Source organism: Ignavibacteriota bacterium (genome assembly GCA_016707525.1).
Lineage (GTDB): Bacteria > Bacteroidota > Ignavibacteria > UBA10030 > UBA6906 > JAGDMK01.
In genome coordinates, this window is the sequence record JADJHP010000011.1 from 1 (window position 1) to 57,671 (window position 57,671).

The following is a 57,671-nucleotide window of genomic DNA, read 5'->3' on the forward strand; positions in this document are numbered from 1 at the left end:
GACATTCTCGTCAATGACAATGCCATCTACGTAGGAACCAACACCGGGTTATACAAGAAAGCGATGAGTACGACCGGGGCACTGAGCATCACACTCTACAAGGAGTTCCTCGGCTGGCTGACCGGACCGACCGCGAAGGTCAAACTCTACAATGACTCATGGGCGCTCGTGGCAGAGAAGTACGCCGACGAGTACTCCGTGGCTCTCTTCCCCAGCCTGCCCACCGGCATGTATGCCTTTGAGGTACGGAACACTCCTGCCACGGCATGGGGAGAACAATACTGGGGATGGCGAGACCACATTGTGGTCTCCCCCGACGCCACGAAATTCGTGTCGCATACCCACAACACACCACTCCTCTCCGCGGTGCGCTTGTATGTCAATGCCACGAACGAACTCCTGCCGCTTGATCCTCCTGTTCCGAAGGACCTCCCTGTTGGCACCGTGCTCCGCATCGAACTGGATGTCACCAATCCCGACGTCACCGATGCCGAGGCCGCGGAGGCCTTTGCCATGGTCTATCTTGACCGGGACCGGACCGCACCATACGACGTGAAGCTCACGAGCACCGCGGAGAACTACATCGTCGGACAGTCGCGCACGATCTCCATGCTCACCACCACGGCACTGGCCGGCAGCTATTCTCTGAGTGGAGGCGCAGGAGCGGTGTACTCCGAAGGACCGCTGATCACCGATGGAAACGGCTGGTCCGGCCCCATGTACACGGTGAGCACAACACCGCCAACCCTGCTCGCACCTTCCAACGGTACAACGGAGATGCCGGTCCAGGCGGAGCTACGCTGGACGCGTCCTGCCGGCGTGACATCGTTCCACATCCAGGTCGCGACGGACACAGCCTTTACATCCGGGCTGGTGCTCAACGACACCACCGGCACCGACACCGTGAAGACGGCAGCCGGGTTGTCGTACGCGCGGACCTACTACTGGCATGTACGGAGCAAGGCCTCCGGTGTGTACGGATCATGGTCCCCGCGCTGGTTGTTCCGGACGAAGGAAACCGACCCTGCCGTCCCGCTCCTCATCGCACCACCACACATGACCACAGCCTTGGACACCCCGGTCACGCTGCGGTGGAACAGGCCAAGCGGTGCTTCATCATTCCACCTCCAGCTCGGGACCGATTCCACGTTCGCAACAGGGTTGCTTCTCAGCGATCTTCCGACGACAGATACGTTCAACGTCGTGCACACGCTCTCGCATCTCACCTCCTACTGGTGGCGTGTGAACGCCTATAACGCCGCAACGGGGATCAGCGCCAATTCCGCCGCATGGAAGTTCTCCACCGGCATGCCCCTCCCCGGCATGGTGACACTTCTGCTCCCCGCGCAGAATGCCGTGGTCAACGCTGATACCCTCCGGTTACGGTGGCGATCCGCTGCGCCGCTCGTCGACCGTTACTGGCTTGAGTACAGCATCGACTCGACATTCACGCTCACGGCCATCGATTCGATGATCACCGACGACCACCGTGCTGCGCACCATGACGAAGAACACGGGCTACTACTGGCGCGTCCGCGCGCACAACCCCGTGGGATGGGGCCCATACAGCATCAAGGCGCACTTCATGCGATCGACCACCGGCGTCTCTCTTCTCACGCAGGGGGTGCCCGGGTCATGGATCCTCGCACAGAACTATCCGAACCCGTTCAACCCATCCACGACAATCACCTTCGGACTCCCGGAACGCTCGCGGGTGCGGCTATCGGTATACAACACACTCGGAGAAATGGTGTCAGCGCTGACGGATGCGGAATGGGATCCAGGGTACCATAGCGTCGCGTTCAACGCTACGGGCCTGCCCAGCGGGGTCTACTTCTACAAAGTGGATGCGGGTCCGTTCGTAATGACACGGAGGCTTATGCTGCTGCGCTAGCGGGTTACACCATCGCATATCCGGAAACGTAGAAGCACCGATCCCGGTAGCCCATGGAAGGCAGTTGCCGGGATCGGTGTTTACTGTAGACGGAGGTCACATCGTGAACACGACACCGCCGGACTCATCGACCCGCAGACTCGGTGGAACATGGGTACAGAACTTTCTCATCGGTGTTCGGTTCGCGAACGCTATGCCAACGATAATGATCGGTCTATCGCACCAATGCAACCCTAAGTACCGCGGCTTTCCCATCTTCCGTACGTACCCTCACCATGTATATCCCTGAGCTGACGGGCTTTCCATCGCTGTTCAGTCCATCCCATTCCAACCAATGGCGGCCTGGCTCGATGGAGCCGCGATGGAGCGTGGCAACGTGTTCTCCCAGAATGGAGAACACCTCCACCTGAGCCTGGGTCATTGTGGGGATCACAAGCGGTATTGTAGTGCGCGGATTGAACGGATTCGGGAAATTCGGACCCAGAGAGAATATTTGCGGTGCCAGAAGATCAAGAAGCTTCTGAGTAGCTTCCTGCTCTCCGGCAAGCACCCGGTATCCTGACTCCGGGAGATGGAGTGTGATTGCGTACACACTGTCGTCGCGAAGATCTCTGTGCGTCTCAGCTTGCTCATCATAGAGCACCACGCGTACATTCGGTGGAACCGCGGCTAGTCCGCGGAACGTGAGCGAGCTCGCAATTCCCTGTACCCCTGTCACACGGAACTCCCAAGCCTCAACCTCCGAGGAAGGAGATCGGAAATCCGTCGCAAAGTCGGGATACGCCGGATCAATGTCTGTCCGCCGGAAGAATGTCTCTGGGATCCCTGCAAGACCGCGGGGCTTATGAAGCGGCGCTGGCCTTTGAGCCGTATCACGAAAAACCCCAAACGACAGGTCGGAATCAACGATGTCTGCCTGTTTGAGGGCAACGTCCACTTTCCAGGCAAATACGGAGTGGTCAGTATTCACCGCGGCTTTGGGAAGAGCACCGGGCCGCGGGATCCGCAAGGCTCCCAATGCCTGCCCATTGTGGAAATAGTATCCCATGTAGGGGATCATTTGGGTGCCCGTACTCCACGCTCCCGAAAATGACCATAGCGCATTTTCAATTCCGGCGTTTGCTGCCACCACCGTCGACCATTGGACGTTGCCGGAGAACGGATTCGTGATCATGTTCCAGCCAGGGTGCAACGGGATCTCAGCCTGGTTGCGGTTATTCACCGTGACCGCCGGCAGGTTAAGATCGAGGGTAACGTTGGCTTTGGAAAGGATCCAATAACTCTTGCCCAACCCAAATGACAGCGGAGCTGTGCTCGAATGCCGAACAAGATAGTTGGTGGAAGTGCCATTGTCCCAGGCCACCCGCCAATCGGTTTCCGGCGTGCCGCGAAGGATCGCAGTCACGGGTATCGTACTGTCTCCCGGCAGACCAACGAGTCGATAATCGGCCTGTGCAAAAGCATCAGCGCGGGTGCGCGAAGGAAAACTCCACGTTGATTGCACCGTGATCCTCGGAGGAGTAACCGGAAGCGCAATGGTGAGGACGGCCGGAGGAGTGGAAGTCCCTCCACCAGGAGCGGGTGTGGAAACCGTGATTGCCTGTACTCCCGTTACAGCGACGTCGTCAGCGCTGATCGATGCCATCACCTGGGTGGCACTGACATACGATGTTGTTCGGACTCCGCCGCTGTACCGCACTTGTGAAGTTGGAACAAACCCGGAACCGTTAACCGTAAGAGAGAAGGCGGGCTCACCCACGACCTTCTCCGAGGGCACGATGCTGGTAATGACCGGGAAGGGATTCAAGACCGATATCGAAAAATCCTTCTCAGCGTACGACCCCGCATAGTCGGTCACACGAACCCGGAACGATGCCGGTGCTGCAGCCGTGGCCGGGATACCACTGATCGCGCCGGAGCCTGAGAGGGTTAGCCCCTGAGGGAGGTCTCCTGAGCTCAGTGACCAGTCGTACGGCGGCGTCCCTCCAGTTGCAGCCAGTATCGTAGAATATGCGATCCCTGTCTCACCCCCCGGGAGCGCTGTGGCAGTAGTGATCGACACTGGGACCGAATTCACCGTAAGCGTTGCCGGGGAATCGGAGGATCCTCCGCCAGGAAGACCGGTGAAGACCGTGACCGATAGATTCCCCGCCGATGCGATATCCCCCGTGAGTATCGTGGCCGTCAACTGTGTGCTGCTCTCGAACTTCGTCGTGCGGTCAGATGCATTGACGCGAACGATACTGCCGGTGATGAATCCCGTCCCGTACACCGTCAGGGGGAATCCTGCTTCACCCGCTGTCTTCGATGATGGCGATAGGCTGGTGATGACGGGTCTGGGATTGCCGATCGTTATCGTGAAATCCTTCGATGTCGATCGCGACGCATTGTCCGTCACCGTGATGGTAAGTAACCTCCCATCGACCGCGGCCGTGGGGTACCAGTCACTCGCCCACTGGAGTTCATCGTCAGACCTGAAGGCCATGTCCCTGACGCGAGCGACCAGCTATAGGGAGGTGTGCCTCCACTTGCACCCAGGGTCGTCGAATAGACGGTCCCTACGACTCCTCCGGGGAGTGGCGTGGAGGTCGTGATCGCCAGTCCGACTGGATTCACCGTAAGCGTTGCCGGGGGATCGGACGATCCTCCGCCAGGAATACCGGTGAAGACCGTGACCGATAGATTCCCCGCCGATGCGATATCCCCCGTGAGTATCGTGGCCGTCAACTGTGTGCTGCTCACGAACTCCGTCGTGCGGTCAGATGCATTGACGCGAACGATGCTGCCGTTGATGAATCCCGTCCCGTACACCGTCAGGGGGAATCCTGCTTCACCTGCTGTCTTTGACGAAGGCGAGAGACTTGAGATAATAGGTGCCGGATTGTAGATCGATAGTGAGAGGTCTTTCTCTGTATGCGCGCCGGCATTGTCAGTCACGCGGATCTGGAATGACGCCGGTGCAATACCCGCTATCGGGATGCCGCTTATCACTCCTGTTGCAGGAGTAAGAGACAGGCCCGTAGGGAGAGCACCAGACGACAGAGACCAGGAGTACGGCAGGGTACCACCGCTCGCAGCAACGGTCGTAGTATAGGTCACCCCGGTTGTCCCCGCTGGTAACGGTGAAGCCGTACTGATCGCAAGCGAAGCCGGATCCACTCTGAAGGTCAGTTTCCCGGAGGGACCCGCAACCGGCACGGGATTGGTGACTGTGACGTCGTAGTCCCCGGGGGAAGCGATATCTGTTGAAGAGATTGTTGCGTCAAGCCTTCCCCCGCTCACATCCAGTGCGAGAATTTTTGTCACCGGAGAACCTGCTTTCGTCCAGGTTACTCCGAAATTGGTTGATACATACACACCGGCATCAGTTCCGGCATATAACCTTCCACCGTAAGCGGCCAGCGATTGGATCCAGTTGCCCACTGACGTGCTGGTTGCAACCCAGGATGTACCGCCGTTCGTTGACCGATAGACGCCGCCGGCAACACCATACGATCCAGCGAAAAGGTAGTCGCCCACCGCGGTAAGCGCAATGGCACTCGCATTGATGCCAGCCGCATATGACCAGGTCCAAGTCGCCCCACTGTTCGTTGACCGGTACACCCCACCACCGTCAGTCCCTGCAAAGACGGTCCCTCCGATGACCGTGAATGCCCTGACATCGGTGTTCAGAAGTCCCGAGCTCTTTTGGGTCCAATTCACGCCATTGTTTGTCGAGACATACACGCCGTTCTTCGTGCCGGCGAAAACGAGATTTCCCACAGCCATGAGCGCACGGACGGCTTCTGAGGCGAGATCTGATTGGAACCAGGTCGATCCTGCATTTGTGGAGTAACGGACACCACTGGTGTATGTCCCGGCCAAAAGATACACCCCGCTCACCGCAAGAGCCTCCACATCCATGCTTGCCAGGCCAGCAGAGCTCCAGTTCGTGCCTTCGTCTGTGGTGACGAACACGCCCGAATACGTGGCGGCAAAGACTCTGGAGTTCGTCCGGGCAAATGCGTACACCCATGTGCTGGGCAATCCATTGGAAATGGAGGTCCAGGTTGCTCCATGGTCAGTTGAACGGGAGGTCGGTCCATCTCCACCGGCAAAGAACCGGGTGCCGCTCGTGTATGAGGTCGACTTGGACCCGCCATTCCAATTGACCACAGAAGTTGAAAAGAACCCGGTCCCGTCTACGCTCAGCGTAAAACCGGTGCTTCCAGCGACCCTGCTTGGCGGCGACAATTGGTTGAGCTGCGGAGCGGGATATTGCACCCGAAAGGGTTGGGCATATGATGTTCCTCCGCCGGCAGCCGGATTGTTCACTGTGATCGTATAGTCTGAAACCGCTGCCAGATCCGCGCTGGTAAGCGCGGCTTCGAGTTGCGTGCTACTCACATAACGGGTGATACGGTCACTGCTGTTGAATCGGACCACGGACCCGGGGACAAAGCCAGACCCATAAGCGGTCAATGAGATCGCCGGGCCACCGGCATCGACGACGGTAGGAGAGATTGAAGTCAAGACAGGAGGGGCCTGGATGATGAAAACCGAATCGTGCCAGTTCGATCCATCGGTAAGCCTGTCGCTGTAGCCGGGTCCGGTGGCAAACGCACCGAATGCAAACGCATATATACCCGGGTCGGACGGGGTGGTTCGGGTGAAATACCATATGGTTCTGGATCCCACACTCAGCGAGTACACCGACGATTGGGCGGTATCATCAATCGCCCTCGACCAATTCCGGTCGATATACGTCTTCGCGTAGACATTGACGACCGTCGCTCCGGCATTCGCCGGGTTCTCCAGAGTAAGTTCAAATCGAATTGGCACTCCCGGTTGGAGTACCCGGTTACTCATCGCTTTGAGCTCAACATCATTGTTATCATACACCGCCAACCCCGGCATGATCGGTGTGTTGTGCCGGAATGTGTCCACCACTGTTACACCGTTCATTATGGTGATGCCGGTCTTGCGGCCCCAATAGGCCTCCCCCCATATGTTCGGGTATTTGGTCTGGGTGACATAGACCCAGTACTGATATCCGGAAGTAGCGGGCACACGCAGGAATGTAACTTCTGATGCCTCGGTGGTGGTTGTCGCCTCCCCGATGAGGCTCCCACCGCTAGTGAACAACACGACCCGAGCACCGACGCCAGGGGAACCCCAATCGGGGATTGCGTCACGAACAAGGACACGGAGGCTGCCAGTCTGTGCATGGACGGCAGGCACCGCCAGAAGGAGCAGTGCCCAAAGGGAACAGCGTGCCAAGTAGCCCATGTGCATCCTCATGAGAGTTGATCCGTCATTCCGGAGGGAAGAATCATCATCGGAACTTAGTAGCCCGTCACCGATGGCCGTTGCGGCTCCGCGGGGAAGCCCCTGTCCGGATTCTCGATAATCACAGGTCCTTTTTTTCCCAGAAGGAGATAAAGCACTACCCCCGCTCCGATCGCGCCTGCGCCTCCTGCGTACCACCAGAAATTCGAGCCGCCGGAGCGGGCGGGCAGATCCTCTGCTCGTATGACAAAGTATAACTGGCCATCCGGCAGACCATCGGGAAACTCCTGCTGGAAGTCCCAGGTGATTTTTTTGTCAATGCCTGGGATCTGGCCCGGTCCAACGGCTCCCAGAACTCCGTGCGTGGGCACATATTGGAATCCCAGGTCCTCGGCATTCATCATCACCAGGGCGACGTTGCATGTGTCCGACGGTCCGCCGATCAGATCATACGTCACGACAGCCACCCCATCCCGCAGATCAGCGTTTACATTCATGACCTTTACACCACCCATGGTTGCGGCAGTGCCCACTGAAGGCAACTCCAGGACGAAGAGGGCGATCAAGATCCAGGAAACGATCCTAAGCACGTGCGTATTCGTCATATTCTTCCTCCCATGATCGATCGGTCAGACTTGATGCAGCCTTGCCGGGCACACCCTGCAAGAACGGTGGCCAGGAGCCAGGAAATGAAACCTCTGTCATTCTTCGATGCTGAAATGTTGCTTTGACCAATCGGATTACCTTTGTGCGGGAGACACCTTGTCAGCGCTCCAATCCTCAATGTTCAGGATGACCACGTCCCCGGAACGAGGCAGGCGTGTGCTATAAACCTTGAGAATCTCAACCGTACATTCATTGGCCTTCACATTGATGACATGCCCGACCGCATGAACTCCCGCCGTATCCGCACCGGCACCGGTTATCTGGCAGCGAACCCCCGGCCTGTTCCCGCGAAGCGTTCCGGCAGGTGCGCGTACATACCGGCCGAAGACTTCGCTGATGACAGCGGCATTGACAGGAACGTCATCGCTGATGAGGATCGATTTCGTTAACACCCGTTCATACGTGAGGCCGCGGGCGTCATTCCCGCGAAGAGCAATGTCCACCCGATAGCTCCCCTTTCCATCTGAAGGAATGAACACGATCTCCTGTTCTTGAATTGTGGAGAGATGTCCGTAACAATACTTCGCGGAGTGGTGAGCGTTACCTTTGGAGGCGCTGGTTGCGCGATGCCAGGCCAGCTACCGAAGTCAATAGTGAACGTGGGAACCCCGCGCTCTGCTGTCAGGTCTCTGAGCCTGACGGCGTGTGGAGAATCTCCGTTCACTTCGAAGCTGAATGGTTCACCGCCCAGTGAGACCTGAACCCCCTCCAGGGTCGCACGCCACTTTCCGGCCGCCGGTTTATCGAGCCTCACCATGACATAGCGATCTCCAGTGATCCATTCTCCCGCTCCGTTTCCATTCGATAGTATTCTTCCGTCGGGAGACTGCAGCGTCAGGCCGATCGTACTGCCGGGCCATGACAACAGCATGGCACTCGAAGTCCCCGGCTCGATCCAGAGATCTCTCTGGAGCCGCTGCCCCTGCTTGATTGATCCTTCATACCGGCAGAACAGATTCTGCCCGGTGAGACGGGTGAAGAAGATGGTGAACGCCTGCACGATATCCATCGCAGAATTCGCCTTCATGTACTCGCCCCCGGTCAGGTTGGCGATGTCCTGAAGAAGGCGGGCATTGTCTTCTCCGACAAAACTGATGGTGTGAATAGGGATGTGGCGGTCCGCAAACCATTGTGCCTGCCCTGCATAGTCCCCGAGACCGTCAGAGAGAAGCAGGATCCCTGTCCGGTCGCCTTCGGCAATGATGCCCTCCATTGCCGTTCGCATCTCCTGGAGCCCGCCTCCGACATTGGTCCCACCATCCGAATTGATCGAGGCAACGGCATTCTTTAACGATGCGCGATCCCAGTTTTCCCAATTGCCGCTGTTCAACCATCGTGACCGGTCGTCGAAATCCACCACAAAGACCCCTTCATTCCCAGCCGTCTTTCGATGATCGTGGAAGCGGCCACTTGCGGCTGTCTCCGGGATCATTGATTTGCATGCTGCCGGAGGAATCGAGAATGAGCCCCAGTGTTATGGATCTGTTTGAGGATTGGCGTCCGAACTACCGGAACCCGGAGGTGTGCACGCCAGCAGGGCGTCGCGGGTCAGACCACGCAGCCTCGTGAATTCATCGCGTGCTTCGGCATATGGGCCCCGGGAGAATCCGCTGGTGACAAGATCATACCATAATTGTGCAATCCCGCTGCACGCATCGACCATTTGATCATAGTAGGAATACTCCAGCTGGCGCTGCAAGCCGCAGACGGTCTCATCTTCAGCGAGCCGGCCTTTCGTGATCTCCTCCTCAAGGAGGAGCGCCAGGCTCGTTGAGGTGACGGCGATCTGAGCTTGCTGGTGTTGTTCCAGGATCGTCGCTATCGTCTCATACGTGAGCATGAGCGACCATGTCCAGAGGCCTGCAACCGTTGCGGCTTTTGTTGCCGCGGCCTTCACGGCATGATGCACATAGTATTTGGTGAGCAACCGGACTGCATCTGCCTTCGTTACTTCCAGGATCGCACTGATGCCGATCTTCGTAACGTCGCCCTTGCGATCGTTCAGCTCGGTGATAAGGGCTCCGAAATAGTCCTTAGAACGGTCCAGGTTCTCCCTCACGCGTGCGAGCGCGGGACGGATCGCCGGATCCACCTCGGCACCAGCCCGCCGCCGTCGATCTATGATCTGTTCTATCAGATCAAGCCGTGCCAGCGCAAGGTCACCAGCCAGCGCCTCCTGGATCGCTGCTCCAAGCGCGAAATCCGCGGCCATGGCGACACCTTCCACGGTGGCAAGAGCTTCGCTTATGTGGACGAGATTGCGTGGTGTGATCTTCAATCCGCGGACGGTTCTCGGATTGATCTTCCTCATCCATGTGCTGATTTCGTTGCTCGCACGTCCCGCCCACGTCGACGACGACACATAGTTGTACTTCAGGGCATCCAGCGCCCCGGCGACAGCCGACCCCTCTCCTGCGATGAATCCCATCTCCTGTAGGATCTCCTGCGCATCCACGTCTGTCATGACCCCGGTGAGGAGGGGCATTTGACACGCTATCCGCAGACTGAACTCATAGCATTCCGTTCTGCGCTTGTCGCTCCAGAGTGTGGTCGGCCGATTGCGGCCAAATAACTTCGTCTCGTTCGCCCCATCCAGGAATCCGGCATTCACCCCGAGCATTCTCGTTCCATTCTCGGTGGCAATGGCTGTCGTCACGATGTTCCCATCACGCCGGAGGTCGGGGTGGTCTCCGGCAGGGACTGCGCCACGTGCAGTGCACGTCACGAAGATCGCGACGAATGCAACGATGGCTGCGGTTCTCATAGGACCTCCTGCTCTGGAAGGCATTCGTACCCGGCGGGTGCCGGGGCACCAACCGGGATACGGCGACTGATTCAGGAATTCATGACGTCGATTCGTCTGTCGTTGACGATGCGTAGCGACGAGGAGTAGAGAGCCCGTGAATAGGGATGCGACAGTGCTCCCCGGGCAAGTGCTGCCGCAGAACACTCTTCGACAATGCTGCCCTTGTGCATGATCGCCGCGCGGTCACAGATCTGCTCCACAACGGCGAGATCATGCGAGATGACCACCAACGTGGTATGGAGTTCGCGCCGGATACGGTCGAGCATCATCAGGATCCTTCCCCGGATCGAGACATCCAGAGAAGACACAGGTTCATCCGCAATGAGTAATTGCGGAGGTAAAGAGAGGATACGGGCAATGGAGATGCGCCGCTTCTCGCCGCCGCTTAGAGCGTATGGGTATTCATCCAGGATGGCCGCGGGGAGGTGCACTTCCTCGAGAACACGGTGAACGATCGCAGATCGATCCCGTTTGGATTGACTTGTGTGGACCCTGAGCGGTTCCTCGACGATCTGACGCACGGTCATTCCCGGGTTCAACGCAGCATCGAGACCTGAAATATCATCCGGCAATTGCGACGCATCCACTGTGCCTGCTGGCGCGGATCATTTTGGCCGCTTTCGATCTGGATCAGGCCAGAGGTCGGCAGCACGAGACCCAACAGCATCCGGGCCAACGTGGTCTTGCCGCTTCCACTCTCCCCGATGATCCCGAGGGAGCCGCCCTTCTCCAACATCATCGAGATCCCGTTAACGGCAATGACCGGACGTACGGATGCGGCTCCCGGGAACCACCCGCGGTGCTTGAAAACCTTTACGACGTTTTGCGCTTGCAGGAACATCCCTTGGACCTCATGCCTGTGGAGGGACCGACGGATCATTTCCGGGAATGTCCCAGCAACGAACAACGTAGGCCGTCTCCTATCGTCGCCTTTGGCGGAGGCTGGCTTTCACAGTGTGCGCCACCGTCAGGCAGAGCCGACTTGCGTGAACACCGTTGGGCGAACCTGCACCCGGCATGGACTGCGGAAGAATCGGGTGGAGAACCCCCGATGAACGAGAACTTCTTTATGCCGTTCCGGCCGGCCTGTCCCGCTTCAAACAACCCCCGTGTGTAGGGATGCGCTCCCTGTGATCGAAGGAATGATCCCGCCGGGCCATGCTCGACGACGTGGCCGGCATACATGACGGCAATGGTATCTGCCATGGTCGCGGCAAGGGCGAGGTCATGCGTAATAAGCAGGAGTGAGATCCCCTTCTCGCGGCGCAATTCCTTCAATAGTTGGAGTATCTCCAGCTGCGTCGTGACGTCCAGTGCCGTTGTCGGTTCATCCGCGATGAGCAGCAGAGGATCGGAAGCCAGGGCAATCGCCAGCATTGCTCTTTGACACATCCCGCCACTGAGTTCGAACGCGTATGCATCGAGTACGCGTTCAGGATCCTGGATCCGGACCTGCTCCAGCAACTGTACAGCACGGTGCCGGCATTCGGCATGCGGTGGAGCAGGGTCCCGCATGCGCAGAGATTCTGCGAGATGATGGCCGATCGTCATGTAGGGACTGAGTGATGCCACCGGGTCCTGAAAGACCATGCCGATCTTCTTCCCGCGGACCCCGCGCAGGTTCGTAGTTGCGATGCGGTCCCACTTCCGGACGTCTTTGTTTATGGTCAACCAACCGTCCGTTCTTGCCGATGAACAACAATCGCTCAATCCCGCCAGCAGTTCCCGTCGATCGAATCGGATACTACCGTCCACGATTCCCGGGTGGCCTGAGGAGAGGCCGAGGATTGAGAGTGCCGTTGCTGTCTTTCCCGATCCGGATTCTCCCACGAGGCAAACGGTCTCGCCATGGGCTACGTCGAGATCAACCCCGTCAACCGCGCGTACCAGCCGGCCATCAACCGCGAACATCGCCCGCAGGTCCCGGATGCGGAGCAGCGAACCGTTTGGAGGAGCTGTCGCCATCATCGCGACCCCGGGTTTTTTGCATGAAGCCTGCGCTCGAGACCATCCGCAAGGAGATAGAAACCAAGGAGTGTCCAAACAATGGCGAAGGATGGTGGGGCTGCTTGCCAGTAGATCCCCGCGTCGATCTTGTGATTGAACCCTCCCCCCCCCATGCCTTCGAGGATCATGCGTCCCCAGCTCGTCTGCCCGACCTCCGTCCCGACATTGAGATAGGTGAACGTCGCTTCTACCAGGATGAGACTCGCCATTCCGTAGATCATCTGTATCGCGAGGGCATGCCGACAATTGAGCCAGATCAAACGATGTGCAATGATACGGAACCTGCTCACCCCGAGTTCCTCCGCGGCCTCGACAAAGCGGGTGTTCACCAGTCCCGCCACGCGCGCCCTCACGATGCTCGCAACGCGAGAGGCGTTGAAGACGGAGAGCCCGAGTACGAGCGCTGGAAGGTCGAAGTCAAAAAGGATGAAGACGGCCATCAATGCAATGAGGCGCGGGAAGGAATCCATGAGGGCGATAAGGAATGAAGCGGTCGAGCCGGCCACGGACGATGGCGCATACCCCGACGCTGCTCCGAGCGGGATCCCGATCGCAAGCATGAGGACTGCAACCGCGATGCCAGGCAGCAAATACGTCCATGCACCATGCAGGACCTGAATGAACACATCCCTCCCGGCCTGGTCCGTCCCGAGCAGGTGGAATTCTTCAGGTATCGGATCGATGGAATCCTCCTGATGATCAAGTAACCACCGCACGACACCGGATGATGGTGGTGCTTCCGCGTAGTCGTCATTCGCGATACCAAACGCCGGCGAGTACGGATAGAGGCCCAGATCGTAGCCATAGTTGCCGAACAATGCGCCCGTCATGAAGAACAGAACCATCACGCCTCCAACAAGCGTCGACCAACGACCGGGCAGCGATGCGGCAGCTCCAGCGTTTCCGGAGGAGCCCTTCAGCGAGTACTTCCAGCGGCTCATGCCGGACTCTTCCCTCCCCCTGACCGCGCGCGGGGATCCGCAATGAACAGAACGATCCGATGGAGGAGCTCCGAGCCAATACCGAGAACACTAAAGATCACCCCCACGGCAAGGATCACCGTTCTGTCGCGATAGAGTAGCGCGTCCAGCGCGATGAGGCTCACGCCGTCTCTCAGGAAGACATATTCGACGATTAATGCGCCCCCCAGCGCAAAGGTAAACCGGGAGGAGAAGATCGCCAGGACGGACACGGCGGATGCGCGAAACACGTGCCGGCGCACGCTGGCACCCCTGGCCCGGGCCGCCACAATGAAAGGCTCGCGAAGAATCAGGATGAACGTTTCCCGGATCTGCTTGACCTGGTCACCAAGCGTCCCATCGAAGACCCCGAGGATCACGACCGGGATGCCATAGTATCCGAAACATGCAAGGAGACCGGTTCCAAACGTGGGGATATCGCAGTATCTGATCCAGGGAGTCCGCATGATGGCGGCAACAAAGAAGACGGGAAGAACGGAGACTGAGATGAGTGTGTGGGACGCAAGTCTGATACCACGGCTTTCAGGGTAGAGCGCACCACGCCAGGCGAGCGGTATCGCAATGCCTGCGCCGACAAGCATGGCCCCAAGACTCACGCCCAGGGTGAGCGGAAGCCCTGCAAGGATGATCTCGCGTACCGTTCGGTTCTGCCGGTCTGAGTGTCCCAGGTCCAGCGATGTCACAACCCCCAGCAGCCATCGTCCATAGTTTGCAGCTACGCCACCGACGGATACTTTTTCACGGACCTGTTGCATTTCCCCGAACAGGCCGTGTTCTTCCGATGGTGCTGTTCGTCCGCCTCCAAACAACAGGAAGAGGAGGAATGTTGCAAGGGCAAACTGGAGAAACGCACGAATAATAAGTCCGGCGATCCCCCCAGCGAGATCTGACGCCTTTTTCAGTCTGCCAGATACCATCTGTTCGCATAGTCGAAGAATGAGTACGGTGTCACCGTGGTAATGAAATTGTGCACGCGCGGCCGGGCCGCTGCCGTCTTTTGCAGCGACCAGAGGAACAGATACGGACAATCGTCGCGGAGGATGAGGGCGAGCCGTTTATTGATGTTATCCAGAACCTCGGCGCGGCCATCGTTCCGCTCATATTCATCCAGAAGGGCATCAACATCCTTGTTCTTGTATGAAATGAAGTTGAGTTGGCCGGGCTCGGTATTGGTGGACTTGAACATCGGTTCCACCACTCCTACTTCATTGTAGACGAATGTCGCAAACGCCAGATCGAAGTCCCGTTTGTAGAGGACAACATCACGGTAGCTATCATCTCCCAGTTCCCGGGGAGTGATCTCAATGCCGATTTTCCTCATGTCCGAAATGAATTGGTTCAGCACCTGTATGTTCATATTTGCGGTGCCTACCGGCTTGGGCCAGACAATGATGAATTCGAGACGCCGGCCAGCCGCGTCCTGTCGGATTCCTCCGTTTCCAATCGTGGTAAACCGGCCCCGGTCAGAAGTCCGATGGCCTTTTCCGGATTATACTCAAAGGGAGGGACATCCAACGAGTACGATTTCAGGTACGGAGGAAAGGGTCCCGCAACAAGAGTTCCCTTCCGCTGATACACTCTCGTCAGAATGTTGTCGCGGTCGAACCCGTATTCCATGGCCTGACGCACCTCCCGAATGGCAAGGAGTGGATTCGTATGGTTGATCGCAAGGAACTCAAAAGAAAGACTTTCATAGTCCGGGAGGCTCATACCCTCGGCGTTCAGGATCGCGATCTGTGATGGCGGCACCTCCACAAGGATATCGACCTTGCCAAGGCGAATGTGATCGACCTGCGATGCAGCGTCCGGGATATGGAGAATACTGATCTTGTCGATGTACGGTCCTTCGACATTGCCACCCCGCTTTCGGTATTGTTCATTGGCTTCAAGGTGGATCGTCTTTGCATCCCGGCCAACAAACTTGTAGAACCCCGACCCGACCGGTTGGACAGCGATGTCACTTCGTACGGTCAGGGGGAGTTCCTGGAGTTTGTGACGGGGGAGAATGGGAAACGCAAGTAATTTTGGCATGTTTCGCCGGTCGATGATGCTGCGAAACGTAATGAGCAGGTCATAGGTTCCGGTGGGCTGAACGGACACGATATCGGCAACCCTCGTCTGCAGATTCCGGTTGGTCGCACGCCTCATCGCCTCGAAGGTTGACGTGACATCCTGCGCCGTGATCTCCCCACCATCAGACCACTTCAGGCCGGACCGCAGGGCAATGCTCATGCGTCTTCCGTCGGGGAGGAAGCGCGTCGGTTGTGCAATACCCGGTCGGACCGCCTTGCTGATGTCCACCTGGAACAGGCCCTCATACAACAGCCGCGACAGCCGGACACTCTCCATGTCCTCCGATGCCGTGATCGGATCGAACGTGCGAGGCAATCTCCCCTCGCAGTATGTCAGGGTACCACCACGCGGATAAGCGGATTGGCCCCAGGCACTGCCTGCAACCATGAGCATGAGAAGCGAAAGAGTGCAAGACAGCCGCATGACCGCGATCCTCCAGATTCAATGAACCTTCAATTTCACTTCGTTGTCGATAGTCGCATTGGTAAGGGTGTTCAGTGAATTCATTGGTTCCGCTATCGCCTTGGATTCCGGGTACACATCCCGCATATGTGACATCAATCCGATGGCCGTGGACAACTGGCGTAGATGCAATGCCGTCACGTAACATGTCGCATGCCGTACCAGGAAAACGGGATCATTGGCTACCAGATCAGATGCCTTTGCGGCGTTCCATCCACGGTGATAGGCGACCAGCGCATCTTCCATGAGGCCGACAGTCTCGCACGCCAGCCCGAGATTCGAGAAGAACTGCTGGGGCACACGATGATCTTTCTTCTTCGCTTCCAGGACTGCATCGACGGCATTCTGTGCTGCTGCGAGCGCATGACGATGGTACTCCTGGACATCGGCCCGCACAAGCAGTGCGCTCAGCGTCGACCAGGCCTCTGGTCCCGATGAGCCGAGGCACAACTGTATCTCCCTCTCTGCTTCTGCACGGTTACCGGCATGGACCAGTGCTGCAGCGAGATACGCACGGGCGTTGGCATCCGATGACGCACGGAGCTGGAAGATCGATCGCTGCCAATCTCCCCGCTCGTAGCTGACCATACCCATGTAGAGTAACGATGCCGCTTTCTGCTCAGAACTTGCACCCGGCAGGGTGTTCAGCTCCTCCGCATACGATCCACAAAGTTCGATCGCCACTCTGTGCATCACTGCCAGCATCGCCGGATCGTACAACGAGCGCTCTTCGAGCGTTCCCTTCTTTTCCACATAGAGTGGGAGCGCTGGATCAAGTGTCGACGAGAGCTTCCTTGCAGTGGTCAGGTCGCCGGCAACGCAGGCGATGTACGCGAGGCTCCGCTGCACACGCCGCGATTGGTTGCCGGACGCGACAGCCCGTCCCGCCCTCTTATACCATTCCGGATCGAAGCGGGCAGCAAGAAAGCGGGCTTCAAACCTCACATCGGGGGAGGCCTTGCCGCACTCATCCCATGCCGCCCGCCCTTTTTCCTTTGAACCTTCAAGCACATGTGCCGCCCCAAGCCACGCCTTTGCGACGGCAGCGTTTGCCGGCGATACCCCCCTCATCTGGATCGCTTTCTGGAGGGCTTTCACGGCTTTTTGACCGTCCCCCCCCTCGACATATATCATTCCCAGATGCATCGTGTACACGGGGTCGAGCGTATTGATCGAATCGCTGAACTCGAGATACGTCCGCAGAACGATCGTTGAAGCCCGCCACATCTCCCCATATAGTTCGGCCTGGAGCCAGTACAGCCGGCACAGCGAATCAAGAAGTGATGCCCGTTGTGCCCCGGCTACGGATGGCAGCCGTGACTCAGCTTGCGCGATCCTTGTCGCGTACGGCAGGTACCGCTTTTCTTGTTGACGCGGATTCTGTCCGTACAGGCTCCCGGCCCAGGTCAACACGACGAGTATCCAACAGAAGACGCGCCTTGCGTTCATCATTCGGAGAGACCCTGATTGGAAGCAGATGGCAGTCGAAACGCCAACGATATTCTGAAGTCCAGGAAATTGTGCTTGGGATTTGTCGAACTTCTGTCTGTGAATATCTCCGGATTCATTGCCGTGTGGCACGCTGTAACATCCAGACTCATTTTTTCGGACAGTTCAAGTTGCATTCCAGCAGCGAGAGGCCAGCCAAATGGAATATTGGCAGCTGTTCTACCGCCATCATAGTTGAACAAGATCGTCAAACCTGTTCCCAGATATGGATACACCGCAAGATCCCAGACGCGGAATCGCCAACTGATCGATGCAAGGAACTCATTGGCCCCCGCGAAAGCAGAGTTCCCACCACCCTTCGCAAGATCGACCTGTGCGAGCGTCCAGCGGATCGAAAAAAAGGTCGGCACAGAGCCGGTACAAAACAGATACCCTCGAGATGCCTCCATGAAGAGACCAAAGCCGGGGAGGATTTCATCAGGCCAAAGCCAGGGGGCCGGTGTCGATAAGATCCCTGTAAGTCCAAAGACAAAACCCGGAGAAACACGAGGCAAAGGATCTGAAACGGATGTCGATTTTGCCATAGCCACGGGAGTGTCGAACCGGCTTCTGTAAATGACATAGTCCCGCTCGGCATAGCTCGTCACCACCAATGATGTGGCCCGCTCGTCAGATGCGACATCAAGATATCGGTGCTGAATCGGGCTCGGAAGACCGGCGACCTGTATATCCTTGACTGTAACAGCACCCTTCGCATGGATCTCTGCCACTTCCATTGTGGTCTCGCGTCCCCGCTGCCGAAGATATGGAATGACCTGTCGCCCTGCCAGCCAGACCGGGGAACATGAAGTCACATTCTTCACAACGCTCTCATCGATCACCGTAGCCTCGTGGCTTTGAGGTAACGGTATCGCACAGCCGGAAAGCGAATCGAAACGTTGGTAGATAAGGGCAACTGTCGAAGCGGGATCACGCTCTGAACCCGTCCGGGAACGATAGAAGGCAAGTCCGGTACCCGACGGTGCCCAACTGGGCAGCATCTCGTCCTGATCCGGCGTGCTGGTCATCCGCACCGGTGAGCGCTTGGGATCACGAGGATCCAGAATGAGAATGTCGGTGCTGCGCCCGCCGGCTTCATTGACATGGGCCTGATACGCGATCCATCTACCGGCCGGTGACCACTCAGGAGATGTATCGACGTCGGGATTCGACGTGAGTCTGATCAGGGCACCTTCGGCGTCACTGTCGACGACCTTCGACCGTGCTCCAGTACTAGCCTCTACCCGTCCGCCTGCCCGGTTCTCCCTGAGCAGGCCAAAGTACCGAGATGCGTTCGGGAGAACGTAGAGATCGCCGTTGCCTGACCTGCCCGACACAAACACCAGATCCCGCCCGTCCGGAGACCACCGGGGATGCTGTTCAGAAGCGCCGTCACGTGTCAACCGCACGAAGACGGAATCCCCGGTGTTGCCAAGATAGATATCGCTGTTCCCGTCCATCCCGGTGCTGACGAAGACGAACCCATGCCCATCTGCACCGCGCGTGGGACACCAGGAAATCTCGCCGTCCGCTTCAGCCTGGTATTCATCGCTCGAGTCGCGCGGAGAGATTTGACGTGGAGGATTGCCGGGACCACTCACGTACCAGAGGTGCTGCCACTGTGCTCCCTCGATCGATTCGAATGTGAATGCTCCGGACTCACCGGGAGCGGGATGGGTGTTGGCCAATTCGCCACGGATTCCGTACTCGCGTGTCGAGCCGATGACTTCGGCCTTCGAAGGACTGGTCTGGGCCGGACATGCGGATGACAGCGGTCCGGCGGAAAGACCCCAGACGCCGGCAAACATGGTGACGATGACCAGAGGAGCGGCTTTCACTTGAAGTCCTCCATCATTTTGATGTGATACTGTGCATTCTGTTTGCGATCCATATTGGGGGTGCACTCATCGGCCATGCCAAGATAGTCCATCCACAGGTTCCTGATCTGCACTGCGCGGGCCGGGGTCTGCTCCTGCTCTGAACGGCTGAACTGGTTCGTCGCCGAAAGGGCCAGGAAATATTGCGCATCACACGTGAACTGGGCGCGGTCGACGGCGGTTGCAACCTGGCCGCGGTTCTTGATCGCCTGCTTGAGATCGAATTCGGCACCCGGGAGTTCCTGCAGGTTGAAGCGTGCGATCCCGCGCATGAAGAAGGCACGCCCATCAAGCGGCCGCACCCTGAGGATAGCCGAACACCGTGCCTCCACATCCGCATATTTCCTCTGTTCCAGCAGATCTCGGGCCTCCTGCAAAGCCGACACGTGATCGAATCCCTTGTTGGTCCACCCCTCACCCTTCAGGGCGATCTTCTTCGGACCCTTCTTCTTTGTGGACGGATCGCTGCTGGCGATCTCCAACGTTGTGCTCCGTATCCCGCTTTCAAGCGGTTTGAATGTCAGGTGGACAATCGCCTCTCCGCCCGCAGGGATCGTGAATGCGGCGTCACTCTGGATGGCGAACTCTCTGGTATCGTCACCGGTGATTCGTACAGAGTGGATCTTCAGGTCGGCCTCACCCGAGTTCCGGAGGGTCAACTCTTCTGAAGCATCTTCCGAGGTCTCTGTCTTCTCGAATACCACTTCCTCGGACACTTCGAGGCGGCCAAGTTGCAGTGGTGGTGGTTTCACTATTATTGAATCCGCATCGGTGGAATCGTCATCATCACCTGTGGCGGTTGAATCACGCGGGTCGCCGTCTCCTCCTCCCGTAGAGCCATTGAAACTGAAGACCACCGGGAGGAACTCCTCCACATCACCCGCAACGACGGTCCGATAGAATCGTTGGGTTCCCACGGTCAGGTCCAGTGTCACCGCCTCGCCACTTCGAGCTTCAACCTCGATGACCGACCTGCCTTCGGTGAGTGTTCCATCATACTGCTTGCCGTTGATCAGAAGAACCGTCTGCGCATGACCAACGCCATGGAGTTCCACGGGTATCCGTGACCGCGTAGGGGATTTGCAACCGGTCACGCTCAACAGACAAATGGCAGCGACACAGGTGACCGCGATCGCATGATCTCTGGTGCCCAAGAATCGGAAGAATGGTGTTCGATCGGTTATCATTTTCACTTCGTTGGAATTGTCATCTTGGGGTCAACGTAGCGTATTGGTGGAGGCACCACGGTTGTCGTATCCGTGATGGGCGGCTTCACGACTGTCGAATCCCAGCGTGGAATAATGATGGTGTGGCTCTTTGACGTAGAGTCAACACGGAGTGGCCAGCCGAAACGCCTACCATCCTCCGTGTACGTTGTCATAATGTGTCGCCCTGTTCTGACGCCCAAGACCTGCAGCGAAGGCTCTTTCAATTCAACGATATCGGCGCTATCCAGCCGTACCCGCAGGAGCTGGTCGTAGACGATCGTGGAGTCCGGGTACTTCCACTGGAGCCAGAGATCGACCAACTTCTCCGGCCTCCGGAGAATCGGGCTGGAATCAATGCCCACGCCCGACCCGCTTCCGCACCCCGACACCAGAACGAGTGCACAGACGCACAACCACGGAGATAGTCGCATGGAATACTCCCGCTAGTGGTACATGACAGGGAAGATTTTGCTCGTATAAGGGATCTGACATGCTGTGGAGGCACAGATGCCAATGTGCTTCCCCCCGCCATAACGTGATACCTGTTCCACGGTGAACTCACTCTTTCCATCGACTGTCACGTAGAGATACCCGTTGATCCAATGGACCATGATGTCATGCCGGGTGTCGGCCGCACCGCGTTCGCCGATCCCTTGAGAGAGTATCGACGAACGACGTCCAGCCATGCGTTCATAGGTCCACTGACCTGTGTTCAGGATGAGTCGGTGATACTTTTCAGATCCGAGTTCACCTATTGCGACCCCCACGCTATCGCCACACATCGTGGCGTCGATCGTGATCGCCGCGAAGAAGTCGCCGTCTACTGTGTCCACCCATGCAAATGGACCCTGTTCAGGGTCGTACACAAGTGTTGCCGCATGGTCCGACGAGAACTCATCGCCGGACCGTTGCAGCGCGACGATCGCACTCGTCACCAATGTCAACACGAGGACCGACGCCACCGTGATAATCCTCCATTTCGGTTGACGTCCGACCCACGCAGCCAAACGCTCTGACAAGGAAGGGGACCATTCTTCGCCCTTCGAATCATCCGCACCCTCATCCTTCCGGTGGAAAAACTCACGCAGGGATACCACGAAGCGAGGGATCCCGGTCCTGACCCAGGTCGGGGCAGTCCATGCGAAGGCTTCAGGGCCTTCGCTTTCCCCCCCGGTAATCAGCGGGGATACACCCCGTTCTTCAAGCATGACGGTCAGGCGGTCAAGTATTTCCGTCATGGTCTGAATGCGGTCTTCCCTCGATTTTTCGAGCATGTCGGCCATGAGGTCTCCCAGATCGGAAGGGACACCCGCAGGTAAGGGAGGCAGCGGCATCTGTTCATGCATGCGCATGATCTCGAGCGGGTTGCGACTCATGAACGGCGGCTGCCCGGCGAGCAATGTGAAGGCCAGGATGCCGAGAGAATAGATGTCACTCCGGCCGTCGATCTCTTCGCTCCGGCATTGTTCGGGCGACATGAAGGGCGGGGCACCGTGGATGGAACCATCGGGTGTCTTTGAGCTCAGGTATTCATGCTTGGCTACACCGAAGTCGATGAGTGTCACCCCGGAGATCTGACCGCCTCGCGTACTCACGATCACGTTGCCGGGTGAAATGTCCCGATGCCATGTGCATTCGGCATGGGCGGCAACGAGTCCGGCAGCCGCTGCATGAATGATCTGCAGCGTCTCCGCAGCCGTGAAGCGCTTGCCCTCGCGGATGTAGTCATCGAGATCCTTCCCGGTGATCAACTCCAGAGCGATGAACGGGCGGCCGTCCAATTCCCCGTCGCCATATCCATGATTAAGCACTTTCACCACCGGGGCATCAGGATGGCGTTGATTGATCAGCGCCAGAAGCTCTCCTTCGTTTAGGAACTTATCCACAAGATCCCGGTCATCCATCAACGTCGTGTGCATGACCTTCAAGGCCACCGGAGCACCGGTGGTGGCATCCGCTGCACGATAGATGGTCGCCATACCTCCGCGTTTGAGGAATCCCTGGAGGACATACCCTTTGCACATGGTACCTGATGTAAAAACATCACTCGAGGTCGTTGTCCGTGGGGAACGCAGGACCATGTAGATCAAGCCTGCGACCAGAAAAATGGCGCCGGCAAAAATGGAGATCACAACGGGAAAGGACATGGGCACACTCTATCGGGTCCTGAATCGAGTCTGGAAAGTCTGAATCAACACGAGGTCTTTGTTTTCACAGCATGGCCGAACTGCTTTGCTTGCTTCTCGTAATCCTCCCAGTAGTTGTCCACTTCGGACTGATTGACCGGTGGGGCGTCCGACTCTGCTTCCAATGCTTTCGCCCCGGCGCACCAGAGTCTGTACATCGCTTCGAGAAGGACTTGTTGAGATTCACGTGACTCAGGTAGAGGCTTTTTGCCACTCCGCACAGCCCTTTTGAATTCATCGATCGCCAGTGCGATCTTCCCATCCTTCAGGTATCCGTCGCCGAGACGGCAATGCTCTCTGATGCTCTCCGATGCATCAACTCCGGATGCAGTGGAGACCGTCGGCTTTGCCGTGGAATCGGTATTGGGACGGCCGGGCGTTGAATCCGGCTGAATCAAATCTGCTGGAGCAAATCCCGAACCCATGGGAGCTTCCGTTCGCGGCGGAGCCATGCGGGACTGATCCTGGTCCGATGCTGACGTCTGAGCATGCGACGAGGCAGGTTTCACCACGGCTGCATCACGAGAACCATGTATGTGTGCATCAGGCGTGGACCCGGATTGAACTCCACGAGGATTGGCATTGGGCGGCCGCACATCTGGTGTGCCTTTGACATCCGCTGCCCCATCTGTTCTCCTCCTTGCTGAGGAGTCGGCATCGATCGACTTTTCCAATAGCGTATCGATCGGCTCGAGATACAGAACGGAGTGTTCCGGAGCTCTGGTCGCGTCAGCGGAATCCTCAGCATGGATTCCACCGCCGGGACCGGTGCCTTCATCGGACGCTGAGACTTCATCCCTGTTGATGAGCCAGGAGAGCCCTGCTAGCGCGATCACAAAAGCGACGAACAGACCAAGTGCGGTCCACTCGAGCACACCGAAGTGGTACCACCGCCGCTCCAATTCGTACACGAGGCCTGAACGCTTTCCGGAATGGGAGGGCCGGTCGACGTCACCGTATTGGAGGGCAATGACCGTAACATTGTCATCACTACCATTGGCGAGCGCACGTTCGGTCGCTTCGTGCGTCGCCTGCTTCAGCGAATGGGCATCGTACATCAGCGACTGGAGATCCGCGGGTTCGACGGCCTTATGAACGCCATCCGTGCACAGCAGGAGTATATCTCCATCGTGGAGGTGGCCCTCGACGATGTCCACGGCGGGCACAGTCGCTTCCCCGATCGAGCGGGTGAGCGCATTGGCGAATGGATGAGTCCGGGCGGCCTCCGGACTCAGCATCCCCGACGCAACGGCTTCCGCGGCAGCATTGTGATCGACGGTCAGCTGTTCAGGGTCGCAGAATGGTGACAGATGATACGCCCGGCTGTCACCGACATGCGCAATGATATAGTCGCCATCATCGAAGACGACACCGACCGTGAGGGTGGTGCCCATGCCGTTCAGGACCGGGTTCTCTTCCGTTTCAGCATACACACGTGCGTTCACCGCACGAACGATGTCGCGGAGGATCCCAGCCCAGGGCATTCTGTCGGGACCGGTGGCACGGTGGACTTCGTCCTCCAGCAGGCGTTGCACCTCCCGGATCGCGAGCGAACTGGCCACGTCACCCGCCGCCATTCCACCCATCCCGTCTGCCACGGCAAGGAACGCCCGGATGATCTGGGCGTTCCTGCCAAGGCTCCCACCAGCGACGCTATCCTCGTTCCCGTGCCGTAACCCGGCGAGCGAGGATTCCGCTACCCCGATCGGGATCATTTGCCGTTCGCTCTGTAGACAAGCGAAACTGCGCCCATTGTGATCTTGTCGCCGTCGGCAAGCTTCGCGGTCTCGTTCAGACCCAGCACGGCGCCATTGATCTCCGTCGCATTGCTCTTTGCCGGATCAGCGCGGTTGATCACGGTGTATGCGCCGTTCGAGAACAACAGCTTCATCTGATCGCGTGAAACGGTTGGATGCTCCAGTTGGATGTGCTTGAACTGGGGACCAGTCTCACGTCCAAACGTGAACTCCAGGTCTGCATTCTCGCGTGTCCTGAACAGACGGATCTCCTGCACTTTGGTGTCGCCGCTCACCTGGAAGGTACCCGGAAGAACTTTCAGCGTGCCCGGAGGAGGAACATGAATGATGACGACATCACCCTTCACTTTGGTTGCTTCAACTTTGTTCTGGCCACCACTCACACCGCCGCGACGGAGCAATGCCACGATGAGGACGATCACGAGTGCCGCGAGAAATACACCGGCAACGATGGCAACGTAGAATGCGGCGCTGTATGACGCTTTGTCGCATGCAGCAAGAGTCTCGTCAGCAAGCATCTTGGCATCGTCCAACCTGTTGTCCGCGAAAGCACTCTCGGCATCCCTGAGCAAACGGGCGGGCCGGGATCCATCCAACCACCACTTGGATGCAAGATCGGCCACTTCATTCCGTGCCTGCCGGATGCGCATCTCGACAAACTTTGCCTTGTCGGCACTGCCCGTGCTGCCGATTTCCTGGCGCTCATGCTCATCGATGAAGCGCTGATTCGTCCCAGTATATGTGTTGACGGTGCCTTTCACGACGAATCGCCCCTTGACGATGGGATGGCTTGAAGGACTCATGACGGGTATCATGTTGGCCCAGTCATCACGCAACTGATACTTGATCATCGTCTTGTTGTTCACTTCTTCCCAAAAATCCACAAAGCCTTCAACTTGAACCAATTCGCCATCCAACCGGCCATCACGGATATCCGGGATAATGGGCTCGTTAGGGGGTGGGGCGATAGGCGTCTGAGCAAGCAGATTGCCAAAACCAAACCAGATGCCCACGAGCATGAGGGCACCTGCGACACATGCACGGCGTTTCATAGAGAACCTCCGAGAGATTGTGACAAGGCACAGCTATTGTGAGCAACAGCGAAATTCATCGTGAAGACCTGAGGTAGAGGAGATGGCACACGTAGCAGAAACGGAGGACGCACAACACGTCTCCGGCGCCAGACTCATCGCTTGTCATCTCCTACAGCGGAGAGGGTCAATTCGATTGCGAAAGATCGGGTGACGAGTAAGAACAGCCGAGAGGAAAGAGATTCGAAAGGTCCCTGCAGAATGCTCAGCTCCAACCAACCATGGCGATCACCTAACGCATACCCACTCATCCGGTGCAGACACTTCCAACGAACTCACTTACCGCGAATTGTGTCACCTCCCCATGAGCTATTCATCCCATGCCTCTGCACACTGATAATCAACTATCGCTGCAAGGGCACAGCCTTGCCGAAAAAAATGTATCATTTCAAAAAAAAAGAAAAAGGATGCCTCCGCCAGAAGAATGCTACTGCGAGAACACTCTGGCGACATATCGAAACAAAAGTTCACTACGATCCCGCCGAATAACAACTCTCGGATCGTTGCTGGGTTGTCTACCATCCCGAAAGGCGGAGCTTAACGCATCAAACACCTCTTACGAACTTGAACAAAGCGACCGGCGTGCATTCTGCAGAAGTAGACCCCACTGGACAATCCGGCCTTATTGAACCGCGTCAAGTAATGTCCCGGCTGTTTGACTTCTCCCACAAGATCGGCCACCATGCGTCCAAGTACGTCATAGACCGCGATATCAACTCTAGTTTCACTGGCCACATCGAATTCAATCGTGGTTTCGGGATTGAAGGGATTAGGATAGTTTTGTGCCAGCGAGAAGGTCAAGGGCCTTTCGCCTCCCTGCCCGATTATTCCGGTCATCGTACTGGTGAATAGCCATGCACCACCAATCGAGTCATCGCCGGGTCCTCCAACGATAACGGTCGATCCGTCGCCCGAGAGTGCGATCGCAGCACCCTGCCCTGGTCGTGCCGAACCGCTCGTCCCAACAAGTTTTCCACCCACTTGTGACCACCCGTCCTGCGTCCGGGAAAAGACCCATGACGATCCGCGTCCGGCCTCGTCCGAAACCCCACCGAATGCGGCCGTCTTGCCGTCGAGTGACAGGGCAACGGAATACCCGTAGCCGGGAGCATTTGTGGCACCCAATCCCGACATGTGACCACCGCCATCAGATTGCCATATTCCATTTTCCCGATGGAATACCCAGGCTCCTCCAGCCCCACGGGCGTGATAGGGTCCTCCCAGGATCGCGGTGTTACCATCCGCGGAAAGCGCAACAGCATATCCTTGCCCGGCCTCATAGCCATCCGGCCAGAGATGAAGGATCGCTTCCTGTTGCCAGCCAAGGCTTGTCCGTTGCCACGCACTGCCGCCATCCACCGAACGGAACAGGCCGCTATCGCTTCCCGCAAAAAGACCTGCTGCGGTCGCGGCAAGACAACGGACAACACGATTCGCGATACCGGCGTTGGCAGGCTCCCAGAGGTCGCCACCATTTGTGGAACGGAACACTCCGCTGCCGTAGGTCCCGGCAAACAACACTGACCCCACCACGGCGAAGCTCTCCACATCCTGGTTGCCGGAAAGCCCGATATTGATCTGTGTCCATTGGTTTCCCCCATTGACCGATCGATAAACCCCAACCGGCGTACCAACGTACAGACTCTCACCCATCGTGGCAAGGGCGAGAACCGATGCCCCAGGAAGGCCCGAATTCGCAGGGTCCCACCCCCCCCAGATCCGTTGATCGATAGACCTCTCCATTCTCCGTCCCGGCGAAGAGTCCGCCTGATGATCGCAACAGGCTTCGGACGACCTTCCCCGCGATCGCGCCACCGGTCGGGGTCCAGTTCTGCCCAGCGTACGATGACCGAAACACACCGTCATCAGTACCTGCGAGGAGGAGCGTATCGTAGGCGAGAAGTGCCTGCACACTCTTGTTGGCAAGTCCGGTGTTCATGGGTGTCCATGTTGCACCTGCATCCGATGACATATACACGCCTTTGCCGTAGGTCCCCACAAACGCAACCGGGCCGATGGCCGCCATGGAAATGATCGCCGAGTCCAACCACATCTGACTGATTCGCGTCCAGTGCACGCCGGCGTTGCCGGAATAGAAGAGCATCCCACCTTCCCCTCCTGCGAACAGATGGGTGTCTCCCGCCGTAATGGCGCGAATGTACCGTGAATCGACTTTCTCCCCTCCCGCCGTGAAAACCCACGCGGACCCAAATTTCATGAAATCCAGCGGCCCTCCCGAGAGAATCGTGTGTCCATCCGCAGAGAGACTGACGGCAAATCCCTGGCGCGCCTTTCCAAGGTTGCCACTTGTTCCGTGGATCTTCTCCCATTCCTGTTTCCACACGCCATTACTCCGCGAGAAGAGCCACACGGCTCCTTCGAGACCGTCATCGAATGGTCCACCAACGGCAACGAGATCCCCATCGGCTGATATGGCAACGGACTGCCCTTGCGCCGACACACCCACGGCACCACTGCCGACAAGCTTGGGACCCTGTTGGATCCAACCGGTCCCGGAGCGAACAAAGATCCATGCTGCGCCAGAACCCGCGGAATCGGCCGGCCCCCCGACAACGATCGTCTTCCCATCCGCTGCGATCGCAACGGATGACCCTTGATGCGGGTTGCCCGAAGCGCCGGAGCCTGTGAGCTTGCCACCGACCTGCTTCCACGCCCCCCCTCAAGAGCAAAGATCCAGACCGCTCCATATCCAGAAGAGTCTGATGCCCCCCCGATAGCGGCAATTGAACCGTCTGCGGAGATTGCAACAGCAATTCCCTGTGCGGCCCCACCTCTGGCTCCGGAGCCTACGAGCTTCCCGCCGTACTGCTGAAACTGCGCGTTCATGGTCGATGCGCAAAGCGCCACGGTCAGAAACACGAGCGACCTTGTTGTCATGTCGTATGTTCCCCCACCTTTCTTCGTAAATGATCGATGTGCTTTCTCATGCGGTACCTATCAATCGGCAATGCGCCGACGGGTAAACCTGTTGGGATCTTCCAAACCACTGTATTTCTATATTTGTTACAGTTGACTGTGCTCACCGAAAACCCGGATCTTGTTTGCATCGATTTCCGCTCTTGACGTATCTTTCGCTCGACCACCATGGCCTGGGACGCATCAACGCTTGCTGGTTTCTCTGATGTACCGGTTGGCTGCCGTCAAAGCGCCGACCCACAGCTTCCACCAAACGCTCGTTGACATTTGTTGTGCTGTTCTTTACTTTTGGTTGTTGATACGCATCTCGGTGGGGAAAGAGCGGGGGAGCACTTGTGAACGAGAACCTCTTCGTCGATTTGGATGGGGAGGTTTTGTCGTTCGTCCGGGTTCTTTCGCCCCGGATTCAAGTGTTCGGTCAAGACCGGATATGTACGTTGGGGATATGTTGTGCTGCAACTTCGGGACCCTTCCCGCATAGGGTCCATCAAGATCCCATCACCTTGCTTCGGACAACACAATATTTAGCGAAGCGCTTCTTCTGACGGCATTCGGACACAGAATACCGTCAGAAATTGCCTGTGCGGGGAGTGGAATCTCCCTCGAGGTATCCGCTTTCGATGCATCCCTGCAGCGGATACAATCCCCGTTGGAGACCGTAACCAGCTCTCTTCGAATACTCACACATGTGGGTGGGGTGCAATACTGCTTCACAAGGAGAAATCCGATGAAACCATCATTGATTGCTTTGATATTCCTTACTCTGTTCCTGCAATGTGCTGGTATTGGTCAGACCGCGCAGGTTGCCCCGGAATCACACTCCATCGTTGCACCCGATCAGACCGAAAAGGTGCTTGGCGGACCGAATCTGACGTTCTACAAGCCCGTGGGCTGGTCGGATGTCATTGTGGTCTCCAATGTCTACGGCACATCGTCAGACGCCTATTCCATTTCGACGGATCAGCCGGTGTATGTCGATTTCGCATACTTGAACAATGGAACATCCTCAGCCTATTCGTTCTACGTCCGGCTGTTTGTCGACGGCGTTCAACGATATCAAGCATACACCTCATTAAGCGCGGGGTATTACAGTCCGTACACTGATATCAGCATTGGTTCCCTCGGACCGGGGGTGCACGTGTTCACGCTGATGGTCGATGCCACGAACAGCGTCGGAGAACTCAATGAGAACGACAACTCCTACACCCGCACCTTTACGATCACGGCTGGCAGGGGATTCATTACAACGCAGGTCCTCTATCATGGCAGTTCGATCTACTCGGGTGCGGCCGTTCAGATTTACGATGAAAGCGGATACTATGTGAGCACGATGTCCTTCCAGGGATCCGGAGATCCCTATCCGGGTTACTGGAGAGGCATTGTTCCCGACATCAGCAAAAACTATGTCGTGATGTGCCTTCTTAACAATGACTCTATGTACAGCAGGACACAGTGGAACCTGGGAGATCCCGAGCCAACATATATCCGGGGAAACACATATAAGGTGTACAGCAGTGATTTCCGCCCCAGTTGGACATATAGCGGGGTCTCACAAGAGGCTTATCCCAGGCAGTTTTGTTGGGGAAAGCTTCCCGGACCTCCCATGGGTTCATTGAATATCACGCTCTTCCAGGAGCTCGATTGGGGACTCACCGGACCATCCGGGCGTATCGAATTGTACAATTCGTCCGGATACTTTGTTGGCCAGAAACGGGCGAACACAAGTTCGGTCGCTCAATTCGACAGCCTCCCTGCGGGGACCTACAATTACAAGGTGTACAACAGCCGCAATACCCTATGGGGTGAGCAGTACTGGGGACGCAAGTCCATCTATGTCGCCGGTAGCGGAATAACCTACGACACCCATAGACACAACACGCCGTTCATGCCAAGCATGAGAGTGTACAATAACTCAACTGGTCAGCTGTTGCCCAATGGATCAAGGACATCAATTCCGGCCGACACATTTGCGTGTGGAGATCGATGTTACCAATCCAACATACACAGGCGCCGAAGACAATACTGTCGTTGTCACCGAGATCAGACTCGATCGGGACACTCAAACGCCCTATGACAGAGCGTACAGCTGCACTCCCTACACGTTGAACCGGGGACAATCGATCACGACGTTGACATACCTGCTCGGCTCTTCGCTAATCACCGAGAATGGGGCCTATTCCATCTCGTGTGGTTGCTATGTGACCGGTGGGCCTTATGGCTCTAACACCCTTCTCACCGATGCGGGTGATTGGATCAGTCCTGCGTTCAACATTATCCTCGGGACCGCTAGTCTGCCTGATACCACGAAGCTTGTCACCCCTGCCAACGGCGAGACGGTACCACAACCGGTGAAGTTCGCTTGGAGAAAGGTCGAGGGTGCCACAAAGTACTGGCTCAATTACTCCACGGACAATTGGCTCTCGGGGATGTCTGATTCTACGGTGGTCGACACCTTCAAGGTTGTGTCGGGATTGCCGGGGGGGGCTATCGTGAAGTGGAGTGTGGCCACAGGCAACTCCGCCGGATGGAACACGGGGAACTGGAAGAACTACAGATGGTTTGCGACTCCCCTGTCGGCACCTCAGTTGAAATCACCCGTCGACGGAGCGTTGAATATCCCGTTGTCCGCACTCCTGCAATGGCGTGCAGTTCCGGGCGCGGCCTTCTACCGGTTCCAAGTAGCTGCAGATTCGACGTTCACGGGCACGATCTATGAGGACACTACCGGGACAGACACATCGGCCATCGTCCCTTCGCTCAACGAGAATGTGACCTACTACTGGAGGGTCCGAACAGAGACAGCTTCACTGCAAACCACGTATTCCCCGATCTGGCACTTCCATACCGTGCTGGGGGCTCCGTCACTGGAGCGTCCTGCTGATCAAGCCACCGAACAGGCACTACCGGTTAGGTTGGCATGGAGGCCGCTTGCAGGAAGCGCCTTGTATCAGCTACAGATCAGCGCCTCAAGTGGGGTTGATACAAGCATCGTTCTGAATGACTCGACACTGATCGACACCTCCCGAACGGTTTCTGCCCTCAAGTACAACACACAGTACTTCTGGCGAGTGCGCGGCAGAAACGGTGGCTCACTGAGTCCCTGGTCACAGATGTGGCGTTTCCGAACGCTCGATTCAGACCCCGCAGTACCCAAGCTCATCGCTCCGGCTCTCATGGCAGCTGGCCTTGACACGCCAATCACGGTACGGTGGACACGGCCGGTAGGTGCGACATCGTTCCATCTCCAGGTTGCCGGAGACTCTTCATTCACGACAGGACTCATTTACTCGGATTTCCCGACCGGCGATACCGTTATCGTATTGCGTTCCTTATCCTTCCTTACTACGTACTGGTGGCGGGTCAATGCATACAATCCTGTCACAGGGGTAAGCGCGTATTCAACAGCATGGAAGTTCTCCCACAGGGATGTCCCTCCCTTCTGCCGTGACGCTGATAGAACCGGCCCAGAATACTGTGGTGAATGCCGATACTCTTCGTTTGCGGTGGAGAACAAGTGGTCCTGCGGTCGACCGCTACTGGGCGGAATACAGTATCGACTCAGCATTCATCATCAAAGCTACGGATTCTCTGCTGACCGATACAACCGCGGTGCTTCGCAACATGGCAAAGAACATGGGATACTACTGGCGGGTGCGGGCGCATAATCTTGCCGGGTGGGGCTCGTATAGCGTCACAGCACATTTCATACGCTCCACTACGGGAATAGTTGATCGCTATCAGGGAGTGCCTGGTGAATGGGTCCTGGCGCAGAACTATCCGAATCCGTTCAATCCCACGACCAACATCACATTCGGACTGCCGACACAGAGCCGGGTTCGACTGATGGTGTACAATACACTCGGCGAAGAGATCGCAGAGCTTGCCAATGGAGAATTTGACGCAGGGTATCACATGGTGACCTTCAACGCAACGGGTCTTCCTAGTGGGATCTATTTCTACCGAATGGAGGTAGGGACGCTCGTCTTAACGAAACCACTCATGCTACTGCGGTAGGCCTGGTTCTCGATGTAGTGCTGGAAAGTGATGCAACGATCCGGATCCCGGTGGCCCACCGAAACTGGCCATCGGGGTTTTTTGTTTTGTAACACCCCTTTCTTCTCATGAACCTGCATAAGTCAAGATCTCACGCCGCACACAGGATTGGATTTGTCTCATTTCATGATCCTTCCCCGTCGGAATTCCCCCGTATCTTGACGTATTCAATCTAACGGAGGAATCATCCATGTTCCCACAACTCTTCGAAACCACCCGGGACCTGGCCCCTCAGATCTACTTCGGGGGCGAGGAGGTCCCACCCTACTGCCATCTCCGTGTGCCCACCTCTGTGCCGCTCGCGGAGCTCGTCGCGTCCATCCGCTCCGTCGGTGCCGCATCGAACTGCTCGGGCTACATCGACGGCGAAGGGGTGCACTTCCATCTTCAGAAGACGACAACGTGCGGGTCGACCTCTCCCGTGAGTACGTGTTCGTGTCGCAGCCCGGCGATACCGAGAGCGCCATGCCATCGGCGTGGCAGGTGCTCTTCTTCCCGATGGAACCCGTCCGGAAGGTGCTGTTCATCGGCGCTAACGACGCGCTGATGCTGGAGAAGTCGCGCTCCACGTTGCAGCTCTGCCTGGCGCTGGATCAGCTCTGGGCGCAGGAGGTGTTCCTCGAGACCAGACAGGCGATGGTGGAGTCGGACGATGCGCGGGAGCGGGGGCTGGCGCATCTCATGAAGATGCATGAGGAGGAGACAGGCGGAACGCCGACAGAGATGTGGGAATTCTGGGACGTGTTCGGACATCTCATGGCGGAGCGGCTGGGGCTGCGGGTGGAGACTCTCGCGGATCCGACGACGGAATAGGCACGCGATGGGCACGCGACAGGCATCCGACAGGAACGCACCGGGGGGAAGCGGTACCTGAACGGTCCACTTCCCCCCGTGTGCATTTCACACATGCATCAGAGCTGTTCGAGGATCCTCCCTGTCCTGCACGGAGCGGCGTCCAGCAGACACCGCCACCGGTACGAGGGGCGGTCCCCGGTGAACTTCATATCGTGAACGGCTTCTGCGCATAGAATGCCGTATCCACCGCGCCAGTCTTGTAGAGGTTCGGCGACTGATCGGGCGGCATGCGCCGCAGGATGTCGCGGTGGAAGCGCGTGTAGTCCCCCTTGAACCGACCATTGTTCCACACCCGCAGAAGATTCGCCGTAAAGAGCCCGTTGTACGTACCGTCCGCGGAGGTCTGGTTGTCCTAACAGCCTGAGAACAGAAGGATAGAGGCCTTCGGGTGCGGCGGTGCTTTCTTGTCCGCGAACGGGCGCGCGATCTGCGTGTAGAACTTCCTGTTCTCGCGGTACGTGCGGAGGGCGACCTCTGGAGGCATGAACCGGTATTTCATCGGAGCTCCGGTGGCATCGCGCGGGAATTCGAACGGCGTGCCACGGAGGAATGCTTCGCGCGTCACGGTGCCGCTGTGACAGCTGTCCGAGAACACCAGGATGCGCACCCCGGCGGCGAACTTCGCGAAGAGTGCGTCGAGTTCATCGTCGATCATCTCACCATCGAACAGGCACCACGTCTCATCCTGTCCATCCGATTCCTCCCCGTTCGTGTCGGGCACCTGACCACCGTGCCCCGAGTATGTGAGAAGGAAGATATCGCCCTTCTTCAGCTTGCCCGCCGCCGTCGTGATACCCGCGATCACGTTCTTGCGCGTGGCCGCAAGCGTGAGAAGCATCGTCCCCTTGAATTTCTGGCTGTCGGCGATCGCCATCATGTCGCGGGCATCCGCCTCACAGGCAATGAGGTTGCCGGACCAGCCGGCGTAGTGATCAGGATCCACCGCGTTGAGACCGATCGACAGCGCATATCCGCTAGCCATGATGTTCCTCCCTTGAGTGATCGATGTATCTGCTGACTCCGTAACGTGTGGTGGCGGCGGGGAGTTCCTGCCTTCTTCACGGATGCTCCTGAGAGCCGTTCGGTTGGCGGGCTTCTCGCCGTTTACTCAATGCATTGAGTAAAATTACTCAAGACGTTGAGTAAAGCCAGACTCTCAACAGTGCATGAAACTCTTACTTCCGCATCTTAACGCCGAACGTCCTGTATATCCGGTCAGGCAGTCGGCGTCGCATTCGGGATGATGATGCCTACGATGAATGTGAACAACGGGAGCAGCACCGCGCCGTACACCGCCTGGTACCAGGGCGTGAACGCGAACGGCCCGCCGAGAGCGAAGACCCACACCGCGAAGGCGACCGTGGCAATGACGAGCTGCAGGGCCTTCGTCACGTGCGTGATGCGCCAGAGATAGACCGGCGTGAGCGCCAGGAGAATGCCGAAGGCGATCCAGAGGATCGTGGCGTTCGGGCCGGCGGGATCGGCCGCGATGATGACGCCCTGCACGGCGATATAGACCGTGACGACCTCAGCGGGGATGTACTTCAGGATGCGGGAGCCGTAGCCATCAGGAGAAGGGGCGGCTGTAGATCCGCGTGCACCGGCGCGCATCGATGTCGCGTTTCGTGAGGATGGTTCGTGGCATGCTGAACTCCGATTCATGTGAGATCAGTACACATCTTCAACCGCAGTCGTACCAGGCGCTTCCATGCACGGCCAGGCCCGTGAGCCCGGATGCGATCCACGCGGGACCGTGGAGTTGCTACTGATACGTCGATGGGCCGGTCCCTGTTGCGGTGGGGGCTCCGGCGGTTCGGTGTGGGCGATCGGCAGGCCGAACTCAACTCCGGATGCACTCCCTGATGCATGGTGGCCAATTTCCGGACCTAACATGCACGAATTGTTGTTTTGCTCACCATCTTCTAGAAGAATGGACATTGGACCCAAGCAGCCCACCATCTCCAACATCATCTGAGAACGATCATCTTCATCGTCTGATCGAACTTTCCGCCACGATCCGACTGCTCGACCGTGCACCGGTAGAAGTACACGCCGCTCGCAACACTGCCGCCCGCGTCGGTGTCCGCATGCCACAACACAGCGTGCGATCCGGCGGGCTGCACCCCGCGTACCAGATGCCGCACCGCACGTCCGAGCACATCATACACCGTGATCGTCACTTCGCTCTGCGCCGGAAGCTCATGCCGTATCGTCGTCACAGGATTGAACGGGTTCGGATAGTTCTGCAGCAACGCAAACCGCGAAGGTTGTTCCGCCTGCTGCACACCCACCACGACCGACGGATTGAACACCCAGGCGTCCTCTGACGATGGGAAATGATGCGCGATGATCATGAACTGGTCCGTCCCCGGCCACACATCCCCTGCACTGCGGGCACAGGTCATCACCCACATGAGTGGCGTGGTGGCATTGTTGGACAGGTTCACGGCGAGCGCGGGATCCGGCGTGTCCGTGTATGGCGACCTGAAAATGAACGCCAGTTCACGTGCCCCACTGTTGTCGGTCGTGGGAGGACCGGGCCAGTACCGACCGTCGAGACGCCCGATGTTCAGATTGTTCTCCAGGTGCCCGACGGCAAGCCGCGTCGGGGGATCCGTCTCCATGTCCCATGCCGAGAACGGAACGCTGAAATTGTAGTCCTGATACGGATAGCCGCTTGCCCAGTTGATGATCCACGGCGCGAATTCCGGCTTCGCGGGGGAGCTCGTTGGGCTAACGTCGCGCAGAAAGCGGTAGCCGCGCGACATGTTCGTGTCTGCAGGAACGGCCCGGGGATCCCACAAAGCATTGTTGTCCACCGCGGCGAGTTTGAGCAGCACGGTGTGGCAGTCCGCCACCGTGAGCATCGTCCCGATCCCCCCGAGGGTGACGTGCATCGCAGCTCCGATCGTGCCACGCTGCGGATCATGGGCATCAGGGAACAGAGCATTGCTGAATCCCTCCAACCCGATCCCCCGGAACCCACCCACCGGAGAGAATCTGAGTGTCCCCTGCGGCACCGCCCACGATCTCATGCCGGGGCTCGTACCGATCGTTCCCCGGAGCACCTTGAAGCCATCCACCACCGGACTCTCATGCCCGAGCGCGTCAGGCGGAGCATGGGCATCAACGAGCACCACTCCGGTCGTTGAGTCCTTCAGCGAGTAACTGCCGATCACATCGGCGCTGTCAACGGCACGGAGGACATAGAGATGATCCTTCACGAGCGACGGGTCGGCGATCCGGATGACGAACGATCCTGATGCCTTCCCGCTGATCTGCCGGAGCGGTGAGGTGGACACCGGACCCGGCAACGGCCGCACGGGAAAGACGAGCGTATCCCGCCAGACGTTCGCACTGTCGTCCGTTACCACCACCGCCATGCGCATCGTCGAATCCTGATAACCGCTGGGTACATCGAACACGAAGTAGCTTCCCGGAACAGTGGCGTCGTACTGCGGCTCGAATCGTCCATGGGCGGGAAGCGCCGGAATGGTGTACTTCCCGCTCCCCGTGAACGGAGCCGATGTGGCAACCAGGTTCGGCATTGCCAGCGGTGCATCGTTCCTCAGCGAAAAGATGTAGCGCACGTTCTCGCCGGGGTTCGCGATGCCGTCGCTGTTGATATTGTCGGAGGCGACGCCGAAGGAAAGGACCGAGATCGGCACGGTGGTGATATGGTCGAGGACGTTGCCCAGGGCGATGGTTTCACCACCGCGATACGTGAGCAGCGCCCCGGCCTTCATGCCTGTGTGCTGAACGGGCACCTGCGCCGTCCCCGCCCAGATGCCATCACCCGCGGTGCCGTCATCGTGCAACCCATCATCCGCGAGGGCGACCGTAGCAACAGTCCAACCCGCAGCGGTCGTGAGTTCGATGGCTGCGGCAACGAGAGGCCCCTGGCGCGCATCGCAGTGGAATGTGACCGCTGCCTGTGCGGTATCGCGCGCCACGGTACCGGTCACCGCCGGCATGCGGCGCCCGAAGGAGAGGTTCCTGTGGAAGCTCTGCACCGTGCGGACATCAGACCGCAATGCCGTGATGCTCGCGAGGCGATCGGTCCCCTGCGACGCGAGGCAGGCAACGACCACCTGTTGCGTGTCGCCGTTGGCGAACGTGAACGGGCCAGTGCTCATGCACATGCGGCGGTCGCTCGGGACAAAAGGAGCCTGCCCGTCCACTCCACCCGCGCTACCGTGGTCGACTTCACTGGGTCGCCGCTGAAGCAGAACCTCGTGGTGTCCGAGGTGTTGATATCGAGGAACTGGCGTCCGGCGTGCACATCGGTGCCCTGCATCAGTCGATACCACTGGAGATCCCCGTTCGTCCCCCGCGCCGGGTCGTTGAACTGGTGGTAGCCGTCCACGAATACCACGAAGGAGCTCATCCGGAGGTTCCTGAAACCCGGACGCCTGGAGGAGAGGAATAGCGCGGTGTCCGTGGGAGCCCCCGGTGTCATCGGGCCCTGGATGAATGTAAATCCGGCCGCGGGCACAGCGACGCCGTAAGTCGCATCGAACGCGCCGCCATTGTACACATAGCCAAAGTCGAATGTCGTATCGCACCCCACGTGGTCGTCCCCCGCATACCCGAGGTCAGGGTCGGACCATTGCGTGATGTACATGCTATCCACCGGCGCGCCGCTCTTGTTGATGAGCACCGTGCTGATGAAGATGGTATTGCCGAGCACGCCATTCCGCCCGTACCCCCAGATCGTGCGTTGCACTTCGATGCCGATGGGCGGGCAGCCGGCGAGGCGCTGGGTGAGACTGTCGTTCATATCATTCGCAACGTACCAGAGCGTCTGGCCCGCACCGGGTTGGCCGGGGATGTCCACTGCCGGGTCGTACATGCCGTCTTTGTTCACATCCGTGAACGGGGCACCATCGGCGGCAGGCCATGCGTTCCAATCCGTGATGTAACGGTCGTAGATGTCGCGTGCCGAGAGCGGTTCATAGCGGCTGATGTATAGGACATCTTCGGCGTTGAGCATCGCCGCGACTGCCGGAAACGGGGTGTCCGGACCGACATCCGGGCGGACGCTGTAGATGTGGTATCGTGGATCGGAGGGGTCTGCGGCAACCGGGCCCGTGGTCGGGGTTCCGTTCGTCAGCAGCGGCCCGGGTTGAAGGGCATGCCAGTAGACGGACCCGCCCGCCTTTGCCGTGTCGCGGCCTTTATGGAAGCCGCCCCAGAGAAGGCCATCCTCGAAGATGATATGTTTGTCGGAGCCTTTGGGGAATTCGAACCCCTCGTTGCTCAGCGAGAACTTGTTGTGCGACCCGTCGCCGTTGTTGCCGTAGTAATTGAAGAGGTTGTTGATGAGGAAGGGGCGGTACGATTCGTTCGTCAGCGTTGCGTGTGATGGTGCGGCCCTGTCGTTGCCGGAGGCGACGGCGCTTGTGCGTGATGCGGCGATCGCCACGCATGCCGCCATCGCACTTATCAGGATATGCCGCGCCGGGGTATTCACGTTCACCTGAGAACGATCATCTTCATCGTCTGATCGAACTTTCCGCCACGATCCGACTGCCCGACTGTACATCGATAGAAGTACACGCCACTCGCAACAGTACCGCCGGCATCGTTGTCCCCATGCCAGAGCACGGCGTGCGACCCGGCGGGCTGCACGTCGCGCACAAGGTGCTTCACCGCGCGTCCGAGCACATCGTACACGGTGATCGTCACTTCGCTCTGCGCCGGAAGCTCATACCGTATCGTCGTCACGGGGTTGAACGGGTTTGGATAGTTCTGCATCAATGCGAACCGCAAAGGTTGTTCCGCCTGCTGCACGTCCGCTACGACCGACGGGTTGAACACCCATATATCCTGCGATGACGGAAGGTGATATGCGTTGATCAGGAACTGATCCGTCCCCGGCCACGGCTCTTCTGCACGCCGGTTGCACGCGATGACCCACATAAGCGGCGTGGTCCTGTTGTTCGACAGGTTCACCGCAAGCGCCGTGTCCGGCGTATCGGTATATGGCGACCTGAAAATGAATGCCATCTCGCGTGCAACACTATTGTCCACCGTTGTATCGCCGGGCCAGTAGCGCCCATCGAGAAGCCCGTCGATGGCGTTGTTCTCAAAATGCCCGACGGCAAGACGCCCTGGAGGGTCGGTGTCCATATCCCATGCCGAGAACGGCACGCTATAGTTGTAGTCCTGATAGGGGTAACCGCTTGCCTTGTTGATGATCCATGGGGCGAACTCCGGCTTCGCAGGGGTGCTCGTCACCCCGACCGCGCTCAGAAAGCGATAGCCCCGGGAGAAATTCGTATCCGCCGGCGCGCTCTTCGGATCCCACACCGCCTGGTTGTTCACGTTCGCGAGCTTCAGGAGCACGTTGTGGCAGCGCGGAAACGAGAGCGTCGTCCCGATCCCGCCGAAGGCGTAGGTCATTGCCGAACCGATCGTTCCCCGCGCGTGGTCATACGCATACGGGTCGGCAGAAGTGCTGAACCCCTCCAACCAGAGGCCCCGGAACCCGCCTACGGGCGAGAACCTGAGCGTCCCCTGCGGCACCGCCCACGACCTCATCCCGGGGGTCGTATCAATCGTGCCCCGGAGCACCTTGAAGCCGTCCACCACCGGTATGGTGTGCCCGAGCATGTCGGGCGCCGGATGATGGTCAAGAAGAACGACGCCCGTCGTGGAGTCCTTCAGCGTGAACGTCCAGGCCGTCCCCGTACTGTAGTCACCGCGGATCACGTAGAGGTGATCCTTCACCTGTGCGGGGTCGACGATCTGAATGTGATATGCGCCTGAGGCCTTGCCTGCCGCGTGCGGCAGCGGTGTTGTGTACACCTTCCCCGGGGGGACCTGCACCGGGAAGCTCAGCGTGTCGCGCCAGATATTGGCGCTGTCATCCTTTATGACGATCGGCACGCGGAAGACCGTATCCGGATACGCCGGCGGCACATCGAAGGAAAAGTAGCTCGTGCCATCGACCGCATCGTATGCGCGCTGGAACAGCGCACCGCTGTTCAGCACCGGGATGTCGTACCAACCACGCTCCGGGTCCCGCAACGTTCCCGTCGCGGCCAGCCTCGACAGCGGGAAGGGTGCATCATTCCTCAGCGAGAACACGAAGCGGACGTTCTCCCCGGGGTTCGCAACGCCGTCGCTGTTGATATTGTCGGAGACCAGAGTATGTGACGCGATCGTGAGCCGGGCGGTGGCGATATGATCCACCGCGTTGTTCCACACAATGGTATCGCCATCGAGATACGTGAGGTGCAGATCGGCCTTCATTCCTGTGCGCTGGAGGGGGACGTACGTCGTTCCTCCCCAAATGCCGTCGCCCATTGCGCCATCATTGTCCAGCCCATCATCCGAAAGAACGAACGCAGTGACGGGCTGTCCGGTGTAGGTCGAGAGCACGATCGCGGCGGATGTCACGGATGCGCCCCGCGCATCAACCCTGAATGATACGGCAGCCTGTGTGCTGTCAGAGGACGCGGAGCAAACGATAGCGGGCATGTGCCTTCCGGTGGAGAAACCTGCATACGCACTCTGCACGGCGCGGAGATCGGACCGCATCGTTGCGATGCTCGCAAGGCGGTTCACTCCCTGCGAGGCGAAACAGGCAACGATCACCTGTTGCGTGTCCCCGTTGGCGAACGTGAAGGGGCCCATCATCATGTTGAAACGCGGCGGGTCGAGCGGGGAGCCACCCAATCCGTCCACCCACCCTGCACTCCCGTCGGTGGACAACACCGGGTCGCCGGCGAGACAGAACGCGGTCGTTTTGCCGGTCAGCGGGTCGACGAATGGGACCCCGGCACCGTGGGTCAGGCCTTTCAGGATGCGGTACCATTGCACATCCCCGTTCACCCCTTGCGCCGGATCACCGAACGGGGTTCCGAAGAGAGTGAACGCACTCAGCCGAAGGTTCCTGAATCCCGGCCTCTGCGAGGACAGGAACAACGCCGTATCCGTCGGAGCGCCCGCAACCACCGGTCCCTGCAGAAGGACATAGCCCACCGCTGGTACGGCGGAACCGTACACGGGGTCGGTTGCCGCTCCATTGTACACATAGCCCAGATCGCGCGTCGTATCGCATCCCACGAAGTCATCGCCCGCGTGTCCGAGATCCGGATCGGACCACTGCGCGATGTACATACTGTCCACCAGCGCGCCGCTCTTGTTGATGAGTACTGTGCTGCTGAAGATCGTATTGCCGATCACGCCGCCGCGCCGGTATCCCCAGATCGTGCGTTGCATCTCGATCCCTATCGGCGGACAACCGGCGAGGTACTGCGTACGCGCGGTATCGAGATCGTTCGACACGTACCAGAGCGTTTGGTCCGCGCCGGGCTGTCCGGGGACATCCACCGCGGGATCATAGGCGCCATTCGTGTCCACATCCGTGAACGGCGCGCCGATGGCCGCCGGCCACTCGTTCCAATCCTCAACGTATCGGTCATACAGGTCGCGTGCGGTCACGGTTTCGAAGCGGGCGATAGAAGACACCTCATCGGCGTTCAGCATCGCTTCAACATCCGCGAACGCCTTGCCCGGATGAACATCCGGGCGCACGCGGTACATCCGGTACGCCGGCAGGCTGGCATCCGCGGCAATGGGATCGGTGGAGGGGCCGCCATTCGCGATGATGGGGCCGGCCTGGAGTCCGTGGCGGTATACCGAACCGCCAACTTTCGGAACAGCACGGCCTTTGTGATAGCCGCCCCAGACAAGACCATCCTGGAACACGGTCGTTTTGGTGGTCCCTATGGGGAACTCAAACCCCTCGTTGTTCGTGGAGAACGGATTGTTCGACCCGTCGCCGTTGTTGCCGTAGTAGTTGAAGATGTTGTTGATGAGGAACGGGCGGTACGAATCGTTGGTGAGAGTGCTGCGGGGTGCGTTCAGCTTCTCATTGCCCGCCGCATGGAGTGGGATGGATGCGGCCGAAAGGACAGTAAGTGTGATCAACGTACACAACCCTGTGCGGCGTACGGGTGCTATCTTCATTGATGACTCCCCTCAACAATGAACCCACAGCGTCCAGCGTGAATGGCCGGGAGAGACCACTGCGCGCAAAGTCAATGCGCATCAGAAGCTCACCGGCGGCGCATCTCCGGTGTGGCACCCATAAGATACTCAACGTATTGTTGCGGGTCAACCACGCCGGCGGGTGCACCCCTTCATGATTTCGGTGCGACCACGAATGGTGCAACTCACCTCCGGGAAGCGTACATTCAGTTTCACACGCCCACAGCCATCGGAACCTTCACCCATGTCATCGGACCGCATCCTGAGATCCCCACGGACCGCAGCGATACTCTGCCTCCTGTTGCTGCTGCCGGGCACCTTCGCCATCGGGCGGGACACCACCGTCATTGTCGTGCATGCGGACCGAGTGCGCACGCCAGTCACCTACGGCATCGGGGCATCGTGGCACGCCGTCAGCGAAGACTCCATCGACATGGACACATCGTACACGTGGGCCCTCCGCACCATCAATGCACGCGGAAGCGCCTGGGGCGGCAACCCGCCGCTTGCCGACACCGCGGCATGGCGACAGCTCGCGTGGCATGCGCGGTGGCTGGGGTTCACGTTCCTGCGCGTGGAGCTGGAAGCGCGGATGTACGAACCCGCGCGGAACATCTTCGACTGGAACAACGAGGAGATGGGGGCGTTGTACCGGATCCTCGACCATGCCGAGGCCAGCGGGGTGAACGTCTTCCTGCAGCAGATGTGGAGCAACGTCGGGTGGAACGCCTATCCCGGCGTGCAGCCGTTGTTGAGCGCGCCGCGGTCCGTGGATGATTTCGCGGAGGGGCTTGCCGCGCTCATGGAGCATCTCACGCGCGTGAAGGGGTACACCTGCATCCGGTGGTTGTGCATTACCAACGAGCCACCGGGAGGGAGCTGGGGGTCGTGGTGGATGACCGGCGACAGTGCCGCGCCATACACACCTGCGTTGCGGGCCGTGCGACGTGCGCTCGATGCGCGGGGGCTCAGCGTGGCGCTCTCCGGCCCCGACTGGACCGACCTTCCGTTGTTCGACAGCACAAAGATCGACTTCGATCCCTACATCAGCGCTTACGACATCCATTCGTATCAGGGGATCGACAGTGCGAAGCAGCAGCGGCTGGGGGCGTGGGTGCGCTGGGCCCGGGCGCACGAAAAACCGATGTTCCTGTCGGAGATCGGCGACATGTCGCTCGGCTGGCGCGACACCAATGCCGGTCCGAAGACATTCGCGGCTGCGCTCTCCAATGCCGAATCCATACTGCGCGGGCTGGATGCAGGGGTGAGCGCATTCAACCGGTGGAGCTTCACCAACCGGGGCGATCTGGACGGACAGTGGCAGCTCGTGCGCACGTGGGACATCCAGCAGAAGCGGTATCTTGACGGCGTCCGGATCGAGCCGGCGGCGTATTACGGGTACGGCATCATCACGCGGTTCTGGATCCCGGGGGCATCCGTGCTCGTCACCGATGCGGTGGCGGACACGCTCATCCTTGCGCAGGCGTTGCGGGGGGCGGAGGGGGAGATCACCATCTACATCGTGAACAAGGGGCGATCAGCCAGCGCGGTGACTGTGATGGTAAGCGGCGGCGGCAGCAGTGACAGGACGCTGTACCGGTATGTGGCTGCGGAAGAGACCGTCGATCGGCCGGACTATCGCATGGACCCTTCTCTGGTGATACAGAAGAGGGGTGAGCCGATCCGGGTGGTGCTGCCGGCGCGGAGCATCACCACCTTATCGTCATTGAAGATGCCGCATGAAGCGCCGGCGCGGCGGTGAGGCCGCACCTGCACGGATCAAATCGTCCACAATCTTAGTGCGAGGCCAGCAATTCTTCGACCTGCACGTCCAGTGCGCGTGCGAAGTTTTGAAGAAGGGCGACCTTTGGCAGATAGTCCCCTTTTTCGATCCGCAGGATGGACCACCGGGAGGATCCAACCTTCGCAGCCAGGGCCTCCTGGGTGATGCCGTGATGTTCGCGTGTGGCTCTGAGTTTCGCCCCGAATGACCTGGCGGTCAGCTTCCGTTCCCGAAGGGACGCAGCTTTGCGTTCCGGGGCTTTGCACACTGCGAATTCGCGCAGGACATCATGAGGGACAGGGATCTCCGCACCTCCACCGGCCGTGAGCGTGATGAATGTCCGCTCGCCGGCGATCCGCAATGAATCCCAATGGATGTCGTCTTCCTCGGCGATACGGCGCAGCGACCTGAATGGTACCACGGCACGGACGTTGTCGCCGAAGCGCACATGAAGCCCGTCGTCCGAGAACCGTGCGTTCACGATGATCTCTCCCGGCTTCCTCTCCGCTGTCCCGACGAGAAAGCGCAGCAGCCGGTCTTGACCATTCCTCCCCTCAAAGACCCTCGCGCCGGAGAGATCAAGCCATTCCCGGAGGAGGGCCTGCGACGTGGACCGTTGATCCATCCCTTCGGAGAGCAGGAAGATCGGGGAAGAATGCCTCGTGTGGTGAAGGAATCCCCGTAACTGTTCAGTCCGGGGTACACGTGCCTGGTCGATCTTCACGATCCAGAGAGTGTTCGCAGCATCATGCGACAGCACGGGGAGCTGCTCCATCGCGGACCAGTCATGTGATCCTGTCCGGCGAAACACCCATCGGATGCTCTCCTCCAGATCGGACTCGAACCCTACGATCCTGACTCCGAACTCCCTGTGGTCTGCCTTCTTCATTCTCGATCGCTTTGTTCGTTCACTTCAGCCCAGACGGCAAGAGCATGCACACGGTGCCTGGATACCACACGCTCCAGCATCCGGGATTCCCGTTGCGAGACGGCATCCATGACCCGAAGATCGAACAGTGACACCCGCGAGACTTTGCCGTCATAGTACACATGAACATGCGGTGGCGGATGTTCATCCCGCACGTGCACGTAGATCACATACTTGCCATCCGTCGCAATACGGGGCATGACGCGGACTCTCCCAATGTAGCATAACTGCTACACACTGTCAAACGGTGCCATACTGGAAGTACACACATCATGCCCGTAGTACGAAGTGTCTGTGGAAATATATGCGGAAAGAGGACTAGGCACCGGCACTATGTACTCACCACTGATTCAGCTGGTTCAGTGCCTCTTCCAGAGATTCCTTCGGTCCGTCGGATTCGTTTGAACTGTACTCCTTCCCATCCTTCGTTGCTGACCAATCCCATCCGTGCCGCATGGAGCAGAGTACGGTGAGTTGGTCGCCGGGGCCGGACAGCCGGCCACCCAGCCCATCGCGGGTGATCTCGCTCGCGAGCCGGAGACACTCGTTGAGGTAGTCCGTGGTCTCGGGTTCGGGCATATAGGTGCCGCCGTAGGGAAGTTGCACGAGCAGGCGGAGCGGGCCTTTCACCACATAGTAGTGCATCATATACGAGTTCATGCCGTAGCCATCGTGCGCGAGGATCGCGTAGTCCTGCAGCGCAGGATCGTCGAGTTCGTCAGCGTGCGCCTCGAAGGCGAACGGGGCCAATTCATCCGTGCGGGTCGTGAAGCCCCAGTCGCGCTGCTCCATGAGGCGGGCAGCAAGGTCCTCCGGGATCTCGGGGAAGAATATCCCCGATGCCTCGATGAGCGTGCGCGCCCTGGCGGCGATGCTCGTGTCCCCTTCTGCTGGCGCGGATGCAGCAGTGACTATTTCCAGCGCAGACCGCCGACGTGTCGATGTGTTCAGCAGATCGAGTGGAGAAACGTATCGTGTCCTCATACTCCCCTGTTCTCCCTGTTGATGAAACCGCGTGTTCCATGAAGTGTTGCCCGCGCGATGCCGTCCTCGAAGAACGTGAGGGCGTCGTACATCGGCGGGATGATGAGTTCGAGTTCACCTATTCTGCCAGGTACGATGCTGAATTCGTCTCTTCCCTAAGATACGCCGGGCGCTCGAGGCGACAGGATCAGAATCTGATACAAATGAAGGGCTGCCGGGGAGAAGTGAAGGAATCGGGGATTGATGGTGGCATGTGCGGGGAACAAACAATTTGACGAGGGAAGGCGCAGCGGGGCGGTCTGACTCATCGGCCGCGGACAGGATCGATCGCCGGTCCCCGCTGCAAATCTAGTGCTGCGGCATCTCTCCCGAGGGAGATCCCTTGCCATCAGCAAGCGCATTGACACCCGTCAGCACATCGTGGGCGATGATGGTTCCCATTCTCTCCGGCTCCTCGAACATGGGGCTGTGTGCCGAATGTTCGAAGGTGTAGAACCCTTTGACCGGTGCGGTGAGCCCATCGAAATACGACCGTGCGAGAGGATAGGAACAGGTATAGTCGTGGATCCCGTGGAAGAAGTACACCGGGATGCTGAGTGCGGTCACCTCCTTCGCCAGATCAGTCCGAACCATCGAATCCCACAGAATGCTGATGCCCGACCTGGATTTTCCACTCCACATCCGCACCTTCTCCGTGAAGGTGTACTCCGGAAAGAGCAGCGACGGCCAGAAGAGGCCGGACACCACCGATGTCATGTCGTGCATCGTGCCGATACCCAAAGTGTGCATGGCCTCGTCGCGCAGGGCGCTGTACCCCGGCGGTACATCCGCAGCGAGCGTGACGGGCGCCTTTTCAAGCCGCCGGACCATGTTGCTGTCGCCGAGTTCCCGGAACCGCTGGAGCATGAACTCGTACGCCAGTTTCTCCGAAGCGAGCTGATACGACATCTGTGCGACACCGATGTACGCGTGGTACAACTCCGGCATCCGGGCAGCCGCCTGGATCCCGAAGAATGTCCCACCTGAGTGAGCCATCAGGTAGATCTTCTCCTTCCCGAAGCGCGTCCGCAGATAGTCCGTCAGTACCCTGGTGTCGGAGATCAACTGCTCCACGGTCATGGTCTCGCGCGGGATATCGGGGTGAGAGGAGATCCCAGCACCGCGTTGCTCCCACCATACGACCGTGACATGGTCTTCGAGCCCCGTAGGATAGCGCTCAGTAAGAAAGTAGTCGGGCATCCCGCCATGGAGATAGAGCAGAACGGGTTTGAGCGTGTCCGCGCCTTTGATGAACATCCCCTGCTCCACGCCGTTGATCTTCAGGAAGAGCTTTTGCGAGATGCTACGGGGGAGGGGTTTGCCATCGGCGGAGAGAACCGGAGCAGGGGTGCCGGGACTGTGGAGCCAGATCCATCCCGCAAGAAGGAGAACGCATGCCAGAACGGCCGCACATACAATGATCACCACACGCAGTCCCTTTCGCCCGAGGGATAGTGAAGAGTTGGCGGATCGTTCCTTCATCATTGCTATCGCCTTCTCATTTCAGGGGTGGCCGGATCCAGGCGATTCTCCTTGAACCTCAAAGGCACCTTGGGTATCATTCAAGATGATGCGGCCTCGTATCGACGCCACGAACCAAGGAACTCACAGTTCAATGATCTCACGCAGAACCTTTCTCAGCGCTTACTCCGGATGAGCGCAAGCTCGTCCGGTCGCTCATCACCGGTCAAGATCCAGTATTCCCTTGATACCCTTGCGTACAGCACGGAGTCGTCATACCGCGCGCCGCTCACGGTACTGAGGAGCGTGTCGCCCATTGCTACGATGGTGCGGTCTTCGCTGCAGCCGCACTCGCCTGGAACGACGATGCGCCGTTGATCGTCAATCTCTTTCCGAACTCACGCGACGACGAGCACCTCGTTGCCCTCTTTCGTCGCAACGGCTGTTGGGGCGCGGTCGGGCAATCCAATTTCGTCGGGTTGCGCTACCGGGAGCCCATCCACCGGACCTTGTGGGAGCTCATGATCAGCTATTTCGAGCAGTACTTCAATGTCGCCGGAGAAAAGACCTTTTGCAGCTATACGAAACCGTTGAGCCTCAATAGATTCGATCGGGCACGCTGGATGACGGATGCAAAGGCGATGGACCTCATTGCAGACCATCTGGAGTCCATGCCTCAGGTTCGTCTACTGACGCCGGCGATGGCCCGAACTCTCGCGAAGGTGGATCCGCTCTCGTACGCGGCCGGGCTGCAGGGTTCGGTCGCAGACGGCCTCTTCAAAGTCGAGGACAAGAAGAAGTAGCCGAGCGTCACGCGAAAGACAAAAGACCCGCCTCCCACTTCATCGATGGTGATCACCTCCTGAGGAGAAAGCTAGCCGTTGAGAAGGTCATTTCCGTCATAGAGATGGGCGCGACACGTGTTGCGGGAGAGAGGGATGACAGGAACTCTACCTCAGCGATCCAGGCAGGTCTACCGCCTCCTCATCTCCGGGGTCGCGGGATCGAGATACGAATAGTTGAGCCGCACATCCACATAGAAGCGATCTTTCTCGATTTCGAAGTCTTCCGGCGCGAGGCCGCCCAGGCTCATCGTTTGCCATTCCGTAGTGGGGGTGATCCAGCCCCACTGGCCCTTCCCCGTTGTTACGCGGATAGGCATAGTGAAACCCTTCACGTCGGTTCTCCAACGGTAGCGTGCCGAGGATTCGGGGCCCTTCTTCCAGGACGACACCTCCAGCAGCGGGATCTTCGGGAAGCGCAGGTATTGATCGAAGAAGTAGCCGAGGTCCGTGCCGGCGCGCTGTGCAATATAGCCCGTGATATCCTCCCCCGTCACCGTCTGCATCGAGAACTTCTCCATCAGGCCGCGCAGGATCGAGAACCAGAGCAAATCGTTGTCGATCACGCTGCGCAGCGTATTCAGGACAAGCTGGCCCTTGTCGTACATATCCCCCGACCCCTCGCGGGCCACGTTGAACGTGCCGATGATCGGTGACCGGTTCCCCACGTTGGGCTTCTTGCCGTTAACATACTTCAGGGCCTCTGCGTAGCCGTACTGGTATTCCACGAAGAGCGCCTCCGCATAGGCGCCGAAGCTCTCGTGTATCCACATATCCGCCACATCCTTCGCCGTGATGGCGTTTCCCCACCACTCGTGCGCGCTCTCGTGGATGATGATGAAATCGAACTTCAGTCCCGCCTCAGACGGCGCGCGCCCGCGGTAGCCGCCGATGTACCAGTTGCCGTAGGCCACCGCCGACTGGTGCTCCATGCCCGTGTGCGAACACTCCACCAGCTTGTAGCCATCGCGGGGGAAGGGATAGGGGCCGAAGAACCGTTCGAAGCACGCCATCATCGGCTTCACCTGGGCGAAGTGGGCCTTCGCCTTCTCGAGGTTCTCCGGCAGCACGTAGTAGTCCAGCGTGAGCGGAGTCTTCCCCTGGTACGTATCGGCGAAGTGGGCATAGTTGCCGATGTTCACCGTCACGCTGTACGTATTGATCGGGTAGCTCACAAACCAGTTGTAGCGTGTCCAGCCGTCGGCGCGCACTTCTGTGGAGCGCAACCGGCCGTTGGAGATGTCTGTAAGCCCGGGTGGAACAGTAATGCTGATCATCATGCTATCTGGCTCATCCTCCTGATGGTCCTTCGTAGGCCACCAGAGGCTTGCACCGGTACCCTGGCAGGTCACCATCACCCACGGACGGCCAGACTTGTCTTTGTCCCAGCTGAACCCACCATCCCACGGGGGACGTTTCGCCACGATCGGTTTGCCGCTGTAGGCGATGCGGAGCGTTTGCCGTGAACCCGCGGGAAGTGCATTCGGGAAGTCAATGAACACCGCGTCGGCTTCGCGCGTGAAGCTCACCTTCGCCGACGAACCCTGAAGCGTGATGCCGTCGATCTTCATGTTCGCGAAGAGGTCCACCTGCATGCGTGTGAACGGCCGCACCACGTCGAAGACGATATCATTCGACCCGCGGAGGGAGCTATCCGCAGGATCGACGCGGACGTCGAGATGATAGAACCTGACGTCGTAGCAGGTCCGTTCGGGAGAGAGCATGCCCCGGAGGGAGTCGGCGCGGGTGAACAATGTGTCGGGCTGTTGGGCGAAGAGGGGGGAAGACAGCAGAACTGCACATATGAACCGTATATGCGATTTCATCGGTCTCTCCTGCCCGTTGACTTGCCACTCGTACGTGGAGTCTTCATGATTGTGCAGCAATTTCGTCCGTCGTAAAAACAACCTACGAACGATGGTGTCCCTTCATATCGGGCCATACCGTCGATAGGTCTCGAAATTTGCCGACAGATCCAAATTGCCCATTTTGAGTTGTGCGTATTCGGATGAGTATAGCAAAGAGCGGGAGAACTTCCAAGCATGGAAGACCCCGTCTGCGGCTAACGCTCAGGAGAATCTGAAGTGCTGGCGTGACGGCATGTAGTCCAGCGGGGGACAGCAGCGAGCCTATTGGAGAGCGCTCGGTCCTTCCGTCGCATCAGAACGTGTGAACACGTGCCGATCCTCGTGACTGTGTTGAGCGACAATCGCAGGGAAGAAAGGAAAGCAGCGTAGCCACAACAAAGTGAACGCCACCTCGGCACTCGAAAAATATAATCACTGAGGATAAAACTACCCGACATTGGACCTGACTGTCAAGGGTCAGACCGTTCCCCACCCTTTAATTGCGTGAGTGCTGGACATTCAGTTTCCGTTTTGTCTTGCCGCGCATCGCCTTGAAGGTCACACGCCATCATCTAGTGGATCGACATTGGGGGAAAAGTCCCGATTGCCAGCATACGCCTGCTCTGCGGTAATGTTTTGCATTAGAAGCGCAACAAACATGGCTAAAATCAAGTATCCAAGAAAGGTTTCGACCACGACGGCGATTTGAGCCGACAAATCGCTTGGTTCCGGTTCGACATCCCCAAAATTCGTATTCATCATAGTGAGGATACTGAATATATATGGGGCTGTTGCCGGCCGATCTTCCCCTGTTACATTCCACTTTACTTCCGGATTGATGTCACAGAGAATACTCCCCATCGGTGTGCCTTCAAGGAAGCTGGGGAGCGGATAACCCGCAAAGAGCGTGCCAAATGACGCCCAGATAAAGAATATCCAAAAGAGAATTCGACCGGGGGATCGGCCGGAGTTGGTCGACAAATACCAGAGTTTGGCAAATGCCGGGTGCCTTTGAGTCAATTCCCAACGAGTATTCTCCTCAGCCACGAATCTTGCGGTTCGGCTTCCAAGTCGCGGATCTAGCATTGAGAGCGCCTGGTACTCCCCACCCAGCCGGGTACCGTGGGGACAACCGCTCATGAAGAACCCGAACCAAGGCTCATCGTTCCATTGAACATGTCGGAGTAGAGTGCGAAACAGATCAGCATCCACAAGGTTCGTTCCAGAAATATCAGCACGAGTCAGGTCTGCGTATGCCAGGGATACCCCAGAAAGGGTTGCATTGGCTAAGTTGGAGAAGGCGAGCTTGGTTCCTCGAAAAGTGCAATTCCTGGACACTATAGCTTGAACAAATGATGACCCTATCAAGCTCGATCGATCGAAATAAACGCAATCGACCGTTGCGCAATCGAAGCAAGTATTCGAAAAGGCCATGGATTCTGTCAGATCAATGTGAGTTAGCGGTATTCCTCTCAGATCTCTGGGACACCTTTCTCCAGGCAGGACAAATATATCCGAGCAGTCTTCGATGAACGAAAGGTCATCCCACCCACGCTCCGCATCACTCCCCAGCCTCCTCGTCCAGTCCAAGCCCGCGGCCGCATCTTCGAAAATGGCGCGAACTCAGGCCTCCTGGCCCACCCATCGTTTCCGAAGTTGTTGAATCACTCTAGATGTATATTGCATCTGATTATTCGAGGAATGTGACTGACTCTGCTAGACCTGCATTGGGTCTTTAAGGAGAACAACAATCCTATCTACCAGTTCTTTGTCTTCGACCCCGATTCGGTGATAGGCATTGGCTCCCTCATTCATGCTCATCCGAACTACATACGGTTCACCTCGAGCACTTCTCATGAAGATCGGACAAGTCCGATACCGATGCCCATACTTACCTAGGCGACAGTTCTGGAGAATTCCGATCCCGGTCAAATCCTCAGGTATTTCATGCCCTGTGCTATTCCACTTCATGGGCCCAATTCTCTTCGCCATGATGTCAAGGATTAGTATATCGTATTCAATCTCACGAATCCTTCGCTCAAAGGCCGAAAATGATTTCTCTTCATCCCAATGCAGATTCAGTGAGTGCTTCTCCGCCTCTACTTCAAGAAGCGATCGAAAGAGAAGGGTTTCACTCGCAACGGGGTAATCATCAAATAGAAAGATTCTATGCATGATTAGGATCCAATGGATAGGTTGGCAATGACACTGACACCGTAGTCAGATAATTATCACCGTCGAATCGTCTCGGATGAGGTATCCTAGCTTTTCGGCTGGAAATGTCAATTGATCCATGAAAGACCTCATTCGTTGCCCATCGGCAAAATGAGAGGCCGAGGCCGAGACCTTCAATCCTCCGTGATGGATCTTGGTAGCGCGACTTATAGAATGGATTGAAGATGCGGTCTTCTTCACCAGAAGCGATTCCGATCCCGAGATTGCTAAAACTAACCACACATCTACCTAATCTTTGTGATGCCGAGATCTCCAGGTAGGTATCTGCATATGCAAACTTGTGTGCGTTGTCGAATAGGTTCAGAAAGATCAGCTTCAGACTATTCCTATTTCCTCTGACCCTAGCCGTATCACATTCATAGATCATCTTGACGTCACTTAGCTGGGAGTGTTTTACCGACTGTCTGAAGAAGGACTCTAGTTGCCGGAGACATTCAATTGCATCGAATTCTACAAACTGTTCGCCGATTTCGATCTCTCCTCCTTGTCGCCGTTGTCCAAAAGAATAGAAATTGTGACTGATGATTTCCAACCTGCAAATGCCGTCTTCCAGAGCCCATTCCGCATTCGATAGCAACTGCTTGATCTTGGGGGAGGGACTACTATGGGCCATCTTGGCATCGGGGTAACTTTGCAGCGTTGCGAAACCAGAGGTTATCTTGCCTGCAACTCTCCCCATAAGGTGGCCCATTTCTGCCATTATGTTATCTAGCGTAATCGCAAATAGCCCCTCTTCCGCAAATCTGAAGATCTTTTGTCGCACGGCTTCAAGCAATATGGCAATCTGGAATGAGTTCGTTTTGTTTGGATCGGCGCATCCAAGACCGACCAGAATAAGATGCCCAGTATGCACAGATTTCAAGAAGACAAATGCATGGCGGGCTTCGAAGAACTCATGGGGATGCAACCAGCTGATATCCTCATTGGGGTTAGGAATCAGGATCCCTTCGATGTTGCTCAGCCGCTCAAATTGTTCAAATGACGCGAACCCGATTTCTTTCGGCGCGGCCTTTGAGGTAGGAATCCTCACTACTTGAGTGAGGGAGGAATAGTCATGGTCACCGTGCGGGGTCACATATACCGCACCTGATGCAAGCCCAAAATACTCGACTATCCTACCAATAGCATTTTCAATCACTGACCACAAATGTTTAGCTGTGATGTTTGTCTCTACCACATCGAGCCCCAGTGAACCAATGAATTTCTCTCCCTCGAAAAGGATTCCGCCATGAAAATTCCGCGTTGCCACAATTTCCATCAAAGAGATCACCTCTTGCACTTCCCCTTGAATTCTAGCCATCTCACTCGATTCAATCACCGGCGCTTCTTCAAGCATGTTACGAAGGGCACACCTAAGCTGATCTCGTTTTGTTACATCCAGGTGAGGGTAGTACTTCCCTGCGTCCGATCCGAGCGTGATGGCGTCAATTCGGGCGTATATTCTCGTGAGTGCCTCCTCACCCGCCGGTCGACCGTGACCGATACACAGGATCGCCAGGATCTCATCCCTCATTCCTTTGTTCCTTGAACGTATCGGTAAGTACAGATCAAGGAGTCCCATGTGGCAGTGGCGCCATCCCCAAGGATTTCCCGAAGCGCTAGCCTCGGCCGACAGACATTGAGTGACAATCTCCCAAGTATTTATCATGCAAGGCGATGGACTCTCGGTCACTGTCTCCTCTTGGCGAATCAACAGACAGAAGCTACAGAAGCCTTGGTACCTATTGTGAGGCGCGTATGATGTGAGCCGTCTGTTTGGCTGGACAACCACGATGCTGCACGGCTTCGCAAATCGCTGGAGTATGTAGTCGAGAAAGTCCTGGTAGATTTCCTGTGTAAAGGTCTCCCGAATGCGTGCTAGCATTGAATGGCTTTCCAATTTCGCTTCGGTTCTTGTCTGACCTGTGCTAAAATCTTCCATTGCCTGTTCCTCTAAATCTAGATTTGGCGGCTTGCCTTCGGCCTTGGTTAGTCGGTACAGTTCACAGGGACGATTCATCTATCGCGACCACCTACGAGACCCGTTGCGACAGTAAGGCTTCAATGGTCTACAGAGGAAGGTTTCACAGGACGGAGTGATTCCTATCAACACCTATTTTCCGCTTCGTGGATTGCTCCCTTCAATCTGTCGCATGCACGGCGACAGGAATTGTAGTCAAATGGGCGGTGCCTGAGGAAGACAATGTGAGACGTAATACAATTGCGGCTACTTTACAATGGCGATGTAATAGGAATCATTGACCAATTCCCGATAATCTTCTGCGACATTCACCAAACTAACTCAAATGTTACGTTCCCCGGGAGACGTTATGAAGAGGACACCTACCTGTCATCCGCCCGGAGAGGATTGCTCAATTGGCGAGACTCGTACCTTCTCCGTGTCGTTGGAGTAGCGTAGACCGGTTTGAAGGGGATAGTACATATCAACCGTAACCAAGGCATTTGCTTACCATGAGATTGCTCGCCAATAGAAAGTGCCTCTTCGAGCACATTCCGACGGAGGAAGATAAGGGAATACGGCGAAATCGCGCCTTACAGATGGTTGGCCTTGCATTCCACTCCATTGGTCAGACATTGCCGCGTCTCCCTGACCCCCCGGAACCGAAAAGCCCCTCCTGCCGTTGCCGGTAAGAGAGGCTCTCCATCTCTTGTTCTCCTGCTTGCTCTCCATAGAGGATCACTACGAGAGAGTATAACCAAGCGCGAAGGGGAAATCAAGGAAACTTTTGTTTATCGAAGTATCAGCCCCTGCTGTTCAACAGTGACCCCGATTCACTCACATCATCGATCAGACACCTGAGAGGAGGTCTGATGTTCTATCCACCCTCTCCCACGGCACGCCCTCCCTCTCGAAATGCCCGCACGCCGCCCTCAGTTTAAAAGACTGGCCGCCGGAGGTCTAGCATTCGGATGATGCGGAGCGTAGTCAGGTCGAAGACATCTCTCACGGGGCCTCGGTTTTCTCACCCGCAATGATCCCCGTCCCGTGGAGGTCCACCATCACCGACACCCGCTCGGCGCACACGACGATGGCCTACACGAGCTGGATGGTGGATCTCCGAGCAAGGCCTGCGGCGAAGGGGTTCTTCGCCACATCCCGTGCGGCATATGTCGCGGAGCGGTCCACCCTCGCGGGGATCTTCCCTGAGAAAACTCTTCCTCCATGTGGGGATGCCCCATTGAGGGTATCAATGATGATCCTCCTTACCGTCCAGGAGCCGAAGCCGCGCACGAACGGGTGTGAGCCGAACGCCGCATCCATTTCGAATCCGCCTCGTGGTGACTCGGTGGAGATCATCCCGCCAGTCTTGCAGGAATATCTGGAACAATGGTGCTCATTCAGCACGAGGCAACAGACGTGACGGGTAAGGTTCGCGAAAGCCTCGTTAGATCCGTGGCGAAGAGTTCTGTGTCGCCCGATCCGAGTTGTAGCGCATGGGAGGTCTCCCGTGTCTCATCGAGAGTGCCTCTGGCGGCGGTGGCGGGAGAGAAATTAGAGCTGCAGCGCGGAATGGGGTAATGATGCTGGTGAAGAGTGTGTGCATCGGCCCCTTCTTAGCAGCAGTTCCGGTGGCTGCAATACGGGTCAAATCCCACCTACTAACGCAAGAACCCTCAACCGATGGGAGATGGTTCTGGACTTATCGCCTTTAGAACGCCATTTGATGTCGCAACAAGCAGCGGGCAAATCACGACAACTCGCTTCATCATTTCAAGCGGTCGTACGCGTACCCCATCGCCCGGTATCCACGCAGTCTTTTCTCAAACATCTTCTGTAGTATGGGCACGTGCTCATCAACATAGTCGTGGACGACGACTTCGTGCTTGCCGGGATGCATTCGGTGCAACCTGCCGGCATATTGCACGAGGATCCCCTTCCACGAAACGGGCAGCGCAAGAAAGAGGGTGTCCAGCCGCGCATCGTCGAATCCCTCACCAAGGTATCGCCCCGTCGCGATGAGAAGACGTTCCTCGTTTCCGGGGATCGCTGCCAACCGCGACATCTCCAACCTTCGTCCTTTCGGAGTCATCCCGCCGTGCAGCACGATCAGGTTCCGTGCGAATGTCTTCAACTTTTCTGCAAAGAATTCCAGATGCTCCCTTCTTTCAGTCAACAGGAGAGGTGAACGATGCGCCTCAAGTGCTGAAATGATGTCGTCGAGGATCCTGTCGTTGCGCGTTTCGTCTGCCGCAAGTATGCTGTAGATCTCCTGTATCCCCCGATCATGTTCTCCTGAGAGACGGAAATCGGTTGCGTGAACTAGAAGTCTGCGCCGAAATGCTGATTCTCCATCCCCGGTCTTTGACGGAACCGTGTGCCGGACCGGTCCGAGCTGCATTTCAATGATCGGATGGCGCCCGTCCCTCCGTTGGGGCGTCGCCGTGAGACCTGTGAAGTACTTCGCCCTTGCCACGGATAGCACACGCTCAAATGTATAAGCGGGGCAATGGTGACACTCGTCGACAACGATGTGGCCGTATTCAGCAATTAGTGGGTTCGGTTTCCCTCCCTGGAACAGGCTCTGCATCATCGCAACGTCCACGACTCCTGTTCGCAGCCTCTTTCCTCCGCCAATATGGCCAATGGACTTGCGGTTCAGTCCGAGAAAGACCTCGATCTGAGCAGTCCATTGGAGTAGGAGTTCCTGCCGGTGCACGATCACCAGAGTGTTCACTTTTCTCTCGGCAACGATGCGGCACCCGACTACCGTCTTTCCTGCGCCGGGAGGCGCAACGAGAACCCCGGACTCATGCAGGAGCAGATCCTGAATTGCTGATTCCTGAACAGGACTGAGTTGCCCGGCGAACGAAAGGTCTATCGGTGTACCGGTGCTGCGTTTGTCGACCAGAGTCACCTTGCTTCCCGCCTCTTTCAGCATTCTCACTGCGGAATCCTTGCATCCTCGTGGTAGAGCCAGAATCGTCTCATCCTCTTCAAAACAC

General features: G+C 57.8%; 39 protein-coding genes and 2 pseudogenes (1 of these 41 running past the window's edge). 7 read left to right on the forward strand and 34 right to left on the reverse strand.

The annotated features are described in order from the left end of the window. Positions 1 to 1,624: 1,624 nt before the first annotated feature. Positions 1,625 to 1,894: a T9SS type A sorting domain-containing protein gene (locus IPI01_16600; protein MBK7259385.1), complete on the forward strand. Its 270-nt coding sequence runs from the start codon at positions 1,625 to 1,627 to the stop codon at positions 1,892 to 1,894. Positions 1,895 to 2,108: 214 nt separating this feature from the next. Here the strand turns inward: IPI01_16600 and IPI01_16605 are convergent, their stop codons facing one another. The 3 genes from IPI01_16605 to IPI01_16615 form a co-directional block, all read right to left on the reverse strand. Then, entirely contained in the window at positions 2,109 to 3,752 is a 1,644-nt protein-coding gene (locus IPI01_16605) for a T9SS type A sorting domain-containing protein (GenBank protein ID MBK7259386.1), read from the reverse strand. A 536-nt stretch (positions 3,753 to 4,288) separates the two neighbouring features. Further along, positions 4,289 to 7,021, reverse strand: coding sequence for a putative Ig domain-containing protein (locus IPI01_16610; GenBank protein ID MBK7259387.1), 2,733 nt, complete (start codon positions 7,019 to 7,021; stop codon positions 4,289 to 4,291). A 197-nt stretch (positions 7,022 to 7,218) separates the two neighbouring features. Then, complete coding sequence (locus tag IPI01_16615; GenBank protein ID MBK7259388.1) at positions 7,219 to 7,767, reverse strand: hypothetical protein; 549 nt, start codon at positions 7,765 to 7,767, stop codon at positions 7,219 to 7,221. Between the two features lie 285 nt (positions 7,768 to 8,052). On the opposite strand from IPI01_16615, the gene IPI01_16620 reads away from it, so the two are divergent. Beyond that, entirely contained in the window at positions 8,053 to 8,217 is a 165-nt protein-coding gene (locus IPI01_16620) for a hypothetical protein (GenBank protein ID MBK7259389.1), read from the forward strand. Here the strand turns inward: IPI01_16620 and IPI01_16625 are convergent. From IPI01_16625 to IPI01_16705, 17 genes are all read right to left on the reverse strand, one after another. After that, complete coding sequence (locus tag IPI01_16625) at positions 8,214 to 9,260, reverse strand: hypothetical protein (GenBank protein ID MBK7259390.1); 1,047 nt, start codon at positions 9,258 to 9,260, stop codon at positions 8,214 to 8,216. The genes IPI01_16620 and IPI01_16625 overlap by 4 nt on opposite strands. A gap of 42 nt (positions 9,261 to 9,302) precedes the next feature. Next, on the reverse strand, positions 9,303 to 10,592 hold the full coding sequence (locus tag IPI01_16630; GenBank protein ID MBK7259391.1) for a hypothetical protein: 1,290 nt from the start codon (positions 10,590 to 10,592) through the stop codon (positions 9,303 to 9,305). 71 nt (positions 10,593 to 10,663) lie between these two features. Next, the gene (locus IPI01_16635) at positions 10,664 to 11,161 is read right to left on the reverse strand and encodes an ATP-binding cassette domain-containing protein (GenBank protein ID MBK7259392.1); all 498 of its coding nucleotides are present in this window, start codon (positions 11,159 to 11,161) and stop codon (positions 10,664 to 10,666) included. Between the two features lie 8 nt (positions 11,162 to 11,169). Continuing rightward, a complete protein-coding gene (locus IPI01_16640) occupies positions 11,170 to 11,475 on the reverse strand; it encodes an ATP-binding cassette domain-containing protein (protein MBK7259393.1) in 306 nt (101 codons plus the stop codon). A 35-nt stretch (positions 11,476 to 11,510) separates the two neighbouring features. After that, entirely contained in the window at positions 11,511 to 12,602 is a 1,092-nt protein-coding gene (locus IPI01_16645; protein ID MBK7259394.1) for an ABC transporter ATP-binding protein, read from the reverse strand. Beyond that, positions 12,599 to 13,582 carry an ABC transporter permease gene (locus IPI01_16650; protein ID MBK7259395.1) on the reverse strand — a complete coding sequence of 328 codons (984 nt, stop codon included), beginning with the start codon at positions 13,580 to 13,582 and terminating at the stop codon, positions 12,599 to 12,601. Before IPI01_16650 ends, IPI01_16645 begins: the two co-directional genes overlap by 4 nt. Further along, a complete protein-coding gene (locus IPI01_16655) occupies positions 13,579 to 14,538 on the reverse strand; it encodes an ABC transporter permease (GenBank protein ID MBK7259396.1) in 960 nt (319 codons plus the stop codon). The genes IPI01_16650 and IPI01_16655 overlap by 4 nt, the downstream gene beginning before the upstream one ends. After that, positions 14,520 to 14,978: a hypothetical protein gene (locus IPI01_16660; GenBank protein MBK7259397.1), complete on the reverse strand. Its 459-nt coding sequence runs from the start codon at positions 14,976 to 14,978 to the stop codon at positions 14,520 to 14,522. Before IPI01_16660 ends, IPI01_16655 begins: the two co-directional genes overlap by 19 nt. 11 nt (positions 14,979 to 14,989) lie before the next feature. Next, on the reverse strand, positions 14,990 to 16,009 hold the full coding sequence (locus IPI01_16665) for an ABC transporter substrate-binding protein (GenBank protein MBK7259398.1): 1,020 nt from the start codon (positions 16,007 to 16,009) through the stop codon (positions 14,990 to 14,992). Between the two features lie 126 nt (positions 16,010 to 16,135). Further along, a complete protein-coding gene (locus IPI01_16670) occupies positions 16,136 to 17,608 on the reverse strand; it encodes a hypothetical protein (protein MBK7259399.1) in 1,473 nt (490 codons plus the stop codon). After that, positions 17,605 to 19,482: a PD40 domain-containing protein gene (locus IPI01_16675; protein ID MBK7259400.1), complete on the reverse strand. Its 1,878-nt coding sequence runs from the start codon at positions 19,480 to 19,482 to the stop codon at positions 17,605 to 17,607. Before IPI01_16675 ends, IPI01_16670 begins: the two co-directional genes overlap by 4 nt. Beyond that, positions 19,479 to 20,576 (reverse strand): choice-of-anchor D domain-containing protein, encoded by a 1,098-nt coding sequence (locus tag IPI01_16680; GenBank protein ID MBK7259401.1) that lies wholly within the window; start codon positions 20,574 to 20,576, stop codon positions 19,479 to 19,481. Before IPI01_16680 ends, IPI01_16675 begins: the two co-directional genes overlap by 4 nt. A 596-nt stretch (positions 20,577 to 21,172) precedes the next feature. Beyond that, on the reverse strand, positions 21,173 to 22,876 hold the full coding sequence (locus tag IPI01_16685) for a serine/threonine protein kinase (GenBank protein MBK7259402.1): 1,704 nt from the start codon (positions 22,874 to 22,876) through the stop codon (positions 21,173 to 21,175). 44 nt (positions 22,877 to 22,920) lie between these two features. After that, a complete protein-coding gene (locus IPI01_16690; GenBank protein ID MBK7259403.1) occupies positions 22,921 to 24,630 on the reverse strand; it encodes a protein phosphatase 2C domain-containing protein in 1,710 nt (569 codons plus the stop codon). Continuing rightward, positions 24,627 to 25,724 (reverse strand): FHA domain-containing protein, encoded by a 1,098-nt coding sequence (locus tag IPI01_16695; protein ID MBK7259404.1) that lies wholly within the window; start codon positions 25,722 to 25,724, stop codon positions 24,627 to 24,629. The genes IPI01_16690 and IPI01_16695 overlap by 4 nt, the downstream gene beginning before the upstream one ends. 576 nt (positions 25,725 to 26,300) lie before the next feature. Continuing rightward, positions 26,301 to 27,416 (reverse strand): T9SS type A sorting domain-containing protein, encoded by a 1,116-nt coding sequence (locus IPI01_16700; GenBank protein MBK7259405.1) that lies wholly within the window; start codon positions 27,414 to 27,416, stop codon positions 26,301 to 26,303. After that, entirely contained in the window at positions 27,409 to 27,981 is a 573-nt protein-coding gene (locus IPI01_16705; protein MBK7259406.1) for a hypothetical protein, read from the reverse strand. The genes IPI01_16700 and IPI01_16705 overlap by 8 nt, the downstream gene beginning before the upstream one ends. A gap of 1,446 nt (positions 27,982 to 29,427) precedes the next feature. Here IPI01_16705 and IPI01_16710 point away from each other — a divergent pair. The 3 genes from IPI01_16710 (at position 29,428) to IPI01_16720 (ending at position 33,566) form a co-directional block, all read left to right on the forward strand. Further along, positions 29,428 to 30,774, forward strand: coding sequence for a hypothetical protein (locus tag IPI01_16710; protein MBK7259407.1), 1,347 nt, complete (start codon positions 29,428 to 29,430; stop codon positions 30,772 to 30,774). Positions 30,775 to 32,126: 1,352 nt separating this feature from the next. Then, on the forward strand, positions 32,127 to 32,714 hold the full coding sequence (locus IPI01_16715; protein ID MBK7259408.1) for a T9SS type A sorting domain-containing protein: 588 nt from the start codon (positions 32,127 to 32,129) through the stop codon (positions 32,712 to 32,714). 441 nt (positions 32,715 to 33,155) lie between these two features. Then, positions 33,156 to 33,566 carry a hypothetical protein gene (locus IPI01_16720; GenBank protein ID MBK7259409.1) on the forward strand — a complete coding sequence of 137 codons (411 nt, stop codon included), beginning with the start codon at positions 33,156 to 33,158 and terminating at the stop codon, positions 33,564 to 33,566. A gap of 187 nt (positions 33,567 to 33,753) precedes the next feature. Here IPI01_16720 and IPI01_16725 read toward each other — a convergent pair. From IPI01_16725 to IPI01_16745, 5 genes and pseudogenes are all read right to left on the reverse strand, one after another. Beyond that, positions 33,754 to 34,590, reverse strand: a pseudogene (locus tag IPI01_16725) (caspase family protein). 233 nt (positions 34,591 to 34,823) lie between these two features. After that, a complete protein-coding gene (locus IPI01_16730; GenBank protein ID MBK7259410.1) occupies positions 34,824 to 35,219 on the reverse strand; it encodes a hypothetical protein in 396 nt (131 codons plus the stop codon). A 356-nt stretch (positions 35,220 to 35,575) separates the two neighbouring features. After that, positions 35,576 to 37,744 (reverse strand): T9SS type A sorting domain-containing protein, encoded by a 2,169-nt coding sequence (locus tag IPI01_16735; protein ID MBK7259411.1) that lies wholly within the window; start codon positions 37,742 to 37,744, stop codon positions 35,576 to 35,578. Continuing rightward, positions 37,741 to 39,087: a hypothetical protein gene (locus IPI01_16740; GenBank protein ID MBK7259412.1), complete on the reverse strand. Its 1,347-nt coding sequence runs from the start codon at positions 39,085 to 39,087 to the stop codon at positions 37,741 to 37,743. The genes IPI01_16735 and IPI01_16740 overlap by 4 nt, the downstream gene beginning before the upstream one ends. Then, on the reverse strand, positions 39,084 to 42,587 hold the full coding sequence (locus IPI01_16745; protein MBK7259413.1) for a T9SS type A sorting domain-containing protein: 3,504 nt from the start codon (positions 42,585 to 42,587) through the stop codon (positions 39,084 to 39,086). Before IPI01_16745 ends, IPI01_16740 begins: the two co-directional genes overlap by 4 nt. 265 nt (positions 42,588 to 42,852) lie before the next feature. Between IPI01_16745 and IPI01_16750 the strand changes: the two genes are divergently transcribed. Further along, positions 42,853 to 44,370, forward strand: a complete 1,518-nt coding sequence (locus tag IPI01_16750) for a cellulase family glycosylhydrolase (GenBank protein MBK7259414.1) — start codon at positions 42,853 to 42,855, stop codon at positions 44,368 to 44,370. A gap of 34 nt (positions 44,371 to 44,404) precedes the next feature. Here IPI01_16750 and IPI01_16755 read toward each other — a convergent pair whose 3' ends face one another. From IPI01_16755 to IPI01_16770, 4 genes are all read right to left on the reverse strand, one after another. Next, a complete protein-coding gene (locus IPI01_16755) occupies positions 44,405 to 45,016 on the reverse strand; it encodes a helix-turn-helix transcriptional regulator (protein ID MBK7259415.1) in 612 nt (203 codons plus the stop codon). Between the two features lie 260 nt (positions 45,017 to 45,276). Next, positions 45,277 to 45,519 (reverse strand): DUF4160 domain-containing protein, encoded by a 243-nt coding sequence (locus tag IPI01_16760; protein ID MBK7259416.1) that lies wholly within the window; start codon positions 45,517 to 45,519, stop codon positions 45,277 to 45,279. A 139-nt stretch (positions 45,520 to 45,658) separates the two neighbouring features. Beyond that, positions 45,659 to 46,303 carry a hypothetical protein gene (locus IPI01_16765; GenBank protein MBK7259417.1) on the reverse strand — a complete coding sequence of 215 codons (645 nt, stop codon included), beginning with the start codon at positions 46,301 to 46,303 and terminating at the stop codon, positions 45,659 to 45,661. A gap of 348 nt (positions 46,304 to 46,651) precedes the next feature. Next, the gene (locus tag IPI01_16770; protein ID MBK7259418.1) at positions 46,652 to 47,827 is read right to left on the reverse strand and encodes an alpha/beta hydrolase; all 1,176 of its coding nucleotides are present in this window, start codon (positions 47,825 to 47,827) and stop codon (positions 46,652 to 46,654) included. Positions 47,828 to 48,177: 350 nt separating this feature from the next. Here IPI01_16770 and IPI01_16775 point away from each other — a divergent pair, with 350 nt between their 5' ends. After that, complete coding sequence (locus IPI01_16775) at positions 48,178 to 48,606, forward strand: hypothetical protein (protein ID MBK7259419.1); 429 nt, start codon at positions 48,178 to 48,180, stop codon at positions 48,604 to 48,606. 170 nt (positions 48,607 to 48,776) lie between these two features. Here IPI01_16775 and IPI01_16780 read toward each other — a convergent pair whose 3' ends face one another. From IPI01_16780 to IPI01_16800, 5 genes and pseudogenes are all read right to left on the reverse strand, one after another. After that, positions 48,777 to 50,471, reverse strand: a complete 1,695-nt coding sequence (locus IPI01_16780) for a M1 family metallopeptidase (GenBank protein ID MBK7259420.1) — start codon at positions 50,469 to 50,471, stop codon at positions 48,777 to 48,779. Positions 50,472 to 51,050: 579 nt separating this feature from the next. Beyond that, the gene (locus tag IPI01_16785) at positions 51,051 to 51,926 is read right to left on the reverse strand and encodes a pentapeptide repeat-containing protein (protein MBK7259421.1); all 876 of its coding nucleotides are present in this window, start codon (positions 51,924 to 51,926) and stop codon (positions 51,051 to 51,053) included. Positions 51,927 to 52,659: 733 nt separating this feature from the next. Then, entirely contained in the window at positions 52,660 to 54,240 is a 1,581-nt protein-coding gene (locus tag IPI01_16790; protein MBK7259422.1) for a sensor histidine kinase, read from the reverse strand. 1,431 nt (positions 54,241 to 55,671) lie between these two features. Next, positions 55,672 to 56,025, reverse strand: a pseudogene (locus IPI01_16795) (methionine adenosyltransferase domain-containing protein). A gap of 409 nt (positions 56,026 to 56,434) precedes the next feature. Next, positions 56,435 to 57,671, reverse strand: partial view of a DEAD/DEAH box helicase family protein gene (locus IPI01_16800; GenBank protein ID MBK7259423.1) — the 3' portion only. Its footprint extends 566 nt past the window's final position; only the last 1,237 of its 1,803 coding nucleotides appear in the window; its start codon lies off the right edge, out of view — the gene reads right to left on this strand; its stop codon occupies positions 56,435 to 56,437.

Coding starts and splice junctions, on each gene's coding strand:
- IPI01_16620 (MBK7259389.1), top strand. CDS start 8,053: ATGAACTCCCGCCGTATCCGCACCGGCACCGGTTATCTGGCAGCGAAC.
- IPI01_16635 (MBK7259392.1), bottom strand. CDS start 11,161: ATGACCGTGCGTCAGATCGTCGAGGAACCGCTCAGGGTCCACACAAGT.
- IPI01_16745 (MBK7259413.1), bottom strand. CDS start 42,587: ATGAAGATAGCACCCGTACGCCGCACAGGGTTGTGTACGTTGATCACA.
- IPI01_16770 (MBK7259418.1), bottom strand. CDS start 47,827: ATGATGAAGGAACGATCCGCCAACTCTTCACTATCCCTCGGGCGAAAG.
- IPI01_16670 (MBK7259399.1), bottom strand. CDS start 17,608: ATGATGAACGCAAGGCGCGTCTTCTGTTGGATACTCGTCGTGTTGACC.
- IPI01_16645 (MBK7259394.1), bottom strand. CDS start 12,602: ATGATGGCGACAGCTCCTCCAAACGGTTCGCTGCTCCGCATCCGGGAC.
- IPI01_16710 (MBK7259407.1), top strand. CDS start 29,428: ATGAAACCATCATTGATTGCTTTGATATTCCTTACTCTGTTCCTGCAA.
- IPI01_16690 (MBK7259403.1), bottom strand. CDS start 24,630: ATGATCCCGATCGGGGTAGCGGAATCCTCGCTCGCCGGGTTACGGCAC.
- IPI01_16760 (MBK7259416.1), bottom strand. CDS start 45,519: ATGCCCCGTATTGCGACGGATGGCAAGTATGTGATCTACGTGCACGTG.
- IPI01_16750 (MBK7259414.1), top strand. CDS start 42,853: ATGTCATCGGACCGCATCCTGAGATCCCCACGGACCGCAGCGATACTC.
- IPI01_16780 (MBK7259420.1), bottom strand. CDS start 50,471: ATGAAATCGCATATACGGTTCATATGTGCAGTTCTGCTGTCTTCCCCC.
- IPI01_16765 (MBK7259417.1), bottom strand. CDS start 46,303: ATGAGGACACGATACGTTTCTCCACTCGATCTGCTGAACACATCGACA.
- IPI01_16735 (MBK7259411.1), bottom strand. CDS start 37,744: ATGAGCACTGGCCCGTTCACGTTCGCCAACGGCGACACGCAACAGGTG.
- IPI01_16615 (MBK7259388.1), bottom strand. CDS start 7,767: ATGACGAATACGCACGTGCTTAGGATCGTTTCCTGGATCTTGATCGCC.
- IPI01_16700 (MBK7259405.1), bottom strand. CDS start 27,416: ATGGGTGAGAGTCTGTACGTTGGTACGCCGGTTGGGGTTTATCGATCG.
- IPI01_16655 (MBK7259396.1), bottom strand. CDS start 14,538: ATGGTATCTGGCAGACTGAAAAAGGCGTCAGATCTCGCTGGGGGGATC.
- IPI01_16660 (MBK7259397.1), bottom strand. CDS start 14,978: ATGAACATACAGGTGCTGAACCAATTCATTTCGGACATGAGGAAAATC.
- IPI01_16790 (MBK7259422.1), bottom strand. CDS start 54,240: ATGAGGGATGAGATCCTGGCGATCCTGTGTATCGGTCACGGTCGACCG.
- IPI01_16755 (MBK7259415.1), bottom strand. CDS start 45,016: ATGGATCAACGGTCCACGTCGCAGGCCCTCCTCCGGGAATGGCTTGAT.
- IPI01_16730 (MBK7259410.1), bottom strand. CDS start 35,219: ATGCGCGCCGGTGCACGCGGATCTACAGCCGCCCCTTCTCCTGATGGC.
- IPI01_16705 (MBK7259406.1), bottom strand. CDS start 27,981: ATGAAATTTGGGTCCGCGTGGGTTTTCACGGCGGGAGGGGAGAAAGTC.
- IPI01_16640 (MBK7259393.1), bottom strand. CDS start 11,475: ATGTTCCTGCAAGCGCAAAACGTCGTAAAGGTTTTCAAGCACCGCGGG.
- IPI01_16785 (MBK7259421.1), bottom strand. CDS start 51,926: ATGGCCTTTTCGAATACTTGCTTCGATTGCGCAACGGTCGATTGCGTT.
- IPI01_16715 (MBK7259408.1), top strand. CDS start 32,127: ATGTCCCTCCCTTCTGCCGTGACGCTGATAGAACCGGCCCAGAATACT.
- IPI01_16650 (MBK7259395.1), bottom strand. CDS start 13,582: ATGAGCCGCTGGAAGTACTCGCTGAAGGGCTCCTCCGGAAACGCTGGA.
- IPI01_16695 (MBK7259404.1), bottom strand. CDS start 25,724: ATGAAACGCCGTGCATGTGTCGCAGGTGCCCTCATGCTCGTGGGCATC.
- IPI01_16630 (MBK7259391.1), bottom strand. CDS start 10,592: ATGAGAACCGCAGCCATCGTTGCATTCGTCGCGATCTTCGTGACGTGC.
- IPI01_16625 (MBK7259390.1), bottom strand. CDS start 9,260: ATGATCCCGGAGACAGCCGCAAGTGGCCGCTTCCACGATCATCGAAAG.
- IPI01_16685 (MBK7259402.1), bottom strand. CDS start 22,876: ATGTCCTTTCCCGTTGTGATCTCCATTTTTGCCGGCGCCATTTTTCTG.